The following is a 57671-nucleotide window of genomic DNA, read 5'->3' as shown; positions in this document are numbered from 1 at the left end:
TTCTGTTTGATTTTATTAGGTTGACACTCTCACCGTTAAATCACGCGATTATAACGGGAAATTCTTGTTTCACAGATTCTTAACTAGATAACAAATCAAATAAACCGAATTGCACCCCCGTTAGACCATCTCCGCAAGCTTTTTATTCAACCGTGTGCCCCACGGCTATTGATTCGATTATGACGCCAAAAATGTGCGCGCATACGATTATTTTTCTGGTTGAAATTCATCTCACCGTTAAATAAGAGCGATGATAACGGCTCGAACTCTTTCAACATTTATGATAGGTTTTACTGTTTCAACCAAGTTGATTATCAACTTTGATGCTTTTTAAGATAACATCAGAATTAAAAATATTCTTAGTATTAAACCAGTAAAGTACTAGAGAAATTTTAGAACTAATACTCCCCATGACGATGAAATATCATCGTTGAATAATAACGATAATACTTATATTTACCAGCTATTATTTTTTAGCTTTTTGTCTTTAGCTCTAGTTCTTAGTTTTATGGTCGCCAGGACTTGAGTAGCTTGCTAATCAGTATCCTTTTTTTCTAGGAAGTAAAACTTATCAAAACTGACTATTTCTTGATTTTTAAAGTTGAAGTAGCTAGCTAAGTAGTTATTTATTAACCTTTGTACAACCCCCATAGGAGTTAACATAGGCCATACTTACCTAATATATCACTTTTTTTTCGGCGACAATATATAATTTTATAGTATTTACTAAGACTTGTCTAGTAGTTTAAATAATTTTTTTTCAGGTCGCTAGGAAGACAAGTATCTTTGGTTTAAACAACTATAATCCAGATATAATCACCTACAATTTAAAAATTAGGGACAAGATTGAGCATGGCACTGATTACGACTGGTCGAGGAATGATTAAGGATTTGGAGAAGTCCGGGTCTTTGGCCGTTTATGTTCCTTTGGAAGGAGGGTTTGAAGGGCGTTATCAACGTCGGTTAAGGGCTTCTGGCTATGTAAGTCACAATATTACTGCTAGAGGTCTTGGAGATTTGGCCATGTATCTGACAGGGGTGCATGGAGTCAGACCTCCTCACTTAGGTAAGAAAAGTATGGGCAATGGCCCAGCAGTTGGTTATGTTTACTATGTACCGCCAATTGTGAGCTATAAATTGGAACACTTACCACCTAAAGCTAAGGGTTTGGTTTTGTGGATTATAGAGGGTCAGATTCTATCTAGTCAAGAAATTGAGTATTTAACTGTCCTACCTAAATCAGAACCACGAGTTAAGGTGATAGTGGAAATGGGTGGCGAGCGCTTCTTTAGATGGACACCACTTCAAAATGCTTTGGTGGCTGCTTAAAGAATTTTTTGAGCTAACATTTTATCTTTGTACTTCAAATTTTTTTGAGCTAAAGGCTCTACTATATAAAGCGTGAGAGAACGCTATTCTCCCCTAATTTCGCTAAAAAAAGGCCACTGGTTTAAGTTAATCTGTGGGGCCAGCTTCCAACACCTGCCAACAGTAAGAAATTTAACATTAGCTTATACTTTGGCAGGTGCAGATTGTATTGATGTGGCTGCCGATCCGGCGGCGATCACTTCTGCTGGGCAGGCTTTACAGATTGCAAGTGGTCTCCAATCTTGGGCCAAGTCTCAGGGATTTGGCTACCAAACAGTACCATGGATAATGGTAAGTATTAATGATGGAGAAGATCCTCATTTCCGGAAAGCTGAGTTTGACCCTACTGTTTGCCCCACAGACTGCTGGCGACCTTGTGAGAAAGTTTGTCCGGCAGAGGCTATAGTTTTTTCTGAAGATAGAGATACTATCACTTCTGGTAATTCAGGGGTTATAGATGAACTTTGCTATGGTTGTGGAAGATGTTTGTCTGTATGCCCTAAGCAACTAATACAGGCTCGTTCTTATGTATCTACTCCTACTTCTATTGCATCATTAGTATTGCAGACTGGTGTAGATGCCATTGAAATTCACACCAAAGTGGGAAGAGAAAGTGATTTTCAGCGACTCTGGAAAAGCATAAAACCTTGGATAAATCAATTAAAACTAATTGCTATTAGTTGCCCTGATGGAGAAGGGCTAGTAGAATATTTACAAAGTTTGTATGAAATTATTTCTCCTCTTCCTTGCGCTCTAATCTGGCAAACTGATGGTAAACCGATGAGTGGAGATATTGGGGCAGGTAGCACAATGGCGGCGATCGCATTAAGTCAAAAGGTGCTGAATGCAAAACTACCAGGGTATGTACAGTTAGCAGGAGGCACAAATAATTTTACTGTAGCCAAGCTTGTTGCTAAAGGTTTGTTAGCATCTGAGAATAACAAACAGGGAAACTCTGCTAAAAATTTTAATACTTATATTCCGGAAAATAGATTTGTATCTGGTGTAGCTTATGGTAGCTATGCCCGCGTTTTGTTGTCACCAATTTTGGAAAAATTAGAAAAAATGCACAAATCACAGCTGCAGGCAATTGAATTTGCCTACGGTACAACTAGCTTTCATGCCAAAGAACTCACTAATGATTCCCAGCTAACAAAGCTGGAAGTTTTACCGGAACTTCTTTGGGAAGCTGTCAATTTAGCTAACTCTCTGGTTTCTCAAATTAAAAAATCGGATCTCAGTCAAATGAGGAATTAGTAATGAATTTCCATAAGAGAATTTTCTTTGATACCGATATGGAAATAGAAGGCGGGTTGAAATCAGGGTAAAAACGCTTAAACTTCAGTATGTATGTGTTAAGCTCGCCCCTCAAGATTTATAATTCGGTAAGTCGCCGGACATGATATAAATCATAGTTTCAGTTTTTGCCTCAAAAGCTTTTTTCTCACCCAGTAGAATAGAAGTCACTTTTAACTAAAGTATGCAGATTACAGACGACCTTAATAGATTACTAGAAATCGTACCAGACCAAATTAGACGGCCTCTACTGCAACATCAACAGCGAAATAACCTGATCGAAATTGTGATGGATCTGGGTCGTCTCCCAGAAGCTCGTTTTCCATCCCATGCAGAATACCTGGGCGAAATTCCTATTTCTAGAAAAGACCTCAATTATTCCATAGAACGAGTTGGTGATTTTAGCAGCGATAATCGAGCAGGTATTGAGCAAACGCTACATCGGATTAGTGCTATTCGCAATCGCACGGGAGAAGTTATTGGTTTGACTTGTCGAGTGGGGCGGGCAGTTTTTGGCACAATTGGTATGATTCGCGAGTTAGTGGAAACCGGAAGGTCGATTTTGATGCTCGGTCGCCCTGGTGTAGGAAAAACAACGGCACTACGAGAAATTGCACGGGTGCTGGCTGATGATTTAGAAAAACGGGTGGTGATTATTGATAGCTCTAATGAAATTGCTGGGGATGGAGATGTTCCTCACCCTGCTATTGGTCGTGCCCGTCGGATGCAAGTTGCTCGCCCGGAACAACAGCATCAAGTGATGATTGAGGCGGTGGAAAATCATATGCCAGAGGTGATTGTGATTGATGAGATTGGTACGGAATTGGAGGCTCTGGCAGCGAGAACTATTGCGGAGCGTGGCGTACAGTTAGTGGGGACTGCTCATGGTAATCAGATGGAAAATTTGGTAAAAAATCCGACTCTCTCCGATTTAATTGGGGGTATTCAGGCTGTAACTTTGGGTGATGATGAAGCACGACGTCGGGGTTCTCAAAAAACTGTTCTGGAACGTAAAGCACCGCCAACTTTTGAAATTGCTGTGGAAATGTTGGAAAGACAACGTTGGGTGGTTCACGAGCAGGTGGCTGATACTGTTGATGCTTTGCTGCGGGGGCAGAAACCTAATCCACAAGTGAGGACTGTGGATGAGAATGGTGAGGTGAAGATAACACGAGAGTATAATAGTACTCCAAGATTGGGTGGGGGTGTTAATCAGAATGCGGGATCGCTATTGGGACAGTCAGGGGGAATGTTGACTTCTCGTGGTGGTTTTCGTGATTCTGGTTATATTATGCCATTGCCTAATACAGGTCAAGTTAATCGATCAGTAGAGGTTTCTGAGTCTAAGTCTTTTGAAGAATTATTGGATGAGTCTTTCTCGGGAAATGGGATGTTTTCTAATGTAAACTCAGGGCGTTGGGAAACTCAGGCGACGGGTCCGAATGGTGAGGATTTGCCTTTGCATATTTATCCTTATGCAATTCCACGTCATCAAATGGAACAGGTGATTAGTACTTTGGGTTTGCCTGTGGTTTTGACTAAGGATATTGATAGTGCGGATGTGGTGTTGGCTTTGCGAACGCACACCCGGAAACAGTCTAAGTTACGGCATATTGCTAAGGCTCGTCATGTACCTATTCATGTGATTAAAAATAGTGGTTTGCCTCAAATTGCTAAGGCACTGCGACGGTTATTGGATATGGAAGATCCTAGCACTCCTGAATTTGCTGACTTGAATTTGTTTGCTGCTTCAGCTTCAGAAGATGATATGGAGGCTTTGGAGGAAGCAAGGTTAGCAGTGGAGCAAATTGTGATTCCAAAGGGGCAACCTGTGGAACTTTTGCCACGGTCTCCAAAGGTGCGGAAGATGCAGCATGAACTTGTGGAGCATTATCGCTTGAAGTCTTCTAGTTTTGGAGATGAGCCTAACCGACGTCTGCGCATTTATCCAGCGTAAGGGAGTGTAATTAAGGTTCAAAAGTCCGGCTTGTAGTTGAGTTTTAGCCCTAAGACAAGTATTCAAATAGCTAAAGCAAAACTATAGACTGGCTCGTAGCTTGTAGCAATTTAGGGACGTTGCATGCAACGTCCCTACGAGGTTGGATAAAGATTGTTTATTACAGTTATTTAATGATATCATGTCCGTTTATATCGTTTGTGTAAACCCAAGGGTGAATATCTACAGGAAATGATGGTTTTTTCTTGCGAGGGTAGCCTTCTTCCCTCTTCCCTCTTTCTTCTTCCTTCTTCCTTCTTCCTTCTTCCTTACCTTTGCTATACAAGACCGATGCTACCGGACATGATATGAGACATGATATAATACAGATAAATATGGTATGATAAAAGGTTAAGCTAATCCGTTTAATTCAGTATAAAAAAATGTTCCATCTTCAACCATTACCAAATATTTCTTGATCGCCCCACACTCCCCACACTCCCGACCATAAGAATCTAATTACACCGATGGTACCGGATTTGATATGAGGCCCATAAATCCTCAAAATTCAAAATTTCAAGATTATTCAAAAAAATACTTGACAAATCCCTGGATATAAGTGTTATTATATTAACTGTTGACGAATTGGGGCGTCGCCAAGCGGTAAGGCAGCTGGTTTTGGTCCAGCCATTCGGAGGTTCGAATCCTTCCGCCCCAGTAAGAAAACTAAAATCAAAATAATTAAGCTTAATAGTCGTCCATATATAATATTACTAAACTAGGGTTACATTTGCTTTTTTTTATCATAAAATAAAATTTTAGTCCTATATAGCAGTCGAAGGAAAGGGAGCGGACGTATCAAAAGCTTAAAACTCAGACAACGCCAGATTTTTCCTTTTTCTGTTAAAGAGATAAAGGTATTTTAAAGGCTATCATTAAGGTTGAAAGAGATCGACCCGTTATCATCGCACTTATTTAACTTATTTAACGGTGAGAGTGTCAATGGTTTGTTTGAGTCTGCTTACACTTAATCAAGACTTACGCATTTTTCCCTTCAAGCCACTATATATACCATAGTGCTATAGTTTTTATCTACTATATATAGTGCCTTTGCGTAAGTCCTGTTGATATTAAAGCACTTTTTAAGATAGTAATGTACAGTAGACATCTCCGATAATTAATCTCAAACCCTTGTAATACCAATTTAATAAATGTTTGCTACAAATAGTTAGGCTATTTCTTAGGAGTCAACCCACCCCTAACCCCTCCCAGGAGGCAGGGTTCTCGATAGACACGGGGACACGGAGACACACCAGACATGGGGATGGAGTCTTTTAAGCGGTGTTGAACCAAATATTTTCTCAGAGCTTAAAGACGCTTATTAGCTGAAAAATCGGCAAATTTTGGCAAATTTCACTGTTCCACTATCTCCATTATTCTCGTTCTCCTTAAATCGTTAATCTACAATACTTTGAAACAGCCCTGATCCCAGGAGGGGAACTCAGTCAGACCGAGTCACAGGGGAATTACTTCAATACCAGTTTTTAGGTTGTAAATTCTCTTTTTTGTCAAAGAGACATTTCCTACAAAATCTTTTGATCGCACTTACAGCGGTTTTGATTTCAGTAGAACACAGTGGGGGCGAATGGCCATTCGCCCCTACAGAGTGTTGGTTATGACGATGTGGTTTATCAATCTGAAAAGCGCTGTATTATTCGTAACATTCTTTTTTCACGGTTGGTATAATGCCTGAGCAAAAACTTAGTTTCCACCAGGTATCTAGTTTAATCTTCATCCCTATTCCCTATTGCTCCAAAATTATGTACCTCATCAATTGAAAAACTGCTTTAACATTCAATCTCTTCAGTATTTTTATTTACTCTATTCCATAGATGTTCAAAATTAACTGAAACTTGCTAGAGAAAGAACGGTCATTTCAGTTATCACTTAGCCTCCTCCGGAGGAACTGCTGGTTTCAGCGATCGCTACCTCTGCAATAAAAAGGTTTGACATCAGGAATATTTTATCCCTTTAACAAGGGAGGTTTTAGAGCACAATTTTTCCGTAAAAATACAATATATCTGAGTAGTATATCTAGGAGTTATTATATTAATTAGATATAAGTAGAACATGGTAAATTTTGGGATATATGTATCAAATTGTCAATTAGCTCTAAAGTTTATCTTTATTGCCTTTAGGGGTTTTTCGATTAAAAATGCAACGTCTTTTTTTTGCTCCTGCTCTACTTAGTATTTTTTCTCTTCCTGATTACGATCATTTTTCAAAACTTGAGAAATTATTATATACAACCTTTAATATGTGTTGTTATTATCGAATCCGATTATACAGTATATTTTTCTAATTATATCCACACTTAAATATTAAATCGGACTACCTTCCCACTTTCCTATCTCTCCCAACTATATAATAAGTATTCAACCGGATTTGTTATTAATGCTCATCGATCGATATAAAGTTAAAAATTCAATATATAAATTCTTGCAAATTGATAAATATCTTGTTTCCAATAAGCATTGAAATACTTTATGATATAATCAACAATAATTGCCTAAAATAGTGCTTTGGGAAACTAGGGTTAGATGGAAAAAGAGTGTAACTATTATGAAGTTCTAGGAGTATCAAAAAATGCTTCTACAGAACAGATTAAAAAAGCTTATCATAGCCTAGCACGTCAGTATCATCCTGATGTAAATCCAGGGGATATAAATGCAGCAGAAAAATTCAAAGAAATCAACTCAATGTATGAAATTCTTTCTGACCCATTGAAGCGATCGCAATACGATCAAACGGTAGGGGAAGCCAAAGAACTATATAAACAAGGAGTTGCAAAAAGTCAGCTTGGAGATTATCAAGGTGCAATAGCAGATTACACAAAAGCACTGGAAATTAATCCTAATTGGGCAGAAGTTTTATATCATAGAGGATTCGCTAATTATAAACTGCAAGATTATCGGAGTGCCGATCTTGATTATACAAAGGCATTATTTTTAGACCCATACTTAGTAGAAGTTTATTATTATCGGGGTCTATGTCGTATGAAATTAAGATACATTCAAGCTGGTATGGAAGACTATAGTAAAGCACTAGAAATAAATCCGAATTTTGCTCACGTTTATTATCAACGTGGTTTAGTTTATCTAGAGTTGCAAGAACATCGTCCGGCAATAATAGATTTCAGAAAAGCTGCTCAACTTTTTGCAGACCAAGGTGATAAAGCTAATTCTCAAAGAGCGCTAGAAGCTATTAAAAGTTTAGACCATTTTTCATGGTTAGAAATACTAGAAATATTTCAGACAACTATTCAGGATGCTTGGATAGCAGTAAAGATTTTTATTCCTAATCCCATAGGAGGTTTATTAGCAGCTTTTACTCAGTTAGAACAAAAAAGAGCATTTAACGTTGCAGTTTTATTTGGCATAATATTTGAATTTTGCTTTGTAGTAGGAACTAATCTAATTTTACAGAGATTAGATAAAGCAAATCATACAGAATTTTTATTATTAATAATTATCGGTATTATTCCCTTTGTAAATTTGACAGTTACAAGTGGTTTTGCCAGACTTATTTTCAAAGCTGATGGTAGTTTAACAGGAGATTTATTTACAGCAGGTGCATCCCTATTACCTCTAGGTTTCATGGTACTACTTAGCGGAGTTTTCAATAACTGGGTAATTAGTATTATTTTAGTTATTTTTGCCCTTTGTTATACAATTTTAACTATGTATAGTGGTTGTCAAAAAATTGCCAATATTTCTGAAGAAAAATCAGCTATAACAGTACCTATTATGTTGCTCCTGACTGGGTTGCCATTTGCTTTAATTCACTAAGCATATTTTTCGGGACTTGTATGTATAACATAAGGAAGAAGGAAGAAAGCATTTAGTTATCTAGGAGAGAAGGAAAAATCTTGCGTTATCTGAGTTTTAAGCTTTTGATATATCCTAACTTTTCCTTCGACTACCATTAAGTGCAGAGTCTATAAATCTGCACCCACTGACAATTATTCAGTGTTATACCAAACGTGATCAATATTTGCTACAAATAACTAGGTTATTTCTTAGGAGTCAGGAGCACCGAGTCACCGAGTCAGAATGAATAGCTTTGATACCATTTATTAGTCGGAATTTATCTTTTTAGCTGACCCGCCAATTGATATCACACCATAATTTTAATTTGGTGTGATATCAATTGGCGGTAAATTAGTGGGACTCGATGTCCCACTAATTTACAATATTATTCTGGGGTTTTCTGGTTTTCAATGTACTTTTTCAAAGTGGAAATTGTTACCCCACTGCCAGAAGCAATCAAATAGGAACCATTCCAGAGAACATCTTTCCAGTAAATAGCGTTAAAATGTTGCTGAAAATTCTTTTCTTAATCGTCGGCTTGTAACTGTTTTAACGTTATTAACTAGCTTGCTTAACATAACGTTGGGATCATACTAAAACTTTTAGGTGAACGTGGTTTTCTTCATTGGTGTTATATCATGTGCCTCCTCCTGGGGAACTACGCTATCGGTTGAATACTTATAAATAACCGTTGTGAGTTCTCAGAAGTCAGAAGTTAGGAGGGAGGAAAGGAGGAAAGAAAGAGGAAAGAAACGAGAAAAGTAAAGATAATTTCAGTATTTCTTAGGTACTGTCAGTTCTTACATTTTATTTATAACTGACCCGTCCGAACATAATATTATTCATCATAACTGGTACAAAAATATACCGATACTGAAAAAAGTTCCTAGGCATCGTGACTTTAGCAGGACTTACGCAGTACAACTATATATGGTATATAATCTCAGCATTTTTCTGGATTTCTCACTGCAATTAGTGCCGTTGCGTAAGTCCTGTTTAGATCAAACAAAAATAAAACAGTGATCGCTCTGACCTGAATTCTTACATCGAATATTTATATCATGTCCGGTTGAATATTTATAAATAACTGACAACAGGAAACACAGAAGTAAAATTTACAATTTGTCTTAGCTTATGACTATTCATTCACCTTTAATATGAACTATTTTCGAGTAGCTCCTGAGTATATCGTACCTCTGTGAGCATCCAAAGTCAAAATCGTGCCATCGCGAACCACACTGGTAGCATTCTTCACCCCCACAATAACTGGTAGTCCCAAACGTAAACCAATAATTGCTGCATGACTGGTAATACTATCCTCTTCTGTTACTACTCCTGCAGCTTTTTGCATTACCTCCACAAATTCAGCATCTGTATGATTAACTACCAAAATTTCTCCAGGGTTAAAATCTCGGACTTCTTTTGCACTATGAGCAACACGAGCGCGACCACTAACATATCCCTGACCAATACCAGTACCTTGACCTAACACTGCAGTCACCACCTCAACCTTAACCAGGTCTGTTGAACCTGCCACACCTTGAATTGTACCCGCAGTCATTACCACTAAATCTCCATCAAATAATAACTCCTTCTCCTGAGCAACACTGATTGCAGATTGAAAAGTCTGACCAGCAGAAGCTAAGTCTAACACCAATAATGGCTTTATTCCCCAAACAAGTTGTAACTGTCTAGCAACATCTACATGAGGAGTCACTGCCAGAATAGGAGTTTTTGGTCGAAACTTAGAAACATTTCGCGCTGTTGCACCTGTTTTAGTCAGAGTCATAATAGCTGCAGCATCTATCTGTTCTGCAATTTGACCCACCGCTTGGCTAATTGCATTAGGAATTGAATGACCTGTATCATTCATACTAGAAACGTTGCAAGTGATAATTTCCTGCTCAATGCGTTTGGCGATCGTTGCCATTGTTGCCACCGCTTCCACAGGATAATTACCTACCGCTGTCTCATTAGATAACATTACTGCATCCGTACCATCAATAATTGCATTTGCCACATCAGAAATTTCAGCACGGGTTGCACGGGGGTTATTCGCCATACTATCTAACATTTGAGTAGCAGTAATTACCGGAATTCCCATTCGATTAGATGTTGAGATCAGTCGCTTTTGCAAAAGTGGCACTTCTTCTGCTGGTAACTCCACACCTAAGTCACCACGAGCAACCATTACCCCATTACACAAAGCCAAAATTTCTTCCATTTGTTCGATCGCTTCGTGTTTTTCGATTTTTGCCACCACAGGAACCTTTTTTCCCGCATTAGCAATTAATTGTTTAATCTCTAAGACATCCTGGGGGTTACGCACAAAACTTAATGCTACCCAGTCTACTCCTTGGTCAAGACCAAACATTAAGTCTTTTCGGTCTTTATCTGTCAGTGCTTTAATTGAGAGATAAACCCCAGGAAAATTCACACCTTTATTATTGGAAAGAGGACCACCAACTACAACCCGACAATGTAATTGCTTCTGTACTTTGTCTACTTTTTCCACCAACATTTCTACTTTGCCATCATCAAGAAGAATTTTTGCTCCTTCTGGCACTTCATCTGCTAAGAGTTCATAAGTTACAGAAGACATTTCTTGAGTTCCAGGCATTAAGTTACTGGTCAAAATAAATGGATCGCCCCGTTTTAGAGATATTGAACCATTTTCAAATTTTCCTAGTCTAATTTTTGGTCCCTGAAGGTCTTGCAAGATGGCTACAGGTTGATTTAGTTCAAAAGAAGTTTGTCTAATTAATCGAATGCTGCGTTGGTGATCTTCATGGGTTCCATGAGAAAAGTTAAGTCGTAGGGTTGTTGCACCAGCTTTGATTAACTCCCGAAGTACATCAGGCTTAGTAGTAGATGGGCCAATAGTTGCTACAATTTTAGTTCGGCGTAAGCCATTTTGCAGTTGCATAATTTCAAAGTTTTAACAGTAATAGGTTAAGAGTGGTATCTTGGATTTTTAATTATTTCTGAATAGTAATTACGCTATATATAATAATGTTAATGTTGAAAAAACAAATGATATTTATTTATTTAATAATTAAAGTTAAAGAACGTTGATTAATTCTGGGACAAAGTTACAATAGTGCCTACATTTATTTATGACTATACTACTGGGCGAGATTGATATCTTAGACTACCATACTCAAAGGATGTCAATGCAACTATTAATAATTACTTTTTACTCTTAAAATTATTTAATTAGCAACAATCTGTATTTTTTATAATTTAAGTTTTAGGATCGGGGTCTAATTTATGGGGATCGCGATTAACTTTATTTAATTTCTCCTATAACCAAAGATTCTAATTATTTTGTTTATATTAATAATATTTCATATATCTTTACAAAATTTTGCCTATATCGTATTGTAATAAAAAAAGTCTCAATCAATATAGAGGAGTGCAAATTAAAATGTTGGAGGCAGGGCTGCAAACGACAGTCCCAAGAGAGTTATTAAGCCCGTCTGGAGGCTTAAATACTAACTTACTCATGTTTTTGAGTGCTATAGGAATAATAATTTCCTCAACCTGCGGTTACTGGTACTGGCACTTTCCTGGCTGGTGCTGCTTCTTGATGAATGTTCTAGCCTTACATATGGCAGGAACAGTAATTCACGATGCTTCCCATAATTCAGCCCATAAGAATCGCTTAGTTAATGCTATTTTAGGTCACGGCAGCGCCTTGATGTTAGGTTTTGCTTTCCCAGTATTTACAAGAGTACACCTACAGCATCATGCCCATGTTAACGACCCAGAAAATGACCCAGATCATTTTGTTTCTACTGGTGGCCCCTTATGGCTAATTGCAGCCCGTTTTTTCTACCATGAAATCTTCTTTTTTAAAAGACGACTTTGGCGGAAATTTGAACTATGGGAATGGTTTTTTAGCCGTTTAGTAGTGTTCACAATGATAGGTGTGTCCATATATTTTGGGTTTCTGGATTATATTTTAAATTATTGGTTTTCTCCTGCTTTAGTTGTTGGTTTAGCTCTAGGGTTATTTTTTGATTATTTACCTCATCGTCCTTTCCAGGAACGCGATCGCTGGCACAATGCTAGAGTTTATCCAAGTGGCTTACTCAATATTCTGATTTGTGGACAGAATTACCATTTAATTCATCATTTATGGCCTTCTATACCTTGGTATAATTACAAACCTGCTTATGAAGTTATGAAGCCACTTTTAGATGTTAAGGGTTCTCCTCAATCTTTAGGATTATTGCAAGGAAAAAATTTTTGGAGCTTTCTGTATGATGTTTTTTTAGGAATTAGGTTTCATAAGCACCAGCATTCTCAACCCCAGGAAAAGGGGAAATTAACATGAGAAAAAATTGAGTATCATCAATAATTTTTTGAGCTAATCAAATAATATTTGTGTTAGTTAATATGATTAATTTTTCCGATATTTCTTTCCTTTGTTCTAGTAGCAGATAATTTTTTTGAACTCCAGAATTTTTTTTTGTTTCATTAGTCTCAATTAGTTTTATGTATTGATGGCTTCCAAATTACCGATATTCATGGAAGCCAATCATCAAGAATAAAGAAAAATTTGACACTGAACTAGATAATTTTTTAAATACATATTTAAGAAGGATGCCATAGCACTACCAATTTTTTGCTCGGCATTCAGCTACTAGAAGAATAATTTTGACTTTGATAAAATTATTCTATTTTTCAATGTTATTTTACATTACGGTCATAAACAACAAGCAGCAGAAGCGATCGCCACTCAAATTGGTTAAGATAAATGTTATTTATTAAAAGCAGACTTAGTGGAAAAAAATGTTGCTGTGAAATTATCGCTTTAAGCGATTACCTGGCAAGGTCGTATTGATCTTCTGGTGAATAATGCTGGAATTTTTGTTGCTACTAGCGTAGATGATGAAATAGACATTTGAATTAATGCTTGGCAACAAACTTTGCAAGTAAATTTAGTTGCAGTTGCCGATCTATGTCGAGAAGCAATTCGTCATTTTCAAACTCGTGACGGTGGCACTATTATTAATATTGCTAGTCGAGCTGCTTTTCGTGGAGACGACCCCCAACATATTCACTATGCAGCTTCTAAAGGTGGGGTGATTTCGCTAACTCGTACTATTGCCCGTGGTTTTGTCAAGTCTAATATTTTAGCTTATGCTGTTGCACCTGGGTTTGTGCGTACTGAGAGGTTATTTGTAAATAATTATGAAGTGTTTTTACCCCTGGCAAATTGGGTATTTCAGCCTATAAATCTGGGATAAATAACCAAGTTGTTACAGTTTAAAGGTCAATCATTTTATATTACAAAATTTTACAAACAGTCTCTGAGAGAGTAGAAAGTTATCATCAATAGGTGGGAGAAGATTTTGCTACCCGCGATATTCCTTTGGGTCAGTTGGCAACACCAGAAGACGTTGCTAACGTTGTCGCTTTTTTAGCATCTGGTTTAGCACCTATACTACAGAAGCAACTATTGATATTATAGCAATGTGCGCTCAGGTATTTACAATGTCCAGCTCAAAGTGCAGTAAGCGAACAGGTGTACAAAAAATAATGTGTAAATATGCCAGCGCACATTGCTATAATGGCGCTTCTTATGTACGGTGACATTTTGAATATTTTAGGATTGCTATATTACATTATATCCGGTTGAATAGTTGGGAGGAAGAGTCAGGAGTCACGAGTCAGGAGGAAGCGGGGAAGCAAGGAATATGAGAAGAAAGTTATTGTTTGCGTAAGCACAATGGAGTTTGATCGTACGATTAATTACTTATAATAAAGTTTTTGTTTGTAGTTGGACTTTAGTCCTAATACTAAGTATTGTAAGGGCTAAAACCCAACTAGGAAGCCCTATTATAACTGTTATACCGTAAGCATAGCTCCCCCGAAGGGGGCACATGATATAAATAATTACCCGGACTTGATATTATCGACTCACCCGGAGATCAAATTACAAACATTAAAATTACAAACATATTCAGAAAAAGGGGTTGCACATTATGGAATTATATTGCCAAAAATTAGTTTAGATTATGAATAAAAAAAACCATTAATTAATAGAGTTGTCGCTAAATAGAGGGAAAAAATCGCTCCAACCTAGACAGAGCAATAATTTCAAGGCCTTTTTAGCTACCAATAGCTACAATCCTTATATAACAAGGTTTTTGGGGGTTTTTGAAGTTATAAAGCGACAAGTCTAATAATTCTAGCAATTCTCAAATTCAAAATCCAATTCAATCAAAAATCTAAAATCATTCGTCACTGTGCAATGCCCAGAAAAAAGTCTAGCAGTTCTCAGTTCAGTTACTCGTCAGTAAATATTGATCATTAAAAAACTAAAAACCGCTATTTCTTAATTAATATACTTGTCGCTTGATAACTTAAAAAATCCCCAAAAACCTTGTTATGTAAGAATTCTAGATATTAGGAAATTAAAAAACTTAGAATGATTGCTCTGTCTAGGTTGGAGCGATTTTTTCCCTTTATTTAGCGACTACTCTAATATACTTGTCGCTTGATAACTTAAAAAATCCCCAAAAACCTTGTTCTATAAGGATTGTAGCTATTGGAGGCTAAAATTACTTGGAATGATTGCTCTGTCTAGGTTGGAGCGATTTTTTTCCCTATATTTAGCGACAACTCTAATATATTAAATTGGGTAGATAAAAATTAATTATTAGCTTTCTCTATAGCATAGAGCGCGATCGCTAAACTCAATCGTGCTTGTTCAACTTCTGACAAATCATACCAAGAAGTTGATTGGATTGTTGCCAAAGTATTTTCTACTGCATCATCATGACTACCACGCATAGAATAAGCTAGGGGACGCGCCATTACTTCCAAATCTTCCAAATCCCAACCTGGTAAAACTTCGCTGACACAATGTACCAATTGGTCTGACAGAGATAGAATAGACCCTAAACTATTCACCTGATCGACAACATTAACAGCAACCTTGCCTAACTTGTTGAGTAAATTATTGGGAGCAAGACCTGAAAACTTCTCAGATAAGGAATTCTGAATATCAATCACAGAAAACAGTTGATCGGTTTGACTTAAAAATTGTTTGCAACCGGAAGTTATTTCCACATCGGTTAGTAAATCAGACAATGGTAACTCCTGCTCAAGAGAATCAAAATAAGAGTCTGATTCTGCTGTTTCTGGATTCCAAGGATAGGCAATATCATCAAGAACTATCGAATTTAATAAATCCAATTCTACTTGAGTAGAATTATTAGCAGAAAACTGAGAGCGGGAAGGCTGATTCTTCATAATTTTATCCTGAGTAAAAATAATTCATCTTCTATTAAATATAGAAGTAGGTAATTAGGAATATTGTTATTTCCTACTTAATCAGCTACAAAAGCAACCTAGCTAGTTCCGCAATTCTAACTTAGATTAACTAGCTAAAATCTTTTGTTGTTTCAATCACAAACTCAAAAGCTTGACCTTGAGAACTGCCAAATTTTACCAGTGTTCCTGATGTTATGGCAACCTCATCACGATGTATTCTTCGCCAATCACCAGACTGATAAATTAAAGTACCAAAACGAGAAATATCTTTTAAGAAATAAATGGGTTCAACCTGTTCGCTCGGAAAGCAACGAGAAAAAATTTCAGCGTGTTTTTGGGAAACCCACCGCTCAAAAATCACCACATCATTTTCCTGAGAACGTCCGACCGCGATCGTACCAGGCCAAATAGGCCAAACTTCATTATTGTTGTCTTGAGAACGTAAAAAAGCTCTAGAAGTTGAACTACTAATCCAAGTCGGAGAGTTAGTGGGTAGTTGAGTTACCAACTCATCGAAGACTTGAATTAATTGACCATTGAACTCTGGGTGCATATATAATACTGGTAAAGTCCAAGCTGGTTGATTAAATCTATAGAGAGTTAATAACTGTTGCCTAGCCACAGCTACTGCTTGATCTATCAACATTCCCTCTGTCAAACATTGCGCAAAAACTTGAATAAAACTCAAAGCTTCTCCATCGGCAATTTCATCTCGCATCCCTAAAACTGCTGGTACTCCATGATGAATTAATACTTCTGCTAGACTACTGCGTGGTATTGCCTGTACTTGACCAGAAGATATATCTGTAGCTGGTTGCGCTCCCCAACAAGCGTTGAATACTGCCAAGGTTACTCCGTTGCGAACCAGAACTTGTGCTAGCTCAGTACCATTAAGAGTAGTCTCAGGTGCTAAAAATAACCAACCGCCATCTGGGCCTGGTTTACCATGGCCAGCATAAAAAAGTACATTATAATTTTCTTTATCTAGATGGGAAATTAATTCTTCTGGAGTCGGTTGAATTAATGTATCGACATTGCAAGGAATAATAGAATTAAATCTGTGTAAATTTTGGTTTGTAATCTCGCGGGGTTTTAAAACCTCAGTTATTCGAGCTGCTTCTTCTTCTAGCTCTAATTTGGACAAAGTAGAAAATTGATGGTCTTTAGCTGAGGATGATTGTCCTTGAGGCGCATTTTCCCCCATCACCAGGAGAATATTCAAATATGGGGAAGGTGGGAGAGGAGGTAAGGAGTGAACGTCACTGGTAGTACGACTAAACAAAATTTCCCTACTTAGAGAAAAGGCAGGTAAAGAAATTCCTGGTTGCATAATTTCCCAGGGTAGGGCAATTAATTCGGGTGCGCGAATATCCAATCTTACTTGTAAGGGCAGTTCTTGGCCAATGGCAATACCTTGACTTTGATGGAGACTTTGAGCAATTTCTCCTTGAAATAGCCACTGCCACAGACTAATACCCAAATTTTGCATCAGGCGACTGGTACGATTAATTTTGACATTGGAAGCAGGGGCAGGATGAATATTTGGAGTTGATGCTAAAGCTGGTTGAGGTGTACCGATCGGAATAGCAGGTAAACTTTGGGGAGAGAATACTTCTAACCAAGCCTTCCAAGCTTGTGACAAGGTTTCTGGCCAAATTTGATCGTGGTGGACATATCCCCGTTGGAAAGGAGCCTGCATTACCCAGATGGCAAAATGATTAGCTTCTGGGATATTCAGGCGGGCGATCGCTATATTTAGGCAAGGACTTTCTGGTGGGAAAGGCATTCAATTTTTTCTAAACTATATATTAAATGTACTCAAAGAAATCTATGTTAATTTACCTATATTATTTTAGGTCTTAAGGCTTCATTCCATAATGAGACATATATTATTTATTTAGACAGAAAATTTGTTTTTTCAATTAATTTAATGTGAGAATTTCCACCCCTTCTTCTGTGACAGCGACAGTATGTTCAAATTGGGCTGAAAGTTTTTTGTCTTTGGTAATTACAGTCCAGCGATCGGCTAAGGTCTTAATATTGTGAGTTCCTTCATTGAGCATTGGTTCAACAGTAAAAACCATGCCAGGGCGTAATTTTAAACCTCGACCTCGTTGGCCATAGTGAGGAATTTGTGGCTCTGTATGAAACTGCCTACCAACTCCATGACCAACCATTTCTCGTACAACAGAAAATCCATTAGCTTTGGCATATTCCTGAATTGCTGTCCCAATATCTCCAACTCTTGCCCCTGGTTTTATTTCAGCAATCCGTAGCATCATACACTCTTCGGTTACTTTTAGCAATTTTTGAGCTGAGGCTGATGGGTTACCTACTAAAAATGTTCTGGAAGTATCACCGTGGTAGCCATCGAGAATGGGGGTAACGTCAATATTGATAATATCTCCGTCTTTGAGTATCTGTTTGGGGTTGGGAATACCATGACAAACTACTTCATTAATACTGGTACAGATAGAACCAGTAAATGGAGGATGACCGGGAGGGGTATAGCCAAGTTGGGCACTGATGGCTCCCTGTGCCTGAGTCCAATTTTCGGCTTCGTCGTTTAATTCTTGAGTGCTAACTCCTGGTTGTACTATTGGTTCAAGATGGTTGAGTAAATTGGCTGCGAGTCTCCCCACTCGGCGCATTTTTTCTAATTCTCTCGTGGAGAGCAAAATAATTCCAGATGTTTTTATAGGAGCTTAACGAAATGTTTGATTGATAATAGTTAAGTTTTTCCGATTCATGGCCAGATGTCATTTCAGTTATCAGTTATCAGTTATCAGTTATCAGTTATCAGTACCTCCTACTGAAATAGGAGGGTTGAGACCTTATTTTTTGGTCAAGATGTATTTGCCAGACTTTGCTAGCAAATTATATTATAGCGAGGCATAGCACAACACAAGTTAGTCAGTTATTTGTATGCTTAATATTAGATAAATAAGTATTAGGTGTTGAAAATGGGCGGAAAAACAGATTTAGATAGAGTTGTAGCTTATATTCCTCCAGAGTGGAAAAAAGAGTTAGAGAAATGGGCAAAAGAGGATGAACGTTCTGTGTCTTGGTTGGTAGGCAAGTTAATTGAGCGAGGTTTAGAAGAACATCGAAACCATCAAAATTCTGAGAAAGTAGTTCAACAATTAATAATTAATAATTAATAATTAATAATTACCTCTCCTTGAAAGTATATAGGATTGACTCCAAGGAAAAATCTTTCTTGTTTCTCCTTTAAAGGAGAGGTTTTAAGCCTTAATTATTCGGTAAATAATTGATGAATAAGAGTAGGATAATTGATTTAATTTTGGATTTTTGGAGATTTATAATAAACATTTCCGATAAGTTAATACGTATTTAAAATGCGTATTGGCAAGTCATAATTCAGAAGTAATATTGGTCTACTAATATGAAGCAATGTAGTTATCCTAGTTCAACTTGCTGATAATAGATAAAGTTCTAAAGCTAATGCTGCTGATGCGTCAAAGCCATTATAAGCATCAGTAATAACTATGTGAGTATCAGGGGGATAATGCTCTGGAATATCATCAATTGCTACCCATGAATATCCTAAACAATTGTTATTTCTTAAAAATTTAACTACTTCTTGATGTCGAATATATTCAAATTGATGGATAATTTCTGGGTCTAAAAAAGGTGTAAACCCAACTACTTTCTCCCTAAAGTCTGGAGAAAATAAAGACCGAACAAATTCAAAGGAAAATAATTCTCTCCATGAAGATGAGATGACAACTAATACTCCTGGATATAGTTGTACAATATCTTCAAATAGACTTAAAAAAATTGGATCAAATTGAAGATCATTTTCTTTGTATATTGGGGAATCAAAGTTTTTTTCAGGAACTAGAACGCCATCAATATCTAGAAATATCCACATCTTAGAAAAATACTCTTTGCTTAAAAATCATTACTTTTTTAGCATCTAGTGAGACTTATAAGTAGAGCAAACTAAAAAAAAGACATTGCATTTTTAATCAAAAAAACCCTAAAGGCAATCAATATAAACTTTTGAGCTAATTTACAATTTGATACATAGCGCCCAAAATTTACCATGTTCTACTTAGCAGTTTTCATTAACATAGAATACAGAGATTTTGGCTTAAAGGCAGAGGACAGAAAGCAGAAGGCAGAAGGAAAAAAAAGTTAGAAGGAAGAAAGTTTTTTGAACGCTAATTAATTATCTGGACATAATATTAGACAACTAAAAAAGTTAGTTTTTTTGTCAAAAGGAAATTTCCTGTAAAGTCTTTTAATCGCACTTATTATTCATAACATTATTTTTTCAAATTGGCATTAGATATTTTCCTGACAAAAACACTATATGTACCATAGTGCTATAGTTTTTATCTAGTATATATAGTACATTAACCTAAGTCCTGTTAAAATTGGTATAACCAGCTTATAGACAAAAAGAGTAATGTTTTAGAGTTAGTATATTGATTCATTATTCTTTTTCCTGCAACAAATGTGGCATATCAAAAAATATAGTTGGCATTTTTTTCTATCCCTATTTGCTTTTTTAATTCTCGGTGCATTTATTACGAGAGGATACACTTTTCCAGTAGGAAATCATTATACCCATGTTCCTCAAATTAAATCGATGTTGCATCCTGAACTCTATATTAATGATTACTATGTTCAGGAAATGTTGCAGTTTACTCCCAGATATTACTATCAACATTTAATTTATTTTCTCAGCAAATTTATTGGTAGTATTTCCCTCACATATTTGATTTATTATCTAATTTCATTGATTGGTTTTATCTGGGGTTTATCTGCTATTAGTAAAATTTTTACCACCTCAAAACTATCTACGGCAGTTTTAATTTTTCTGAGTTTAAAAGCTTACACTTTAATTGGATATTTAGAACTTTTTCCTAATACTCCCATACCTGCAACATTTGCGATGAGCTTAACAGTTTGGGGGATTTATTTCTGTTTTCGGCAAAAATGGATAATTGGTTATTTATTTTTTGGTATTGCTTCAATATTACAGTTTTTAGTTGGTATTTTGCCAGGAATAATGATGATACCTATTATGTTGATTGAGGGGATAAAAAATCGACAATTTAAACAAGTAATTTTGCCGTTAATTATTTTATTTGGGTTGGCAAGTTTAGTTTATCTGCCAATGGTATTAACTGGTACGACTAGCACTGATAAATTGAGTAATGAAGAATTTGTTTTTATCTACGGTTGGGTAAGAAATCCTCATCATATTATTCCTACTTATTGGAGTTGGAAAATTAGGCTGGATTTTATTTTTTTTATTTTGGGTGGATGTTTGTGTATTCACAAAGTTGATATTTTTCGATCAGAAGATTTTTTACAGAAGTCGGGAAAAGGAAAGATAGAAAAGATAACAGGAAGGAAAAAAGATGTAATTTTTACTAATGTAATTTCTCTAGAGAAATGGAAGTTTTACCTAATTATTGCAGAGTCAATTTTTGCTTTGTTTTTGGGTTATATTTTTGTCGAAGTTTATCCACTAGCTTTATTTGCTAAATTGCAGTTAGCACGAACTGTTCCTTTTGCTCAATTGATGATATTTATTGCTGTGGGTATTTTGAGCGATCGCTTATATCAACAGGGTAATTTAGGAGTAGGTTTACTGTTGATAATATCTCTAATTTTGCCAGTGCCATATCAAGGAATTTGCTTTTTTATTTTATCGGTTGGATTGTTTTTTTTGGAGAAATGGAGTTACAAATTAGTAGTCTGGTTAATAGTTTTAGCTGGATTAATATTTTACTTATGGCAGTCACGGATAGATTCAAATTTTAATCATTTATTGGCAAAACTTAGTTTATTTTTGGTGTTAATATTTCCGTTTGTTTTGGATGAGGTTGATTTAGCGTTGGTGAAGTCTAGTGGCAGCTACATAGCTAGGAAATATTTAATTACTTATAGTTTGGCTGGAGTCACAACTTTAGTATTTGTTTTGGGATTATTTGAGGCATTGCCAGGAAAATTTTTAGAGGTATTTCAACAACAGGTAAAATTTAACAGAGTTCCTCAAGATGAAGTGACGAAATTAGCTTTAAGATTTAGACAAATTAGCGATAAAAACGACATAATTTTAATTCCTCCATTTGTGTCAAATTTTCAGTTTTTTTCAGAAAGGGCGGTTATTGTAGACTTTAAACATTTTCCTCAAACAGATAGCGGAATTAGGGAGTGGAAAAATCGAATGGAAGATGTTTTTGGCGTAGATTTGAATGATAAGTTAGCGGTGGGTGCGATGGAAATTTTGTTTCCACAACAGACGGGAAAAGAATTAGTTAATGTGGCGAAAAAATATGGAGCTGAATATATTTTGACTAGGGTTAATTGGCATGGAGATATTCGAGGGAATATTGTAGTTAGAGAAGAAGAATGGGTTATTTTTCACATAAATGATGATGTAACACAGGCATCTTGCCAGTAATAGTTGTACTATACCCTGGATAAAATTTACTTTATTATTACTAATCTTATCTCAGTTATAATGTTGTAGTGGTAGTTAGGAGTCAACGGACGTTTTATGCAACATCCTTACTTCCTACTTCCTACTCCTTACTCCTTATTAATTATGTCAAATCTCACAGTTAAAGAGTTGGAAATTTTGCAAGGTACTCTAAATCAAGCAGGTTTAGATTATCAACTAGAATTAGAGGAAGGAAAAATATTAGTTGTGGGTCTATCAGATATTGTTTCTAGTGAAATTGGCGTTCGCTTAATAGCTTCTCTTTATGCTTGGGTTAACCCACGTCGTCTTGGACGTTTATTTGATTCTAGTGCTGGTTTTATTATTTCAGATACTAATTTAAAAGTACCCGATGTTTCCTTTGTTCGTGCCCAACGTCTGAAAAAAAGCGTTCGTTATTTTGGGGAAATAGTGCCAGACTTAGTAGTATAAATTAAATCTCAAAGCGATGAACGAATCAAACCTTTAAAACAGAAAATCAAGAAATATTTAGAATTAGGCGCAAAAGTAGGAGTATTGATAGACCCAGACGAAGAAATAGTAATAGTTTGTCGCTCTACTGGTGAAGAAAGTGAATTTAAAAATGGGGATAAATTGACTATTCCTGAACTTTTTGGTGAGTGGGAATTATCTATTATTGAACTTTGGCCTCCTGTGTTTGATGAAGAGGAATGAATTTTGTCACAAATTTAATTTTTCATAGAATTATATACATATAGTGCATGGCGGGTTAATCAGGGAGCTGGTCAACAGACTATTCTCTAATCTATAAAAACTATAACGTTACAGATATATAGTCTTGATAACTTAAAAATCCGTAAGTCTTGTTAATCTAGTAGAACTGAATTCCAATATCTGTTTTTTTGTTATTCATTCAAATAAATCAGACGTATTTAAAAAATCCAACAAAATAATAGATTTAATGAATCAACTAAAAAATATCTATAGACAATTATTAAAAACTTGGTTTTTGCAAATGATTTTGCTGTTAATTATCATCCTAATAATTGGTAGCATTTGGAAAATTAAGAATAACAATCTCGACTATTTAGTCAGTAAAATAGAAGGTCTACAAAGTGACATTGAAAAATTTAGACAAACAGATTAACTACAATTAAAAGAAAAACTTAGCTTACAGAAAGATTTACTTCTTATAGAAAAAGATAAAATCAATGCCCAGAATGCTATCTATGGAACTTTAAGTCAGACCTTGGGTGGAATATTTTTCTTTATCACTGCCTATTTATCTTGGCGTAATTTTAAGTTAGCTGAACAGAAGCAAGTTACGGAAAGATTTAGTAAAGCAATTAAACAATTAGGAAGTAATGACTTAAGTATTTGAGTGTTTCAATTTGTACATCTCTCCGAAAATTTGGTCAAGCTCTTTATCTATCTTCTCTTGGTGTTCTTTTTCTTTAGCTGTTTTAAAATATCTGATATAGTTTCCTTTATCTTGTTCAACTTTTAAAGACTCAACATCTTTTTCTTTTAGTTTGGGTACCATAGCTAAAACCTAAAAAAATTAGCAAAAAAATACAACGAAAGTAGAATTAATCAAAGCCTTTTTGAGCGGAATCCTAACTCTCAAAACTATTTTAGTAAATGGTCAATGTTAGAATGATAATTTGTCTCTATGTAACATATGTATTAAGTAAATCTACATAGATTGTCATATTATAACATTTGGAGCTTTGAATAAAGCAAACAATATTATATAAATATATTTTTGAAAAATAATTTAATCTTATACTAAGACACTATAATAAAGCGATCAAAAACTATAACGTTAGAGATATGTAGTGTATAAAACCCATGCTGGGATAATAGATGTTTGGCTTTTAACTATCCAGGATATTAGGCAATATATCCTAATCGCTTGATAATTTATCTAAAATCTCAAAACCCCAACGTTGGAGATAAATAAATAGTCAATTAAGACTGTGGAGTACTCGTCTAATAATTCCTCTAAAATCTCAAAACCCCAATGTTGGAGATGAATAAATATTCAATTAACTGCAAATTTATATTTGTTGGGTTTCTTGACTCAACCTAACCTACAAGAGTTCAACATTTTCCTCTCTCTCTTCTACAACTTCACAAATCTGCTGATCCACATAATCATCATCGACATTTCGAGTTATTAATTCTGCCAAAATTCCTAAAGATATTAACTGTACGGACAGAATAATACATAATATTCCAAATAAAAATAAAGGGCGAGTACCTATAGGTCGAATCTCCATAAACCAAAGTACAATTAAATAACCTAAAGATGTCATTCCCATAGTACCGAATAATAATCCTAAACTTCCAAACAAATGACCTGGTTTATGTAAATAATGAGTAGTTGCTAAAACCGTTAATAAATCAATAAATCCACGAGTATAACGTTCTAAACCATATTTAGATTTTCCCTGTTTTCGCCGATGATGTCTGACAGTTACTTCAGTAATTTTAAATCCCAGACTATGAGCTAATACAGGAATATATCGATGTAATTCTCCATAGACTTTTATGCAGTCTAAGACTTCTTTTTTATAAGCTTTTAATCCACAGTTAAAGTCATGTAATTTTACTCCAGTTAAAATTGATGTAACTCCATTAAATAATTTCGAGGGTAATGTTTTGGAAAAAGGGTCGTTACGATGTTTTCGCCATCCAGAAACTAGATCGTATCCTGACTCTAACTTTTCCAAAAATTTAGGTACTTCTGCCGGGTCATCTTGTAAATCTGCGTCTAGAGTAAAGATAATATTTCCTGTAGCTTTTTTAAATCCAGCAGATAAGGCAGAAGATTTGCCAAAGTTTCTTCTTAATCTAATTCCTTTAATTTTTTGGGGATATTTTTTGATTAATTCATTAATCTCTATCCAAGAGCGATCGCTACTCCCATCATCAACAAAAATTATTTCATAACTATTAATTTCGGCTAAATTCATTACATCCAAAATTCTCTCAAACAAGGGTTTGATTGTAGCTTCTTCGTTATAAACTGGAATCACAAAACTGAGGTATGTACTTTTCAATGTTCAATTCTAATTATTAAAAAGGGAATAGGGAATAGTGAAGAATAGAAAGCAGTATTAAATACTAGCAAACAACATTTAGTATTAGTAAAGGAGCATCTTGCTTCCACTGTTTCATCCACCAATATAATCACAATAAACTACTATAATGTACCACCACTATTAAAACTATATTGATTGGATAATTTTAACCAATCTTGACAAGTATTAAATGTAACATAAACTAGCCTAAGATTTATCGCCAATATATTTCCTAACCAACTTTTTCTTTGCTATAAAAGAATTTTTTTTTAATTACAACTATTTTCACTTGATACTTAACTTTTTTGGGTAATACTCCTTATAAAATATTAGCCTAATAAAAATATGATTGCTATATGAACGAAAAAGTTGTGGAGCTAATAAAGCAAATGAAATCCTTTGATGATAAAGTTCGTCGCAATGCTATAGCGGACATAGGATTTATTTTTAGAGATGTATTTTCTGAAAGTATCTAGATATGAAATATTTGAGTTATTTGAAGGGATGCTATCTCCAAATTTGATAGATTTTTTTTCGATGAAACTGAATTATATGAGATTGTAGTTTGTATTCAAGAAGAAATTGAAGCAAGGAATAAAGAGACAGGAAGTATAGCATTAGTAATAGGTGTAATTCTGCTCAGACTGGTTTATTACCCCTAGTTATAGGTATCAAAAATAGTATTGAAAAATTGAATTTAGGTGACTTAAATCAAGTGTTAATTTCGTTGGGAAAGTTATTATTTTTTGATAATAGTTTAAGTGATAATGAAAAAAAAGATATAGTTCTGAAGAATGAATTAATGAGTAAAATATTGGCTAAAATTATTTCAGAAACACCAACATATCACGATCGCTTACTAGAAACATATACACATTTAATATCTCGTTTTATTTGATGATGGAGATGAAGAAACAGACAGACTATGACAAGCATTAAGTGGTTAAACAAAATTAATTTAATTGCATATATCTAAAATATCAAAAACCAAAATTATGTTGATTATTTAAAGCTATCCAATCTTGACGATTTTTCAATTTCACATAAGCTGTTAAAATCTCCTGCTGTGAGTCTTGAATATTTTCTATATTTTTGACTTTTGAATGTCTTGAGTGCCTCTTACATTCTGAGGTATCCTCAGAATTACACACTCGCTTTTGACTTTTAACTTCGATATATCCTTTCCAACCTGAAAATTCATATTCCGCTCCTAATAATTCTGCCACATCAGCACGAGGAAAACCTGACATTCCAAAACCTTTGACCACATTTTCTTGATTCAGAATAGCAATACATTTAATCTGAACATTCTCGTTACTTTTGACTTTGAACTGTCTTGAGTGTGTCTTACATTCTGAGGAGACCTCAGAATTGCACACTCGCTTTTGACTTTTAACTTGACTTACCCATCCATTTACTCTAGCTGTAGTAGAAGAAAATTCAGTCACAGTGTCAAAATATCCCTGTAAATTTTCTGGTGGTTTTGCTGTTAATAAATCTGAGTTAATTTTTTTATCCAAATTTGCACAAAAATTATCCTTTTTTATATTTCGATTAAAAGGTACTAAACCATCAGCTTTTAAAGCATCTACTAAACCTAAAAAAGCAGCAGGTCGGTTGCCTACTTTTTCTTTAATTAAAACCGGGTCATAAATGCCAAGTTGTAAGGATAATCCTACTAAAGGTTGATAAGTTGCGCGATGAGCAATTTCTCTAAAAGTTTCCGTACCTACTCGATACATTAATATAGTTAAAACAGTCAAAACTGCCACCAATGGCATAACAAAATACCACTGTTTTTTGAGAGTAAGTTGCTGTTGTTGGAGCAATAAGAAAATTAGGATAATTAGACTTAACCAAAATAGAGAAGGTAGAGTAGCATAACGAGAAGCGATCGCTTGTTCTATTCCAAAACCAGAACGACTAACTGCTGCCATTAAAGCGGTGCCAAAAGTATAAATTATTATTGATAACCAAGGCAACCAATCTTGAGGATAAATTACAAATAACCAATAAATTAAAAATATTCCTGCTAAAACTAATCCTACCCAACCTATTGCGGAAGCGACGGGAATATTATGAGTAAAAATTGCTCCTAAATAAACAGGAATGTAGGTAACTATATCAATAAAATTCAGTTTAGATAATGAGGGATGATGAGAGGGTGTTGTGTAGGTTAGGAAATAAATGCCTATTACTAAAACAGAAAAAAATAGATAACAGATAGTAAATTTTTTGGGCAATTTATATAGAATAGCAACTGCACATAATATCGGCCAAATTCCTAGAGCGGTACTATAACTAATACATCCTAAAATTCCCAAAATTATACTGGCAATAGCAAATCTATTTTGTTGAGATTCTAGTAATTTTTTTACACAAAAGATTGAAGCAATAACAAATAAATTAGCAATTACCCAATGTACTCCACTATATCCGCGCATCCAGTTATGAGCAGCAGCAGGGGTAAAGTTAAAAACTGAGATGAATAAAATTAATAATAAAAGTATAGGACGATATTTTGTGAGAGTATTAGCTACTAATGCAATTAACAAAATTCCCTGAGCAACAGCTAGGAAAAATGTAGCTAGACACAACCCAATATTGGAACCTTTAGTAACAACAATATTCAGAGCATAAATTATGGCAGGAATTAAGACAAAATGTTCGTTTGCTCGAAACATCCAGTCAAAAATATTCGCGGAAAATCCATCTATGGAATAGATATTTTTAATCATCCACCAATAATCAAAATTTAGCAATTCCCCTGCTTTAGATATCATAAATAGTACATAGAAAGCTGGGAGGAAAATTACAATGGTAGCGATAATTATAAAAATAAGTTCTGACTTTTTTTTGACTAACATAAATCGGAAGGAAAGACACGAATTTTTGCACGGATGTACAGATTAATTTGAAACAGGTTAATATTTGCTACCCTACTTATATAGCCATTTCAGTTTAGATTGAGACGAGGGTTTCTTGCTGTGAAATGGTTTCATTCTTATTTGAAATTATAATATAAAATTGATAAGTGTTGGCTACAAATAACTAGGATATTTCTTAGGAGTCAGTCCTCAGGAGTCAGAATGAATGGCTTTAATAACAGTTTTTAGGTCTGAATTTATCTTTTTAGTCCAAGAGACATCTCCTATAAAGTATTTTAATTGCCCTTATTATTGATAACATTCTTTTTTCAAATTGGTATAATACCAAGGGCGAAAAAAGAATGCTATGGCACTACAAGAATTGGTTAAGACATTTTTCAATCGTATTTGCGGAGCGTTTCCCCAGGAAAAAACCTTTTCAGCTTACTATTCCCTGTTCCCTGTTTCCTAGCGCGTAGCGCTATACAAAAAGCTGCATCTTGATCGGAGATCCTTAAAAAGAGTTACTCCAATTTATTTTAGACAACTATCTCTATAATTTTTTCCTTTTTTTTCAATATTTATTCCTGTAGTAATAGACATCTCCAAGAATAAAAAATAAAATTAATTATCGCACTCTTATTCATCAATTAGTTTCCCCTACTCCCTAAACTAATAAATAGCGATAGGATTAGCAGGCGAACCTGTTGCACCTTTCATTTTTAGAGGAGCAAACACAAACATAAATTCGTAAACTTTATCTTCTATTAATTGACTAACATCCAAGTTCTCAAAAATAGTAATACCGTGCTTAACTATCCATTCAATATGACAATCAGCAGGTCGATTTGGGTCTTCACCAGGAGCAGCTTCAGTTCCCCAAGTATCTGACCCTACCATCGCTATTTTTAATCTAGATAAATAACGACAGCTAGTAATACCTGGTCCAGGTCGTCCAGAATTAAATATTTGACGATTTTTAGCTTTTTGTTCGGGATTCAGACTATCCCAGTCTTTTCCCCAATACTTACCATGACCTGTATAGAAAATAACTACATCCCCTTGTTTTATTGGAGTTATTTTTTGTTTTTTTATCGCTCCTTTAATATCATTAATAGTAATAATTCCTGAGTCATTTTTACTCTTACCTTGGGGAATCGGGAATCGGGAATAGAAATTAATTTTAAAGTAAGCATTCAGATATTAATAGTCAGCTCTTCCTAGGTCATGCTATACAAACAAGTTTTTTCATTAACGAACCAAGCATTTGCTTAACTTATACTACATTTTACTACATTTTCAACCAGATAATTGAAGCACAAGAAAGAGGAACTTGAGTTGTTAACTAAAGGTAATAAGGCTAATAGCTTACCTTTTAAAACTGTAGCTTACTATCCACACAAAGTGCTGTAATTCAAGAAACATTAAAGAAATAAGAAATAAGGTCTTAAGCTTCCAATTTTTAAGGGGATAGAAAAAATAAAATTCCCTATTTCAAGTCTTCTATTTAAGCTGGAAGCACTGATAACTGATAACTGATAACTGAAATTGCCTCACAGAAATTTTAAGATTGTCTCAATTAAAGTTTTCGGTTCCTTTTGGAAAAACATATGACCTCCTGGAAATTCATGTAAGTCAAAAGAACCGAGAGTATGGTGACTCCATTCAAATAATTCTTCATGGTTAAGTTCACCATCATTTGTACCTCTAAAACTAACTATGGGAAATTGAAAAGGAGGTTCACCAGATTCAATATATGTTTCGTGGAGAGTGAGGTCTGCTCGTAAAATTGGTAAAAATAATTCTATTAGGTCTCGGTTTTGTAACACTGCTTCTGGAGTACCACCGTAGTCACGAAATTTAGACATTAAAACCTGGTCTGACTTTTGATGAACTGGGTTATCAATGGGAATATGAGGAGCGTAACGACCTGAAATAAATAGACATTTGGGAGTCGGGAGTTTTTTCATTCGCAGTTGATGAGCTACTTCAAAACAGACTGCCGCACCCAGACTATGCCCGAAAAATACAAAAGGATATTCTATAATTAGCGGTTTTAATGCTTGAGTCAATGGAGGTAAGAGATTGTCCCATTTTGTAATCAGGGGTTCTTTAATTCGAGTTTCTCTTCCTGGTAGTTGTATGGCACATACCTCTATATTAGAAGGCAAGTATTTTCCCCAGAGACGAAACAAGGAAGCACCAGAGGCAGAAGGGTGAAAACAGAATAAACGTAAAGTCGGTTGAGAAATCGGTTGAAATATTTTTATCCAAGGAGAGGGAGTAATAGTGGTATTCATTGGCAAATTTATTAGCTCTAAATTGGTATAATAAAAAATCTGGCTGTTAATGACTAAAAAAAATGTGGACTTTATTTGATTCTCATTCCTTAGATGGTTAGATATACATTTTTTCTAACTTCTTGAATTGTCTTATTTTTAAGAAGAAGTAATTGTTAATTGTTAATTTTTCAACTGCAACCTAACACTCAATGCCCTACAGAAATTTTAAGATAGTCTCAATTAAAGTTTTCGGTTCTTGTTGGAAAAACATATGACCCCCAGGAAATTCATGTAAGGCAAAATTACTAATAGTATGCTTTTCCCATTCGGATAAATATTGCAAGCTAACTTCCAAATCATTTTTACCTCTAAAAGTAACGATCGGAGATTCTAAGGGTGCTTCAGGAAAATACGTATATTTTTCATTGAGGGTAAAGTCAGCTCGTAATACAGGTAAAAACAATTCCATTAGCTCTTGGTTTTGTAAGACTGCTTCAGAAGTACCGCCGTATTCTCGCAAAGTGGAAATTAACTCTTGGTCAGATGCTTGATGACGTAGGTTATCAATGGGAATTTGAGGAGCGCGACGACCAGAGACAAACATATATTTAGGAACAGGAAGTTTTTCCCTGCGTAGTTTACGAACCACTTCAAAACTTATTAATGCACCGAGACTATGCCCAAAAAATACAAAGGGATATTCTTCAATTAAGGGTGACAAAGCTTGAGTCAGTGGAGGTAAAAGATCATCCCATTTAGTAATCAGAGGTTCTTTAATCCGAGTTTCTCTACCTGGTAATTGTATGGCGCAGACCTCTATATTTGAAGGCAAGTATTTTCCCCAAAGGCGAAACAAGGAAGCTCCAGCAGCAGCAGGGTGAAAACAGAAGAAACGTAGAGTAGGTTGAGAAATCGGTTGAAATATTTTTATCCAAGGAGAAGGAGTAGTAGTAGAATTCATTAGACAAATTTATTAGCTCGAAATTGGTATAACAAAAAACTCTAGCTGTTGACGAGTACATTTTTCAATACTTACTCCACCCGTGGGTTTCAGATACAAAATCTGCAACGTTATAGTTTTTGCTTACTAAGAACTATATAGTTTTTTTGAGTGAGCCTGGTGTGACTCTGTGGAAAATATTGTTATCTAGAGAGAGGGAGTGATAGTTGGATTCATTAACTGCGGTCAGGACTTCCCTGCCTGAAGAATCCCCCGTTCGTCATGTCGCGTAAGCGCAACGTCAGGAGTATGTCAATCTGTACTGCCAATTTAACTTCTAAATTCTAAATTCTAAATTCTAAATTCTAAACAGCTAACTGCTTTAACATTTGCCTCAAACTATCTTTCCAATAAGGAGAATGGTTCCCCAAAACTTTTGAGATTTTCCCACTATTCAAAACTGAAAAAGCAGGTCGTTTTGCTGGAGTTGGATATTCGGCAGTAGTAATGGGAACTACTCGTTTTACTTCCAAAGGAAAACCCAGTTGTTTTGCTTCCTCAAAAATAGTCATGGCAAAATCGTACCAACTAATCGCTCCACTATTTGTATAGTGATAAGTTCCATAGGTTTCCGAATTGAGGTGCGGAATAATTTTAGCGATCGCCTCTGCTAAGTCTCCCGTCCAAGTTGGACAACCGACCTGATCGTAGACAACTCTTAATTCTTCCCTATCTTTACCTACCCGCAACATGGTTTTGACAAAGTTACCTTTTCCATAAGTTCCATAAACCCAAGCTGTTCTAATAATAATATGATTAGCTTCTGTTTCTCGAATTGCTTCTTCCCCAGCTAATTTAGATTTACCATAAGTTCCGAGGGGGTGTGTCGGGTCGGTTTCTATGTAAGGGGTGCTTTGACTACCATCAAAAACATAGTCAGTGGAAATGTGGATTAAGGTAGCTCCTAATTTTTTAGCCTCTTTTGCCATAATTCCAGGAGCAATACTATTCACAGCATGAGCTAATTCTGGTTCATTTTCAGATTTGTCAACTGCTGTATAAGCTGCGGCGTTGATAATTATTTCTGGTTTAACTTGGTCTATAAGCTGGGAGATAGCATTGGAGTCTGCTAAGTCTAAGTTTTCTCGTCCTACTGCCGTTACTTCTCCTATTTTTGTGACAAGGGGTTGTAGTTGACTTCCTAGTTGTCCGTTAATACCTGTTAATAAGATTTTCATTTGTGATTTTTGATGATTCTGAGTTTTGAGAATTTTAAGTTTGAGAATTTGCTGATTTTCATTTTGTCTTTGAGTAAGTAGTTCGGTAAAGTTCCGCCTCTCTGAACAATAACTTCAGCTAGAAAGTTTCCCCAAATATTCTAATTTTTCAATCCATAGTTTTGAGAATTTTAAGTTTGAGAATTTGCCAATTTTCATTTTGTCTTTGAGTAAGTAGTTCGGTAAAGTTCCGCCTCTCTGAACAATAACTTTAGCTAGAAAGTTTCCCCAAATATTCTGATTTTTTAATCCGGAGTTTTGAGAATTTGCCGATTTTCATTTTGTCTTTGAGTAAGTAGTATAGACAAAATTTCAGCCTCTCTGAACAATAACTTTAGCTAGCAAGTTTCCCCAAATATTCTGATTTTTCAATCCGGAGTTTTGAGAATTTTAGTGTTTGAGAATTTGCCGATTTTCATTCCGCCTTAGTATCAAGTTAGGTGAAAAAGTTCAACTCCAAGCAAAATCATTCTAGCAACTAACTTTTCCAAAAATATTCTGACTCCTGACTCCTGATTCCTGACTCCTCTTATACAAACAAATCAGCATCTTTTAAAGTTGTACCAGCTTCATCTTTTTTAGATAATTTAACCTCAATTCCATCTAAAGGCCAATCAATTCCAATCTCTGGATCGTTCCAAATAATTGAACGCTCATATTCAGGTGCATAATAATCAGTAGTTTTATACAAAACATCAGCAGTTTCAGACACTACTAAAAAACCATGAGCAAAACCAGGGGGCACCCAAAGTTGTCGTTTATTTTCTGCACTTAAAAGATAACCTACCCACTTACCAAAATTAGGAGAATTTTTCCGAATATCTACAGCAACATCGAATATTTCTCCCACAACTGTTCGTAATAATTTACCTTGAGCTTGTTGAATTTGATAATGCAAACCTCGCAATACTCCTTTGCTAGAACGAGAGTGATTATCTTGCACAAATTCCAAATTTACTCCTGTTTTTTCTGAAAAATTACGTTGATTAAAACTTTCCATAAAAAAGCCACGTTCGTCTCCAAAAACTTTTGGCTCTATCAGCAATACTTCTGGGATTTCTGTTTGAATTACATTCATTTATATGACCTCAATTTATTTATAGGTAGTAGGTTTTAGGTTTTAGGTTTTATGTTTTAGAGTTAATATATAGCAACCGCCTAAGCAGTTAGGACATATCAAAAGCTTAAAACTCAGACAACGCCAGATTTTTCCTTCTATCCTAGATAACTAAAACATTCTTCCTTCTGTTATATTCACAATTAAAAATTCCATAGATATATAACTTTATCTTGTCTGTTTTGTCAACCTTTTTTTCCCTGATACCAACCGTGAAAAAAGAATGCTTAACTTAGGCGACATTTCAATTATTAAGTAATTAACACAGACTGAATAACTTTTTTGATAATTACCACCCCAGTTATTGTTAATTATTCTGATGTTTATTTCCCCTCCTGGGAGGGGTTAAGGGTGGGTTCCCTCTCTATACGGAAGTTGCATGCAACGTCCCTACCTACTCCCCTACTCCCCTACTCCCTCACTCCCTTGCTTTTTCTTTCCCCTACTTTTTCTTTCCCCAAGCTTCTAATTCTCCTATCCACAGAGAAAAAACTAATTTATGGAAATTTAGCGTTCGAGCAATTCTCAGTAAAAAGGAGAATAAAGTTGGCTGATAATATTTGAGTCGATCAAATATATATTCCACACTCATAGAATTATTGGTTGGCTTTGATTCTACATCAGAAAATCCACTTTTTTCCAAAGCTAATTTTATCGTATCAAGGGAGAAATAAGTCAAGTGTTCAGCTGGTTTATAGTGATACCATAAAGATCCTAATAATTTATGCCAAAACCCTCCCAAATTAGGAGTAGTAATAAAAATCCATCCTCCCGGTTTCAAAAGTTGATAAGCTCCTGTTAGTTGAGCAATAGGGTCTGTTGTATGTTCAATCATATCTTGCAACATAATCAAATCAAAAGAATTAGGTTCAAAATTATGATTAAACAAATCACCTTGATATACAGATAAACCCCTATTTTTAGCAAACTTTACTGCATATTTTGATACTTCTAAACCTTGAGGATTATCCCATCCTAAATCTTTTGCTTGCTCCAAACAATCACCTAAAGCACAACCCACATCTAATAATAAGCCTTGACCAGAAAGTTTTGTTTCAGCCTTTAATAAACGTTTGCGAAAAGTCTGGCTATTAATTTTCATCCCTTGGAAATAATTAGAATATCCTCCTTTAGGAAAATCGTTATTATAATAATCTTCCTGATAAATTGCAGTAGGATTTACTGGTGGATTATTATCCCATACCATACCACATTCAGAGCATTTTGCTAATAGATAATCATCCCCTGCTTTGTAGTAGTTAAATTTATCTGTATGACATAAGGGACAATGATTTTTTTGCATAATATTTGATGAAAATTACTTCTGTTAAAATTACATCTAGATAAATATATTGCCAGGGATTAAAATCCCTGGCTCACAGCTAAAGTCCTCTGCAGAGTACTCCATATTTTCAGTCCCTTTTAAGGGACTTCAGCTATGAACCATGAAATTTATTTCATGGCTATTTTAGAGGTTATTGTTATCTTTTCAACTCTCTTCTACCCTAACTTTTACTTCATCATTTAATTTGACAAATTCTTGTTTGTCAGAGTTATAAACCCAAGCTTTAATTATATTTTCTCCCATGGGTAAAGATTTAGCTGAAAATGTTACTTTCCATCTCACTTTACTATAAAGTTTTGACTTCATAATTTTAGCAATATCATTACTCTCTAAGTTGACAATGGCGTTGGCAAAAAAACCTTGATTCTCACCAGAAGAAAGTAATACTAAGTTAGGTTGTTTTTTTCTATCTGGTCTAATTGCCCAACCTCCTAAATTTAAAGTTTCGTCACCTTGAATAATTAGAGGTTTTGCAGTTGTTTGAGGATTATCTAAATAACCATAATTTTGTTTTGGTTGTTTGATAAATTCCAGATTTTGAGGAAATTCTCGCCATCCTAATTTTTCCATAATTTCTGCACCTTGTCTGACTAACCAAGTTTTACCATTCATTAATACTAAACAACTATCTGGAGATTCTCTGATAAATTCTGAATCTGCTAAATAGTTAATTATTTCTAGACATTCTTTCCGACTTTCTATGTAGGGAAAACTTAATTTTACATTCCTCACAACATACACCGAGTTGATCGTCATAATTCCTGTCATTGCGACAGCTAAAATTTTATATATTGATAAATATTTTTGTTGCTCCTGTACAAACAAAGCTAGGAGATATATTAGAGAGATAATTAATAATATTGATGTGGTTGTATATCGGGAAGAAATCATTGCATTTTCGATTCCATATTCTGCTCTACCTACAGAAATAGATAGAGCAGAAATTAGAGAAAATGTACCTATTGTTAACCAAGGAATGGTTTTCTTTAGAGAAAAATCTAAATTTGTTAATAAAGGTGCATCCAAAGTTTCTAAAGATTCTGGAACAGAAATTCTATTTCCTCTGAATTTCCAATTCATTGCTTCGGGTAGAGAACTTTTTATTCCTAATTCTTGACTTTCTTTTTTCAACAAAATTTTATTGAGAAAGTAATATGTGAAAAATAAGAAACCAGAGAATAATATTAATCCTGTTAAAATTGCCGGGATAGGAAGTCTAACTAAAGGTAAACCTAAAACTGCTAAAAAGTAATTTACAATCAGAAATGGTTGTTCTGTAAATAAAAATGGTTTTGGTTCTCGAATCGGATTAAAGTTAATTGCGTAGATAAGAGATGAAAGTATAAAGAGCAAAATCCAGATACTTAGTCTACTAATTTTTTGTTTTAGTTTGCCTTCTATAGATAATATTGACGGAATTAAAACCAGCCAAGAAAGTAATCCTTGTATTAATGTAAAACTTCCGATTAAACAAAATATTGCTGCTAGAAATATTCTGGTTTTTACGGATAAATTATCTAAGGCGTGAATAAAATATACTGCCATTATTAGACATAAGTTTGTCAGAAACCAAAATAGGGTAAATCCCCATAACCAGTTTTGATGTTGTACTAAGGAAAATAAGAATAAACAACTTAAAATATTTGCTATATGTAGGATATTTTTGTTTTGATTCTGAAATTGAATTTCGGCTATTTTGCAAATAGCAAAAAATGTCATGATGACAAAAATTACGCTACAAATTATTTCGGCTTGAGTGTTCCATTTAGTGGCAAATGCTAAGGCGGTAATGATTAATTTTGGTATTAATATTCTGTGATGTCCGTGTACTGTGAAAAAGTCAAAAAATGTGGCATTTCCTTCAGCAACTCGCTCAAAGATAGGGGTTAATCTCCATTGATCCCAGTAGGGAACGTTGACACTAAAATTACCGAGAAACCAAAGGAGTAATAAGACTGGGAAAATATAGAGAGTTAGTAATAATATTTTGGTTTGGGAAAATATTTTTCGCATTATTGGGAAGTGGCGATCGGCAATATTATAGGTGTAGGTTGGGTTTCGTTCCTCAACCCAACTACTGACACTTATACAATAAAACAAACCACATCTGTATCTCTTTTCTCTATTCGTTTAATGTTAGGTTTCACTACCGTTCAACCCAAGCTACAATCTACTTTTAACATTATTAGAAAATTGGTAGATAGCTTTTTTTGGAAATATTACCTTAAAGCGAAGTTGAAAGTCCTGTTTCTTTAGAGCTATGCAGCAATAGAGATGAATAAAATTTTTATTTCTGATTTGCGAAAAGCTTGCCTCTGAATTTTCTAGGCAAAAGCTCCTATTGCGTATGTAGCAATAGAGATGAATAAAATTTCTATTTTGAATTTGCGAAAAGTTGGCTTCTGGATTTTGTCGGTAAAAACTCCTATTGCGATATCCGCAATAAAAGAGAAATGAGCCTAAATTCCTATTGCGTATGTAGCAATAGAGATGAATAAGATTCAGTAGTCAGGAGTCAAAAGAAAGAAAGAATTTAAACTATATTCTGAATTCTCATAAAAGCCGATCAATACTCCTGCCTCCTCTACAATTCCCATTTCTCCTAACTCGTACTCTTAACTAGCTGACTGCGAATTTAGCTAATTCAGAATTTATAATTCTGAAATTCTAATTAACATTAGTCAAACTCTTAAACTTGCCAGTAAAGCGGTTAAAGAACAACTCTAAAACTGTCCGTTTACCAACATTAATATTCGAGTTAATTGCCATACCATTCTGCAAACCAATTTCCAAATCATTTTCATTATCCAAAACAAATGTTTGCCGTTCTAAATCAATTGTAGTTTCAAAAGAAAAATAAGGTCTTCCTGCTTCTTGGTCTGGTGGAATAGCATCATCACTAATAGAAATAACCTCCCCAGTTACTGTACCAAATTCATTAGCTGGTAAAGCTTCAACTTGTACTTCTACAGGTACACATTCCACATCACTTAAACCTAATTTTTCTCGGTTTTCTTTCAGCTCCGGACAAGCACATTTTTTACCCGGTTCGCATTCAATAACTTCTCCACCAGCTAATTCTTGGTCGTGATAAGGTTCTAATTTTTTCCGTTTATCATTTAAAGCTTTTAATACCAAAGCAATATCTTTATTCTGAATATAAACTACCGCCTCTAAACCTTCATCATCATCCAATACTGTCAGTAACGGTTGAGTTTGTTGTGCCTCATAAGACGCATCTTCACATCTTTCTGGTTTAATATCCCCAGGTTTCAAGACATCATTAATTACATATTGACAAATAGGGTCAGTTTTTAGATCTAGAGAAGACTCTTCTTTACTAACAGGTTTTAAATCAAAAATTACTCCAGAAACTGGTGCTTTTAAAACTTGATTATCGCGAGTTTCTTCTAACTTTTCAATCTGAGCACTAACTTCAGTTAGTCTCTTATTGTTGTCTAGTTGTAAGCGAGTAAATTGAGAATCTATTCGAGCAATTTCCCTTCCTTCATTTTCAGCAATTCTGGCATAAAGTTCCCTTGCCCAACCATCTCTAGTATTTTTTAACTGTTCTTTAGTTCTATTAATAGCCACATTTAAACGCTGTTGTTCTAACCTAGCGCGTTGTATTTCTGCTTGACGAGCTTTGACTTCTCCCTCTCTAGCATTAATATCTGATAGGCGAGAATTTATTTCTCCTTCACGAGTATTTATTTCTCCTTCCAATATATTAATATCAGACCTGCGAGAATTTATTTCCCCTTCTCTAGCATTAATGTCTGATAGGCGAGAATTTACTTCTCCCAATCTAGTATTTATTTCTCCTGCTCTTGCTTGAATTTGGTCTTGTTGCCTTAAAAGCTCACTTTCTCCTCGGAAAACTTCTTGTTCCTGACGTTTTTTTTGTAGTTCAGCGATCGCTCCTTCTTCTACTAAAGGAGATATTTGTCCTAAAATTTCTTGGTTAGATCCTAATACTTGTTCTGACTTACTTAACTGTCCTTTAGCCAGGTTTAATTGCTCTTGAGAATATTGTAGTTGTTCCTGAGTATTTTTCAGTTGTTCGTTAGCAAACTTCAGTTGTTTCTCTGTATTATTTAATTGTTCGTAAGCATAAGTTAGCTGTTGCTTACTATTATTTAATTGTTGTTTGGCAAACTGTAATTGTTGTTTGGCATATTGCAATTGGTCTTGAGCTACTCTTAATTGTTCTCTAGCTGCTTCTTCATCTTCTTCTGCTTGTTGAAGTTGTTTTTCTAGCTCTGTAATTTGCAATTCTACAGCAGCTACACGAGAATTATATTCAGCTTTGTAGTTTACATATAATCCTTGCAAACTAGAGTCAACATTAACAAAACCACCTCTATTTAGATAAAGCTCATTAATCAGAGCGCGGTATGTTTGATTTTCTGATATTCTAGTTTGTCGCTCTTGAGCTAATTTTTGTAAATCTGGAGGTAAAGCTGTAGGAACTTGACCATTGAGTACCTCTTTATAAAACTGATTTTCTCTTTTTAGGGTGTCTCTTAATTCTTTAGCAGAACCTAAATCTGCACTAGGAGCAGTAGGACTAAAAGTTAGTAATGGTTGATTTTTTTCCACGCGATCGCCATTTTCTACATGAAGTCTAACTACATTGCCACTGGTAGGAGCTTGGACATCTATGGAACCATCTTTAAGTTCTAATTGTCCTGTAGCTGGTACTGCTTGGTCTATCTCCGCAAAGTAAGCCCAAATTATTGCTGAACTGGTAATTAACATAATCATCCATAGAAATAGCCTAGATAATATGGCTGGTTTTTCTAGAATGACTGGTTGTTCGTTTAATGATGTAGATTGAGTATTCATTTTGTTCTTAATTTTTTAGTAGGGAGTAGGCAGTAGGCAGTAGGCAGTAGGAAAGAATCAGGGAAAATGGAAGTTATAGAGAAGGTGGTCATTAATTAGGGAGTAGGGAGTAGGGAGTAGGGAGTCAGAATAAATGGCTTCAATATCATTTTTTAGGTCGTATAGCAGAAGGCAGAAAGAAAAATCTAGCCTTGTCTGAATTTTAAGCTTTTGATATGTCCGTGCCATTTGCTTCGACTGATATATTAACTATTCTTACTAATTATTTATCATTTTTTCCAGATTTTTTTTCCTCCTATTTACTTTTGATAATTGAGAATAATTGCTCAATTTTCTTTAATTTTTGATTTAAAAATTGTTGTCAAATTTCCTTCCTCCTTCATTCTCCTGCCATAATTATTGTTTAATTTAATTCTTACTTCCGATTATTTCCAGATTTTTATTCCTCCTTTCTTAACTTTGAGTAATTTGGGTAATTAAGCAATTATTTTCAAGTTTTCTTCCTTAAATAATTCTTGTTACCAAAATAACTTCTGAATTCTGACTCCTAACTTTTGACTTCACTTTTAAGTTTTTACTTTTTAACTCCTAACTTTTGATTTCACTTTTGACTTTTAACTTTTGACTTTTTAACTCCTAACTTTTGATTTTTGACTTTTAATTTTTTAATTCCTAACTTTTAACTTTTAACTTTTTGACTCCTAACTTTTAATTTTACTTTTGACTTTTAACTTTTGAATTTTGACTTCCCTTCTGTCTCCTGTCTCCTATCTCCTTCCCCAATTATTGTTGAGATTCTTGTTGTTGATAGAGACAGAAATAACGACCTTTAACCGCCATTAATTCACCATGAGTTCCCTGTTCCACCACCGAACCTTTATCCATCATAATAATAGTATTAGCATTTTTCACTGTTGTTAAACGGTGAGTAATAAAGAACACCGTTGTATCAGCAAAAGCTTCAGCCAAATTCTCACAAACTTGACGTTCCGAACTGTAATCTAATGCGCTAGTTGCCTCATCTAAAATCAACAATCTCGGATTTTGTAAAACCGTCCTAGCAATAGCAATTCTTTGCCTTTGCCCCCCTGATAAAGAAGCACCTCTTTCACCTACCATAGTGTTATAACCACTAGGTAAATTCATAATAAAATCATGAGCAACTGCTACTTTAGCCGCCCTCACAATTTCATCAGTAGTAGCATCTGGATTTGTCAAAGCAATATTATCTTGAACCGTACCATTAAACAGGAGAGTATCCTGCAAAACCACTCCAATTTGACGACGTAAAGAATATAATTCTACTTTTTGAATATCATATCCATCAATAAAAATTCGACCAGAAAGAGGTGGATATAAACGCTGCAATAACTTCATCAACGTACTCTTTCCAGAACCACTCAAACCAACAATTCCCACAAAATAACCAGCAGGAAATTCCAAATTTACATTAGCCAACTGTAAAGGTCCGCTTTGAGTAAATCGGAAAGAAATCTCCTCAAATTTAACACCCCCACTCATCGGCGGCATATCAATATTATTCCGGTCCTCCTCATCTACTTCAGCCTCCGTATCCAAAACATCTCGAAGTCGTTCAATAGACATTCCCACCTCTTGGAAACTCTGCCAAACACTCACAAAACGGAGCAACGAACCTGTCACATTACCAGCAATAATTCGGAAAGCAATTAATCCCCCCACTGACAACTGACCATCAATTACCAAATAAGCACCAACCCATAAAAGTGCCAGTCCGGAAAGTTTATTTAAAAAAGTACTAATAGAACTAGAAGTAGTCTGAGTCAAAACAGTATTAAAACTAGCAGTCATAAACTTCGCATAACGCGCCGACCATTCCCAACGAGACCGAAGTTCCAAATTCTGAGCTTTAACAGTTTGAACACCATTTAAAACCTCTACTAAATAAGATTGAGAATCAGCATAACGTTCCGCCTTTTTCCTTAGAAGTCTTCTTACAATTGGCGAATTAATAACAATAATTCCAGTAAAGAAAGGCACCCCTGCCAAAGCTACCGCCGTCATTAACGGGTTAAGAGCCAACATCACAGCAATATAAATTACTGAAAATACCGAATCCAAAACCACAGTTAAAGCTGTACCTGTCAGGAAATTCCTAATATTAGCCAATTCTCCAATCCTACCCGTCAAATCACCCACCCGACGATTATCAAAATAGTTGAGTGGGAGACGGAGTAAATGGTCAATAACCTCAGAGCTAAGTTTGACATCTATACGGTTAGTAGTATCCACAAACAAGAAAGTTCGTAAACCCCCCAACAAAGCTTCAAATAGAGCCACCAATAACATCAAGATACCCAGAACATCCAAAGCCTCAATATTACGTTGCCCCATCACCTTATCGATAATAATCATGGTCATCAGGGGGTTGACCAAACCAAATACCTGTACAAAAAATGAGGAAATCAACACCTCAATAAAAACTGTCCGATGCTCCATCAAAGAAGGAAGAAACCACCAAAAACTAAACTTTTCCTTCTGTTCTGATTTTGGAGCTTGGAGTAATAGAACTTGTCCAGACTCTCCCCAGATTTCCGCAAACTGGCCTGGTTTGAGACGAGTTAATCCGAATTCTGGACTACCAACAACAATCTCTTGTTCTGTAATGCTGTAAAGTACGGCAAAATGGTCCTGCCATTGAATTAAAGCTGGTGCCTTCAGACGATTAACTGCTGCTGCCGGAACCTGTACCAGTTGACCAGTTAATCCCATCATCTGAGCGATCGCTCCACAAGCTTGCAGAGACACCCTACCTGCAGTCCGAATCTGATTGTCCAATACCCGGCGAATCACATCTCGGCGAAACTTCAGCTTCAGATGTTTAGCCAGCATCTGAAAACAAGCCAAAGCAGCAGGTACTTCTCCCTTACCCCGGAAAATTGGATATTTTATAGATTGAGTATCTTGAGCAACAGTTGGTTCTGGTGGACGTGCTGGTGCTTGGGGGACTACAGATACATCTAAAGGCACAAGCTCAGTGTTTTGTGCCCCATTTTCGACGGTGGTATCTTCAAGTTCGCCTCGCTCTTTTTGTTCTGGGAATCCTAAAATTCTTGCTCCTCTGGGTCCCTCAATTTTTAAAGACCTACCCACTCCATCTAAAACCACTGGACTACCCGGAGCAAAATCTCCTACTACCCCACTACTGATTAGCCAGATTTTTTCCGATTCTAAGATAGATTCTAGTTCCTTAGTCTTTACATCTCCTTTTGGTAGGTTGACTACCACAGTTTTTTCGACAACATTTCTAGCAAGTTCTTTCAAGTTCCCACTAACTTCAGCCCTTCTAGCAAATTCTTGACTGAGTAGTTCAAATACTTCACTCACTGCTGGACGTTCTAAAAAGGCTGCCCCAAATTCTGGCTCTGCTTCTAATATTGCCAAGAAGTCTGCGGCGGGTAAAGTCACGGCAATTAAATCTGTGGAAGCGAGTGCTGTTTCACAAGGTGTCCCTCGTAACAACCCAGCCCAACCAAGGATTTCTCCTGGCCAGGCCAACTGTAAACTGGCATGACGTTGCGATCGCTGGTCGTAACCTAATATTCGTGCCTGACCTTGATAGATAATTGCTATCTGGGTGGGCATTTTTTCTCTTTCAAATAGTGGTTGGCCACTACGGTAACCAAGAAGTTGACACTTTCCCACTAATTGAGTTTTCAGTGCATTTTCTGAAAGTAGATTAAATGGTGGTTTGTCTGCCAGAAATTCTTGTACTTGGGATCTTGATATTGTTGAGGAAGTAGCCATCGAGTCTATAAATTTATTTCACTCTAGTTGGGCAATACCGAAATAATTTAAATCGGGTGGTAGATCGTAGGTTGTAGGTCGTAGTGAACTAACACAGCTAAAACTGTGCAATAGATTTTTATTTCTGGGGTTGCACATTATGGAATGATATTGCCAAAAATTAGTTTAGATTTTGACTAAAAATAACCATTAATTAATCATTCTAGCAATTGATTAATCCACAATCCAATTCAATCAAAAATCTCAAATCATTCGTCGCTGTGCAACGTCTAATTTTGTAGCAATGAGTAATTATCATAATTTTTCTACTACTCTTTATTGCTTGATTTAAACACCAATCGACACTTGTTTAATTTACTGTGGGCAATTCACCTCCCGTTAAATCGGAGATTATAACGGGAGACCCCTTGCCAAATCTAGTTGGGTTAAAATCCTCTCATCAACCAGTTTTCCTTGGAAGAGTAGGTTATTGGTTATTCACCTAAGAAATAATTGTTAATTGTTAATTATTGAAACCTACTACCTAACACTTTTCTTGTATGTTATTTACCTAGCACCTCACAACACACTACCTAAAACCTTCTTCAAACTTTTACGTCTGAACGTAGTGGCTTGAGGGTACCAATTTTTCCTATTTGTTCTCTGATCCAATTTTCAAATAGTTCATCTATTAGAGCGCGACGCATTGAGTCATCAAGCTGTGCAGGGATAAATTTTTCTAATCTAATAATTACTGTCCATTCCGTCAATGGACGTGGTGCCCAGATTTGACCTGGTTTACTTACTGATAAAATTTTGCCTATAGCAGGGTGTGGTTGACTCAGAGGCACTGGCCCTAATAATCCTCCCGAGCGCCCTTCTGGACCTTCAGAGTGTTGACGAGCTGCATCCGCAAAGGTTTGTTCTTCTTCTACTATGCGAAAATACAGTTCGTGGGCTAGACCAGAATTTTTTGTCCTAATCAGAGAGTATACTACCTGGTCTAAACTGCTCTTACGAGTCAGAAAATATCTTTCTACTTGATTACTCCAAGTTTCTTGTTTAAATTTTTCTAGTAATATTGGCCTAATTGCCATTTCTACCAATTGTTCTTGGGTCATGTCTTGGTTTTTGAGCCATGCTTGTTTGGTTTCGGGGGTATTTAACTGATATTGGTTCTCAAATTTTTCTACCGCTGTAGTTTTTTGTGCTTCTGTGCAAGTCAAGTTAGCGATCGCTTGGTCAATTATCACTCCTCGTAAAAAATGAGGCATTAACTGATAACGTTTTAATAACGATGGGATATCTTGAGCTTGCAATAATTTATCGCCGATTTGAAACAGTCCTGTCATTTTTCATATCTCCAACTGACTTGCACTATCCCTTTTAATTTAGTCTTCTGTTAAAAGTAGTGGCAGATTAAGTTACCATATTATTATTATTTCTTTATATTGATTCGTCTTTAATTTAAAAATACAAAGAAATAGGTGATTTTGCCCTGTGACGCATTGTCCTTTGGAGCTGTTCCCCTGTTATTGGTATCTACACTAAAGTCATAGGACTACGAATATGGGTCAAAATATATGCTTATTAATCCATGGTTTCACCAACTGCTTTTAACTTGGGTATAATTCGGATGAATATGCTAGTCAAAATATTTATATTATACTTTACTTCATAATAACATCATTATTATTACTACTGTCTACAATAGCTATAGTTAAATAATGATTATATAGTTAGATAGTTAAGACTATAGTAATCTTTTTCTCCTGCATTTTAAATTTTTATTGTGCTTTATAAATCTAGGTTTTACTGGTTTTTTTATTTATTGCATTGGCTATTTACCTCTTCTGTATTAGCATCATTATAACCCCAATTTTTAGGATCGAAAATACCATTTAATTCAGGCTTTTGTAGAATTAAATTCTGTTTAATTTAGATTATTTAAAATTTGACTTGATTTGCAGTCTTAATCTCAACTTTATTTGCTAACCAGAACTGAAATTATTACAATCCTTTTATACATTGTTTAGTAACAAGAACAAGAGAGTTAATTTTTGGGTGGTGGTGCATTTTTATTATTTTTGTGACGACGAGAACAGTGGGAGCATCTTGCTCCCATGCCACGCATTCCTTATTTCCTGTATACCATTACGACTGTAGGACTACCAATTTTTGTTGTCTTATATAAGATATAAAAAATTGTGCAAATATACGAATCTCCCCATCTCCCCATCTCCCTATTCCCTGACTTCTGCAATTAGAGGCCATCTTTTGCCTAATTTGGTTGCCATAATTCCAGTGTAAGTCTGAGCTAGTTGCTAATGCTAAACTGAGGTTCATATATTCTTTCTCAGTATGAGTGATTAATTCCGGTAATTCTAGTTATCTAAATATACATATGAATCATTCCCGATCGCTATAGAGGGAATAAGGAATAGGAAAAAATTTGCACTCAAATTTAATTAATTTTACCTAGATGCGATGCCTCTTTTTAGACTTCCTATACTTACGAGAAAAAGTCGATCTAGCAGTATTTTTTGAAATTGGTATAATGGCAAAAGAATAAAAAATTTACATCACTAATATCTAGGAGGCTAAAATGAACAATAGTGCATTTAATTTAGCTAGGGAAAAAAGTGAAAAAATTACTTCTTCTTTAAGAGATATTTCTGTTCTGATGGGAGAAAGAAATGAAAAGTCTGTAACTTTAGAAACTGGTGTAACTATAATACCGGCTTTGGGTTGCTCTGGAGATGCTAATATTTTAGTTCAAAGGGCTAATGAAATTGAACAAGGAATTTTTAATGTGCTTGTTCTTGGCGAGTTTAAGAATGGTAAAAGTACTCTGCTGAATGCCATGTTAGGGGAAGAAGTATTGCCATCAGATTTTCTTCCTTGTACCGCAATTATTACAAAGATAGTTTATGGAAATAGTGATGAGGTAGCTATATATAATTCTGGTCAAAATTATCCTGATATTTTCAGCATGAAAGACTTCAACGAGTATTTTAAACTTAAAGATGAGGATGAGGAAAATATAGCTCAGGCAGGTTATGTTGAGAGATTTAGTAAGATTGAATATGCTCAAATAGAACGTCATAATCGTCTCTGTAATAATGGGGTAATATTAATAGATTCACCAGGGTTAAAAGAAGATGCAGCTCGAACAAAAATGGCACATAATTTTTTGAAATAGTCACAAGCTATCATATTTGTTCTGAGAGCAGATAAGCTTTTAGGTGAAGATGAAAAAGATTTTTTTGAAAGCTATTTTCAACCAGGTCAGGTCAATAATGTTTTTATTGTTGTTAGTTTTATTGACCGAGCTAAAGAACAAGGACAACAAACGGTTGATAAGGTAAAAAGAAGAACAAAAAATTTCTTTGAAGATTATTATATAGATCGAGAAGGTGATTTTGATAGAGATTTTTATAACCGTCGAGTTTTCTTTGTTAATGCTTTAGGAGCGCTAGAGGTACGCAGAGGAATAGCAGATAAAGCTATTTTAAATTCATCTGGAGTTCTTGAGTTGGAGGAAGAGTTAGAAAAGTTCCTAGCAAGTCCGGAAAAGGTTACAGCTACTTTTGACTCAACTGTAGAATTATTAAGTTTAATTGTTTCTAATTCTCACGAACAAATTAATCAAGAAAAGCTCACTCTAGACCAACCTCTTAACGAGTTAGAAGAGCGACGCAAGCAAACAGAGGAACAACTACTGGAATTAGAAAAGGATAAAAGGGATATTGAAAAAACTATCTTTTTTTACCGTGACAAGATTAAGGAAAAACTCCTGGATGATTTAATTGGATATACTCAAGAAATTAAAGAAACTTGGCAACAAGACTCCCGTAAATTAATAGATATTAAGCCACTTTCTAACATCAAAGATATTCTTTTAAGTGTGCTTAGTGAAAAATCAAAAACTAAAATAAGAAACCATATTAAAGAAGCTTGTACACCGTACATAGAATCTAAGCTGAAACAGTGGGAAACACGAATCCCAATTTTAATTGAGGAAGACATACATGAAATGCAAAAAAAACTAGATAATCAATTATCTGATTTTCAACTTAAAGTCGATAAAATTAAAAGATTGTTTACCTTTGGAAAAGCAGAAGAAGCTTTTATTCCGGAAAAGAAAAAAGCTCAGAAAATTATTCAAGCTATACTGGGTGGACTCACTCTTGATGTTAGTCAAGTTACAGGTGCTTTAATGAGTAAGGGAGACTGGTTAAGTTTTCTTGGCAGACGTCTTCAGGAAATAGTTCTATTAATTCTTGTGGTTGATGTGTTGGCTATTTATAATCCTCTGGCAATATTGTTCATTGCCTTATTTGCTGAAGGGGTTTTTATCAAACTTCAAAAAGATGCTTTTAAAAGAGAAATACTAAAAAAACTTGGGGAAAAAATTCCGGAAAGTATGCGGGAAGTAGTGTTTGAAAAACGAAATGAATTTTATCAAGCTATTGAGGAAGAGTTTGAAATATTAGCTTCAAAACTTACAAATAATCTACAAGAGCAAATAGATGGAATTCACGAACAACAAGAGCAAATTATCAAGCGCAAGCAAGAAGGAAGCAATAGCATAAATTTAGAAAAGTCTCGTTTAGATTTAGTGGGAGAAGAGTTAATCAAACTTTTTAATGAAGTTAGTGTAGTTACTTATGGCAAGCATTTTACCCCTGAATAAATTCAAGAAATGTCTGTTCAAAGAAAGAACATTTTCATGGCTAATTAGTAAGGAAAAAGAAGCTGTACACAATGGATTTTATTTGATTAATTTGTCTGCTAAAACAGATATTTATTGAAATCAAAGAATATTTTTATGGCTAATCAATCAGGAAAAAAAAGCTGCATACAATGGATTTGATTTGGGAATTTTTCTCCTCAAACAGCTCGTTATTCAAAGAAAAGTGGAGGTATGAAAATGATTTGGAAATCAGATTTTGCTAATGAAGTGGTAAACTTTTATGGAGATTAAAGTGGGGTTTTAGATTGAGTGGGAGAAGAGTTAATCAAAATTTTTAATCAAGTTAGTGTAGTTACTTCTGGCAAACATTTTACTCCTGAATAAATTCAAGAAATGTCTGCTAAAAGAAAGAACATTTTAATCAGTAGTGACTAACAAAAAAACTGAACAGAATAGATGTTATTTATTATATAATCGGCATTCAGTTATTAGCAGTAAACTTTATCTTACGGAATGTTGCGATCGCCAACAATAAAAATGAATATAGATTGTCAAGATTAGCTGATATTTTTGCTTTTAATGTAACTTTTAATTCTTGCTCAATCTCTCAATACTAATTCATTTTTCAAATAGAATAAATAAATAAATTAGAGCTTGCTAATTAACTTGCAAAGCTTTTATACCAAGCGTGAAAAAAGAATGTTACGAATAATAAGTGCGATAAAAAGATTTTGCAGGAAATGTCCCTTTGACGAAAAAGAGAATTTACGACCTAAAAACTGGTATTTAAGCAATTAATTCTGACTCCTGACTCCTGACTCCTGACTCCTGACTCCTAAGAAATACCCTAACTATTTGTAGCAAACATTTATCAAATTGGTATTATATGTAAATATTTGAGCATTTTTAGAGTTAAAAAATATCTAAGGTTTTTGATATAGGGAGCTAAAAAAATCAGGGTTTTGAGTAGATAAGGATAGAAAAATAAAGGGATACTTCTTCCTGCTAACTCCTCTAAATTATGAATTATGAATTCTACCCTCAACCATAAGACTTTTTCAGTAAACCCTAAATTAGCTGACGGTTGAATGCTTGCTTTATATGTATCCTCAAACAGATAATTATTTAAATAAAAGCGGAGGTATTAAAATGAATTGGGAATCAGAATTTACTTCTCAGTGGCAAACTTTTATGGATATTTTGGAAACTAATATTCGTCGCCAAGTTAAAAGTAATGGTAGTTTAAATTCTGCTTTTGTTAATACTGTGATTAAAAATGAAGTAGAAAAATGGTCAAACAGTAATCACTTTAATGGTGCTTGGTTACGAAAATTAAACCGCGAAAAGCCTTCTCTTTATGAGCAGTTTCGCACTACCTTAGATACATTACACTCAAGCAGTTGTATATCTTTTAATAACCCTTCAATTGTCTTATCTGTTATGGGAGGAATAGGGATATGTGTAATTCTAATAATTTTTGGGTTTCTCCACTTGCTAGTACAATTAGGATTCATTTCGTTACTGTTGAAACAAGAAGTTTTAACCACTGCTTTAGCTTCTATAATTATCTTGCCTATTCTCAAGAATATAGAAACTAAAGAAAGAGAAAATCAGCTTAATCAATTAATTGATAATCTTCAACAAGATTTGAATTTTACTGGTGAAAAATTAAGAGAAATTGCGGCTAAAGCTGAAGAAAAGTTGTATAGCAGATGACCGAGCTTGACTATAATCAGAATCAGTCATGAGAGATTGATTTGGTAATTTAATTTTTTGGTCGTCTTATACCAAATTGATAAATGTTTGCTACAAATAGCTAGGGTATTTCTTAGGAGTCAGGAGTCAGGTGTCAGGAGTCGTATGGGAATGGCTTTCATACCATTTTTTAGGGCGTAAATTATCTTTTTCTCTTGGTGCGCTACCAGGTGCGACTGGCGTCGTCGCGGGGTCGCACCGCTTTGTCAAAGGGACATCTCCTGTAAAGTTTTTTTTATCCCTTTACCTCGTAACATTCTTTTTTAAAATTGGTCTTAAGCACAGATATTATTTACAGATTTAGATGGATTTTTTGGTAGTCCTGTAGATTTAGCTATCTTCATAAAAAAGAAGCTCCTTTCACCTTAAGCATTTAGCTCTTAGCAGTCAGCACTTCCCTGCGGGATGCACTCGCATTCAGCGAATAATGAATAATTCTTTATAAGCTTAAAAGTTGCGTAATTTGATAGTAAGTTTTAACTCTATCCAAATTTATATCCGGTAGCATCGGTATAATTAGATAGTTAATGTAGGAGTCAGGAGTCAGGAGTCAGGAGTCAGGAGTCAGGAGTCAGGAGTCAGGAGGGAAGAGAATGCGCGAAAGATTTGTACATTTGCGCGCTCGGATGAAAAATTTTTTATACCGAACCCGAGCGGATTTGATATTACTTCCTCTAATCATCAATAGCTGATAGCTAATAGCTGACCACTGTTAGCTCCGCATTCCGCAGGAAATGCTTACCTTTCACTGATAAGGAGCTTAACTGCAAAAATCACTACTTGTACACCACTAGGGATTTTTCAAAGGTTTTCTAGAAAGATAAATATACATACAACAGATTCCAGTTATATGAAGTACAGATATTAACAATTAAACGTTCCCAGTGCGGGTATCTTGTCCGCGACGGGTGTACTTCACCAAGGTGGAATCCGCTGTATATCTATTTTTGACAAAAATAGCCCAGAATATCATTTGTTATTGAAAAATAATATAACACTATTTCAAAGTTATGTCTATCTAAATTTTCGAGGATTGAAATAACAGTAAAAGTATCCTGTTGAAGGCTTAATCTATAGAGTAATATTCCCAGAGGAATATTAGAGCGATCGCCTGTTTTTGTATAAGCATTTCCTAGGTCATGCTGCGCAAACAGCGGTCAGCTATTAACTATTAATTCATTGCTTTTATAGCAGGAATTAGTATTGAGGGATTTAAAGAGAATTCAAAGTATTGGAAAAAAACTCACCTTGACCTTAGCAATGTATATTCATTATTGATGAAACAGCTAAAAACTGACTGTGAGCTAGCTTAATGCTTATGTTTTTGCGGGAAAGGAATAATCAAGTTGATACCCATTAAACTCTAAAAAAATTCCCTCACTTCCAAAACATTTTGCCAAATATAGCAATATGATTTTAGTTGTCAGATATTGGAGACTTTTGTTCTAGGGAATAGGGAATAGGGAATAGGGAATAGGGAATAGGGAATAGGGAAGAAACGAATACATAAGAATCAGAAAACTGCTATATTCTATGCTTTAAAGGAAACCTCAATTCTCACATCTAATTCCTGATTGTTATATTCGGAAGTGAAAAATCACAACAAGACAAAACTGTTAAATCAAGATCGTCGGCAAGAAAAGCAGCAATACTTTGTCTAACTGCGGAGTTACTATTACTACAAACATTCCCTTTCAAATACACAATTAAATCTTTGACATACTCACAATATTTTTCCAATTCTCCAACTTCCTGAAAATTTAGAGGTCTAGCAAATAGAAAATTCAGAAAATCAGTAAAAATCCATTTTGGCAAAACAGCTTTACGGTAATTTATTGGTAACTGAAAAGCAAAGCGATAAAGCAGAAATACTAAAATATTTTGCCAGAGATTTTTTGCGGAAAAATTGTTCTGTAAATTAGCAACAAAATCTTGTTCAGAAGCAGTTAAAACTTCATTTTTTATCCCACTATTGAACAGCAGTTTATAAATTTCACCTATTTCAGCTTGATAAAAATATTTCAACTGTTCATTTGATAAACCTAACAATTTTTCAGCGAGTTGACGGCGTAATCTACGAAGATTATTTAAAACCGACTCATCAACAGGAAAGCGATGATATTGTTCCACCAAACTTGACAGTTGAGAAAAGTCTTTTTTGAGCAAAAATCCTAATTTTTGTCTGACAGTTTCTTTCACCTCTGTAGCTAAAAAACTATAAACAGGATTCTCCAATATTTTCTGATAGAACCTTTGATAATCTTGATGATTTTTCCCAGAAGTAAGATTAACTTGAGTTTGTTGGCGGGGATGAATACGAAGTTGAGATAAAGGCTTATCCACAAATCCAATTTTATAATTTCCCATAATCCTGAACCACATATCTATATCTAATACTTGAGTCAAACTAGAATCAAAAAGTCCGATTTTTTCAAAGACAGTTTTAGGAATTAATACTGTCGTTGGTTCCCCAATTTTATTCAGACGATATTTCATTAAATTAGGGTCTAATAATAAATCTTTTCCTGACTGAATAGTTTTCAAATTTGACCAATCCTTGTGTAAATCTTGAGTACCACGATAAGCAGCTACACAAGTAGAATTATTTTCTGCACCAGGTTCTAAAATTACGCGACGGCGAGAAAATACTAAACCTATTTCCGAATCTTCTTCTGCTATTTTGACAAATTCTTCAATACAGCTTTTTTCGAGCAAGTCATCCTGAAATAAGAATTTAATATATTTGCCTCTTGCTTGGGAAATACAGAAGTTTAAATTTCCCACTAAGCCATAATTTTGATGACAAATAATCCGAAATTCTATTTGTGGATTTTCCAATTGTAATGTTTTGGCTATTTCGAGGGTTTTGTCGGTGGAATTATCATCAGAAATTATGATTTCTAGGTTAGAGTAAGTTTGGGAAAGGGCACTATTAATTGCAGCTCTGATAAAATTTTCTCCGTTGTAAGTAGGGATGCAAATACTAACAAGTGGAAATTTATTACTTGGAGAAGACTGAGATAATTTTGTGGCTGGAATATTAGTAAAATTTTCCGTGACTTGAGCAATATATTCGAGGCGAGTCTTGATTTTTTTACCCATAATTTCAGGGCTAAGTAATGACTTAATATCTTCAGCAGCTTTTAATCCAATTTTTTTGGCTTGGTCAGAATTATTAAACACATATTTCATCAAATTGGCGCAATGTTCAATGTTAGGATTTGCCCAAATATCCCCTTGTTTATATGGTCCGTAATTATCAGCGATCGCTACTTTTTCATATTCGACTAAAAAGCTATTTCCTACATTCATAAATTCAGTATTTGATGAATAGCCTGTGGCAATAACTGGTTTGCCATAAAACATTGCTTCTGCCATTGTTAAACCAAAGCCTTCGGCGCGATGTAGAGATACATAACAATTGCAATGGTAAAGCAAGGCATTGATTTTTTCTTTGGATAAATATCCATCTATATGTTTAATATTTGGGGAGTCTCCGATACTATTTATTAGCCGTGATTTATCTCTAGGAAATTTTTGAGAATTGGAAGATTTTATCAGGAGTAAAACATCTGGGTTTGAGTTTCCGAATGCTTTTTTAAATGCGGCGATGGTGGCGAGTGGATTTTTTCGTTCGAGGCGACTAAAAAAGTCAAAGATAAATAGAAAGATAAATTTTTCTGTTGGTAAACCTAGTTCTTTTCTACTAATTTTCGGAATAGGCAGAGAAATACTTGGCATCATTTTTATTACAGGAATAGATGACACCATTGAGATAGATTCGGCACAATAATTACTGTAAGTCCAAATCTCGTGAAATGGCGTAAATGCTGTTATCCATTCTGGAGGAAATTTCGGAAGTTCCCATGCCCAAAAACCGATGTTATATTTGTTGGTGAAATATTGTTTGAGAGTTGGTTTTTTGAGAAAGGTTTTGACTTCGTTGGCGTTGACTTGAAATAGGTTGATTGGATGTGGATTTTCTTGGGTAAATTTTTGGTAGGTTTGGTCGGAGTTTCTATGGGGAGTGCTGATAATGTTGTTGATAACAAAGGGAATGTTTGTGGTTTCTACTGCCCGAAGTGTTGCTCTTACTCCTTCTCCTATTCCTAATTCTCCTTTGACAAAACCTGCAATATTAATTCCCAATTTTTGAGGAGTTGTTGGAGTTGATAAAAGTTCGTTTATCTCTGTAAGTTTTTCTGGTTTTGGGGACATTTCTTCTTTCCTTCTCACTGCTGCTTTTTCCTGGTATAAAATTTTAGTTTTATCTGAGAGTAGTTCAGATTTTAGGGTAGATGTTGGGAGATTAAGAGAATTTAGTTCTTGATTTATTCCTCCTCCTTCTTGTTGCTGAAAAAATTCAGTTTTGTCTGAGAGTTGTTGAGATTTTGGAGTAGATGTTGTGAGATTGAAAGAATTTAGTCCTTGATTTATCTCTTCTCCTTTTCTCTGGTGTAAAAATTCAGTTTTGTCTGAGAGTTGTTGAGATGTTTGAGTAGATGTTGGGAGATTGATAGAAATTTCTTTTTTGCTTCTCACTCCTCCTTTTCCCTGGTGTAAAAATTCAGTTTTGTCTGAGAGTTGTTGAGATGTTTGAGTAGATGTTGGGAGATTGAGAGAATTTACTTGTTCCTTCTCGTCTCCTGGTTCTTGTTGCTGTAAAAATTGAGTTTTGTCTGAGAGTTGTTGAGATTTTGGGGTAGATGTTGGGATGTTGAGAGAATTTACTTCTTGATTTATCCCTTCTACTTCTTGCTGCTGAAAAAATTCAGTTTCATCCGAAAGTTCTTGAGATATTTGGGTAGATGTTGAGAGATTGATAGAAATTTCTTTTTTGCTTCTCACTCCTGGTTCTTGCTGCTGAAAAAATTCAGTTTCATCCGAAAGTTCTTGAGATTTTTGAGTAGATTTTGGGATGTTGAGGAAATTTACTTCTTGATTTACCCCTTCTACTTCTTGCTGCTGAAAAAATTCAGTTTCATCTGAAAGTTCTTGAGATTTTGGGGTAGATGTTGAGAGGTTGATAGAAATTTCTTTTTTGCTTCTCACTAGTTGTTGAGATTTTGGGGTAGATGTTGGGATGTTGAGAGAATTTACTTCTTGATTTATCCCTTCTACTTCTTGCTGCTGAAAAAATTCAGTTTCATCTGAAAGTTCTTGAGATTTTTGAGTAGATTTTGGGAGATTGAGAGAAATTTCTTCTTTCCTTTTCCCTCCTAGTTCTTGTTGCTGTAAAAATTCAGTTTTGTCTGAGATTTGTTGAGATTTTGGAGTAGATGTTGGGAGATTGAAAGAATTTACTCCTTGATTTATACCTCCTCCTTTTCCCTGGTGCAAAAATTGAGTTTCATCTGAAAGTTCTTGAGATTTTGGGGTAGATGTTGGGATGTTGAAAGAATTTACTTCTTCCTTCTTACCTCCTCCTTCTTCCTTGCCTAAAATTCTCTCGAATGTTTTGAGATAATCCCGATTTTGTCTAAGAATTTTTCGGAGATTTTCCGCATCATATTTTAAGAGTGCTTCACAAAAAGCTGGAGAGATTTTTTTCTCCGTTAATAAATGGAGTGATGAGTAGTTAGTATAAAAATTGAGGTGAAATTTCTGAGCAATAATTTGGAGAGATTTAACTGTATATATAGATATGTGTTGACCTTCATCGGTAGCGTAGTACCACCACTGATTAGGTTTAGGATTATTTGGCGGTAATATTTCTGTGCTGAAGAGAATATTTTGGGAGTAATTTAAAATTTCTCGAATATCAGAAATAGGATTAACTAAATGTTCTAGTAACTCAAAAGCAGTAACTAACTCATATTTTTGATTTGGAGTAGCTTTAAAGTTTTGGGCAAAGAGATTTTCACAGTATTTGTCTTGCCAATCAAACTTGTATTTAATATCCCGCATCAACCTAACAAATAAACCATATCCCCCACCGAAGTCGAGGAATTTTTCCTCTGAGTCAAACAGTCGATCGATAATATTCTTTGTAACTTGAGATAACATCAAATTTCTAAAGATTAAACCCTCATCACTAGAGGCGATCGCTTGAGAATAAGCTTCACTTAACCAGTAAGGATATTCTGTTTGGATAAAGTTGCAGTTTTGACATTGAAAGTAGTCGATTTTATATTTTTTGTTGAGGATATGAGCTTCAGAAAATTTTAAAGAAATAGATTCACATATTTTGCATTTCATCATCTTTTTGTATCTAGGTTTATTCATTGTCTTAATATTTATATTGGTTAAGTCTAACAGATTTGACTATCTATCTATATATAAGCGATCGCTTATCTATCTGTCTCAGTAAAAGAGGAGTTATATAGAAGAAGTTCTCATCATTTTACTTGGATGGGGGTTAGCTAATACCGTTTCACGGAAGTTATAAGTCAAAATCAAAAGCGAGGTTGATTTTCTCTAGATTACTTTCAGAGGGTAATGGATTTTTTTATCTTGGTGAGAGTTATGGTTTAAATATATATGTCATCTGACTCTTGACTGTAGAAAAAATCAAAATATCGCCAAATTTTCCCATATAATGCTCTACATATATAGATGTATAGAGAGTGCTGATAATTTGTGATTAATTTTCTTCGATAGAGCTGAATATATCTCATTCCCATTCAAATTTTTCTGCTTAAAAGCTGAGTTATCTCAGAATTTAAATGGCTGTGAGTTATTGGTTTTCTCTAGATTACTTTCTGGGGGTAATTGATTTTTTTACCTTGGTGAGAGTCATGGATTAAATGTATATATCTGACTGGTACTCTCCTAAAAATATCTGTTACTATCCCTGTTTTTGACTTGAGAAAAATTTTGCAAAATTCCAAAATATACTGCTCTACATATATATGTATAGAGAGTGCTGATAATTTGTGATTAATTTTCTTCGATAGAGCTGAATATATCTCATTCCCACTCAATTTTTTTCTGCTTAAAAGTTGAGTTATCTCAGAATTTGAATGACTGTGAGTTGTTGATTTTCTCTCGATTACTTTCTGAGGGTAATTGATTTTTTTACCTCTCGGTAAGAGTTAGGGTTTAAATATATACCTCACCTGACTCTTGACTGTAGAAAGAATCAAAATATCGCCAAATTTTCCAATATATATAGAGAGTACTTAGATTTGGTAGTTAATTTTCTTTAGTGGAGTTGAAAATATCTCATTCCTATTCAAATTTTTCTGCTTAAAAGTTGAGTTATCTCAGAATTTGAATGACTGTGAGTTGTTGATTTTCTCTCGATTACTTTCTGAGGGTAATTGATTTTTTTACCTCTCGGTAAGAGTTAGGGTTTAAATATATACCTCACCTGACTCTTGACTGTAGAAAGAATCAAAATATCGCCAAATTTTCCAATATATATAGAGAGTACTTAGATTTGGTAGTTAATTTTCTTTAGTGGAGTTGAAAATATCTCATTCCTATTCAAATTTTTCTGCTTAAAAGTTGAGTTATCTCAGAATTTGAATGACTGTGAGTTGTTGATTTT

36 protein-coding genes, 1 tRNA gene and 2 pseudogenes are annotated in these 57671 nt (G+C 34.9%); 17 read left to right on the top strand and 22 right to left on the bottom strand.

Going from position 1 to position 57671, the window contains the following annotated elements:
- The first annotated feature begins 852 nt into the window (after positions 1-852).
- The 3 genes from F6K06_RS08675 (at position 853) to F6K06_RS08665 (ending at position 4621) form a co-directional block, all read left to right on the top strand.
- Positions 853-1329 carry an NAD(P)H-quinone oxidoreductase subunit N gene (locus F6K06_RS08675; RefSeq protein WP_287241285.1) on the top strand — a complete coding sequence of 159 codons (477 nt, stop codon included), beginning with the start codon at positions 853-855 and terminating at the stop codon, positions 1327-1329.
- 72 nt (positions 1330-1401) lie between these two features.
- On the top strand, positions 1402-2625 hold the full coding sequence (gene ldpA, locus F6K06_RS08670) for a circadian clock protein LdpA (RefSeq protein ID WP_124145134.1): 1224 nt from the start codon (positions 1402-1404) through the stop codon (positions 2623-2625).
- A 223-nt stretch (positions 2626-2848) separates the two neighbouring features.
- Entirely contained in the window at positions 2849-4621 is a 1773-nt protein-coding gene (locus F6K06_RS08665; RefSeq protein WP_287241284.1) for a R3H domain-containing nucleic acid-binding protein, read from the top strand.
- A gap of 166 nt (positions 4622-4787) precedes the next feature.
- Here F6K06_RS08665 and F6K06_RS08660 read toward each other — a convergent pair whose 3' ends face one another.
- A complete protein-coding gene (locus F6K06_RS08660; protein ID WP_287241282.1) occupies positions 4788-4946 on the bottom strand; it encodes a hypothetical protein in 159 nt (52 codons plus the stop codon).
- A 300-nt stretch (positions 4947-5246) separates the two neighbouring features.
- Here F6K06_RS08660 and F6K06_RS08655 point away from each other — a divergent pair.
- A tRNA-Gln gene (locus tag F6K06_RS08655) sits at positions 5247-5318 on the top strand.
- Positions 5319-7200: 1882 nt separating this feature from the next.
- Positions 7201-8448 carry a J domain-containing protein gene (locus tag F6K06_RS08650; protein ID WP_124145136.1) on the top strand — a complete coding sequence of 416 codons (1248 nt, stop codon included), beginning with the start codon at positions 7201-7203 and terminating at the stop codon, positions 8446-8448.
- Between the two features lie 406 nt (positions 8449-8854).
- Here the strand turns inward: F6K06_RS08650 and F6K06_RS34530 are convergent.
- Together F6K06_RS34530 and pyk are read right to left on the bottom strand one after the other, a co-directional pair.
- A pseudogene (locus F6K06_RS34530) lies at positions 8855-8980 on the bottom strand (transposase); the annotation flags it as partial.
- Between the two features lie 651 nt (positions 8981-9631).
- On the bottom strand, positions 9632-11395 hold the full coding sequence (gene pyk / locus F6K06_RS08640) for a pyruvate kinase (protein ID WP_124145137.1): 1764 nt from the start codon (positions 11393-11395) through the stop codon (positions 9632-9634).
- Between the two features lie 501 nt (positions 11396-11896).
- Between pyk and crtR the strand changes: the two genes are divergently transcribed.
- From crtR to F6K06_RS08625, 3 genes are all read left to right on the top strand, one after another.
- The gene (gene crtR, locus F6K06_RS08635) at positions 11897-12808 is read left to right on the top strand and encodes a beta-carotene hydroxylase (protein WP_124145141.1); all 912 of its coding nucleotides are present in this window, start codon (positions 11897-11899) and stop codon (positions 12806-12808) included.
- A 574-nt stretch (positions 12809-13382) separates the two neighbouring features.
- Positions 13383-13724 (top strand): SDR family NAD(P)-dependent oxidoreductase, encoded by a 342-nt coding sequence (locus F6K06_RS08630; RefSeq protein WP_275670380.1) that lies wholly within the window; start codon positions 13383-13385, stop codon positions 13722-13724.
- Positions 13725-13816: 92 nt separating this feature from the next.
- A complete protein-coding gene (locus F6K06_RS08625) occupies positions 13817-13948 on the top strand; it encodes an SDR family oxidoreductase (protein ID WP_161564538.1) in 132 nt (43 codons plus the stop codon).
- A gap of 1184 nt (positions 13949-15132) precedes the next feature.
- Here F6K06_RS08625 and F6K06_RS08620 read toward each other — a convergent pair.
- The 3 genes from F6K06_RS08620 to map all read right to left on the bottom strand — a co-directional run bounded on the left by F6K06_RS08620 (position 15133) and on the right by map (position 18440).
- The gene (locus tag F6K06_RS08620; protein ID WP_124145138.1) at positions 15133-15735 is read right to left on the bottom strand and encodes a hypothetical protein; all 603 of its coding nucleotides are present in this window, start codon (positions 15733-15735) and stop codon (positions 15133-15135) included.
- Positions 15736-15865: 130 nt separating this feature from the next.
- Positions 15866-17542 (bottom strand): CHAT domain-containing protein, encoded by a 1677-nt coding sequence (locus F6K06_RS08615; protein WP_124145139.1) that lies wholly within the window; start codon positions 17540-17542, stop codon positions 15866-15868.
- A gap of 136 nt (positions 17543-17678) precedes the next feature.
- Positions 17679-18440 (bottom strand): type I methionyl aminopeptidase, encoded by a 762-nt coding sequence (gene map, locus F6K06_RS08610; RefSeq protein WP_375339385.1) that lies wholly within the window; start codon positions 18438-18440, stop codon positions 17679-17681.
- 279 nt (positions 18441-18719) lie between these two features.
- Here map and F6K06_RS08605 point away from each other — a divergent pair, with 279 nt between their 5' ends.
- Positions 18720-18917 carry a CopG family transcriptional regulator gene (locus F6K06_RS08605; RefSeq protein ID WP_124146476.1) on the top strand — a complete coding sequence of 66 codons (198 nt, stop codon included), beginning with the start codon at positions 18720-18722 and terminating at the stop codon, positions 18915-18917.
- Between the two features lie 269 nt (positions 18918-19186).
- Here the strand turns inward: F6K06_RS08605 and F6K06_RS08600 are convergent, their stop codons facing one another.
- Positions 19187-19651, bottom strand: coding sequence for an HAD domain-containing protein (locus F6K06_RS08600; protein ID WP_124146475.1), 465 nt, complete (start codon positions 19649-19651; stop codon positions 19187-19189).
- Positions 19652-20239: 588 nt separating this feature from the next.
- Between F6K06_RS08600 and F6K06_RS08595 the strand changes: the two genes are divergently transcribed.
- The 3 genes and pseudogenes from F6K06_RS08595 to F6K06_RS08585 all read left to right on the top strand — a co-directional run bounded on the left by F6K06_RS08595 (position 20240) and on the right by F6K06_RS08585 (position 23348).
- A complete protein-coding gene (locus tag F6K06_RS08595) occupies positions 20240-22201 on the top strand; it encodes a DUF6798 domain-containing protein (RefSeq protein ID WP_124146474.1) in 1962 nt (653 codons plus the stop codon).
- A gap of 144 nt (positions 22202-22345) precedes the next feature.
- Positions 22346-22915: pseudogene (locus F6K06_RS08590) on the top strand (Uma2 family endonuclease).
- A 247-nt stretch (positions 22916-23162) separates the two neighbouring features.
- On the top strand, positions 23163-23348 hold the full coding sequence (locus tag F6K06_RS08585; protein ID WP_287241277.1) for a hypothetical protein: 186 nt from the start codon (positions 23163-23165) through the stop codon (positions 23346-23348).
- A 222-nt stretch (positions 23349-23570) separates the two neighbouring features.
- Here the strand turns inward: F6K06_RS08585 and F6K06_RS08580 are convergent, their stop codons facing one another.
- Both F6K06_RS08580 and F6K06_RS08575 read right to left on the bottom strand, forming a co-directional pair.
- Positions 23571-23744: a hypothetical protein gene (locus F6K06_RS08580; protein WP_287241275.1), complete on the bottom strand. Its 174-nt coding sequence runs from the start codon at positions 23742-23744 to the stop codon at positions 23571-23573.
- Between the two features lie 550 nt (positions 23745-24294).
- Complete coding sequence (locus F6K06_RS08575) at positions 24295-25266, bottom strand: glycosyltransferase family 2 protein (protein ID WP_287241273.1); 972 nt, start codon at positions 25264-25266, stop codon at positions 24295-24297.
- Positions 25267-25978: 712 nt separating this feature from the next.
- On the opposite strand from F6K06_RS08575, the gene F6K06_RS08570 reads away from it, so the two are divergent.
- Positions 25979-26185 carry a hypothetical protein gene (locus tag F6K06_RS08570; protein WP_161564652.1) on the top strand — a complete coding sequence of 69 codons (207 nt, stop codon included), beginning with the start codon at positions 25979-25981 and terminating at the stop codon, positions 26183-26185.
- A gap of 82 nt (positions 26186-26267) precedes the next feature.
- Here the strand turns inward: F6K06_RS08570 and F6K06_RS08565 are convergent, their stop codons facing one another.
- From F6K06_RS08565 to F6K06_RS08510, 12 genes are all read right to left on the bottom strand, one after another.
- On the bottom strand, positions 26268-28070 hold the full coding sequence (locus F6K06_RS08565; protein WP_287241270.1) for a hypothetical protein: 1803 nt from the start codon (positions 28068-28070) through the stop codon (positions 26268-26270).
- A gap of 756 nt (positions 28071-28826) precedes the next feature.
- Positions 28827-29279, bottom strand: a complete 453-nt coding sequence (locus tag F6K06_RS08560) for a cyclase family protein (protein WP_287241376.1) — start codon at positions 29277-29279, stop codon at positions 28827-28829.
- Between the two features lie 428 nt (positions 29280-29707).
- Positions 29708-30454: a thioesterase II family protein gene (locus tag F6K06_RS08555; RefSeq protein ID WP_287241268.1), complete on the bottom strand. Its 747-nt coding sequence runs from the start codon at positions 30452-30454 to the stop codon at positions 29708-29710.
- Between the two features lie 196 nt (positions 30455-30650).
- On the bottom strand, positions 30651-31397 hold the full coding sequence (locus F6K06_RS08550; RefSeq protein WP_287241266.1) for a thioesterase II family protein: 747 nt from the start codon (positions 31395-31397) through the stop codon (positions 30651-30653).
- Between the two features lie 344 nt (positions 31398-31741).
- The gene (rfbD, locus tag F6K06_RS08545; protein WP_124146463.1) at positions 31742-32614 is read right to left on the bottom strand and encodes a dTDP-4-dehydrorhamnose reductase; all 873 of its coding nucleotides are present in this window, start codon (positions 32612-32614) and stop codon (positions 31742-31744) included.
- Positions 32615-33182: 568 nt separating this feature from the next.
- A complete protein-coding gene (gene rfbC / locus F6K06_RS08540; RefSeq protein WP_124154871.1) occupies positions 33183-33731 on the bottom strand; it encodes a dTDP-4-dehydrorhamnose 3,5-epimerase in 549 nt (182 codons plus the stop codon).
- A 481-nt stretch (positions 33732-34212) separates the two neighbouring features.
- On the bottom strand, positions 34213-35073 hold the full coding sequence (locus tag F6K06_RS08535) for a bifunctional 2-polyprenyl-6-hydroxyphenol methylase/3-demethylubiquinol 3-O-methyltransferase UbiG (RefSeq protein WP_124146461.1): 861 nt from the start codon (positions 35071-35073) through the stop codon (positions 34213-34215).
- A 186-nt stretch (positions 35074-35259) separates the two neighbouring features.
- Positions 35260-37215: a hypothetical protein gene (locus F6K06_RS08530; RefSeq protein ID WP_124154870.1), complete on the bottom strand. Its 1956-nt coding sequence runs from the start codon at positions 37213-37215 to the stop codon at positions 35260-35262.
- 567 nt (positions 37216-37782) lie between these two features.
- A complete protein-coding gene (locus F6K06_RS08525; protein ID WP_124154869.1) occupies positions 37783-39963 on the bottom strand; it encodes a biotin/lipoyl-binding protein in 2181 nt (726 codons plus the stop codon).
- A 783-nt stretch (positions 39964-40746) separates the two neighbouring features.
- The gene (locus F6K06_RS08520; RefSeq protein WP_287241261.1) at positions 40747-43749 is read right to left on the bottom strand and encodes a peptidase domain-containing ABC transporter; all 3003 of its coding nucleotides are present in this window, start codon (positions 43747-43749) and stop codon (positions 40747-40749) included.
- A gap of 584 nt (positions 43750-44333) precedes the next feature.
- Positions 44334-45080 (bottom strand): peptidylprolyl isomerase, encoded by a 747-nt coding sequence (locus F6K06_RS08515; protein WP_287241260.1) that lies wholly within the window; start codon positions 45078-45080, stop codon positions 44334-44336.
- Positions 45081-45882: 802 nt separating this feature from the next.
- Positions 45883-46074, bottom strand: coding sequence for a hypothetical protein (locus F6K06_RS08510; RefSeq protein WP_287241259.1), 192 nt, complete (start codon positions 46072-46074; stop codon positions 45883-45885).
- 259 nt (positions 46075-46333) lie between these two features.
- On the opposite strand from F6K06_RS08510, the gene F6K06_RS08505 reads away from it, so the two are divergent.
- The 4 genes from F6K06_RS08505 (at position 46334) to F6K06_RS08490 (ending at position 50320) form a co-directional block, all read left to right on the top strand.
- Positions 46334-46930, top strand: a complete 597-nt coding sequence (locus tag F6K06_RS08505) for a dynamin family protein (RefSeq protein ID WP_124146456.1) — start codon at positions 46334-46336, stop codon at positions 46928-46930.
- 9 nt (positions 46931-46939) lie between these two features.
- Positions 46940-48424 carry a hypothetical protein gene (locus tag F6K06_RS08500; protein WP_353734830.1) on the top strand — a complete coding sequence of 495 codons (1485 nt, stop codon included), beginning with the start codon at positions 46940-46942 and terminating at the stop codon, positions 48422-48424.
- A 1149-nt stretch (positions 48425-49573) separates the two neighbouring features.
- Positions 49574-50140: a hypothetical protein gene (locus F6K06_RS08495; RefSeq protein WP_287241256.1), complete on the top strand. Its 567-nt coding sequence runs from the start codon at positions 49574-49576 to the stop codon at positions 50138-50140.
- 57 nt (positions 50141-50197) lie between these two features.
- Entirely contained in the window at positions 50198-50320 is a 123-nt protein-coding gene (locus F6K06_RS08490; RefSeq protein ID WP_287308776.1) for a hypothetical protein, read from the top strand.
- A gap of 1422 nt (positions 50321-51742) precedes the next feature.
- Here F6K06_RS08490 and F6K06_RS08485 read toward each other — a convergent pair.
- Positions 51743-56380, bottom strand: coding sequence for a glycosyltransferase (locus tag F6K06_RS08485; RefSeq protein ID WP_287323214.1), 4638 nt, complete (start codon positions 56378-56380; stop codon positions 51743-51745).
- Positions 56381-57671 lie beyond the last annotated feature (1291 nt).

This window comes from Okeania sp. SIO1H4, assembly GCF_010672695.1.
In the GTDB taxonomy this organism is placed as follows: domain Bacteria; phylum Cyanobacteriota; class Cyanobacteriia; order Cyanobacteriales; family Microcoleaceae; genus Okeania; species Okeania hirsuta.
This window is presented reverse-complemented; position numbering and strand designations above follow the sequence as displayed.

Coding starts and splice junctions, on each gene's coding strand:
- F6K06_RS08675 (WP_287241285.1), top strand. CDS start 853: ATGGCACTGATTACGACTGGTCGAGGAATGATTAAGGATTTGGAGAAG.
- F6K06_RS08495 (WP_287241256.1), top strand. CDS start 49,574: ATGAATTGGGAATCAGAATTTACTTCTCAGTGGCAAACTTTTATGGAT.
- rfbD (WP_124146463.1), bottom strand. CDS start 32,614: ATGAAAATCTTATTAACAGGTATTAACGGACAACTAGGAAGTCAACTA.
- F6K06_RS08665 (WP_287241284.1), top strand. CDS start 2,849: ATGCAGATTACAGACGACCTTAATAGATTACTAGAAATCGTACCAGAC.
- F6K06_RS08595 (WP_124146474.1), top strand. CDS start 20,240: ATGTGGCATATCAAAAAATATAGTTGGCATTTTTTTCTATCCCTATTT.
- rfbC (WP_124154871.1), bottom strand. CDS start 33,731: ATGAATGTAATTCAAACAGAAATCCCAGAAGTATTGCTGATAGAGCCA.
- F6K06_RS08510 (WP_287241259.1), bottom strand. CDS start 46,074: ATGAACCTCAGTTTAGCATTAGCAACTAGCTCAGACTTACACTGGAAT.
- F6K06_RS08585 (WP_287241277.1), top strand. CDS start 23,163: ATGAATCAACTAAAAAATATCTATAGACAATTATTAAAAACTTGGTTT.
- F6K06_RS08520 (WP_287241261.1), bottom strand. CDS start 43,749: ATGGCTACTTCCTCAACAATATCAAGATCCCAAGTACAAGAATTTCTG.
- F6K06_RS08650 (WP_124145136.1), top strand. CDS start 7,201: ATGGAAAAAGAGTGTAACTATTATGAAGTTCTAGGAGTATCAAAAAAT.
- F6K06_RS08605 (WP_124146476.1), top strand. CDS start 18,720: ATGGGCGGAAAAACAGATTTAGATAGAGTTGTAGCTTATATTCCTCCA.
- F6K06_RS08600 (WP_124146475.1), bottom strand. CDS start 19,651: ATGTGGATATTTCTAGATATTGATGGCGTTCTAGTTCCTGAAAAAAAC.
- F6K06_RS08515 (WP_287241260.1), bottom strand. CDS start 45,080: ATGACAGGACTGTTTCAAATCGGCGATAAATTATTGCAAGCTCAAGAT.
- F6K06_RS08525 (WP_124154869.1), bottom strand. CDS start 39,963: ATGAATACTCAATCTACATCATTAAACGAACAACCAGTCATTCTAGAA.
- F6K06_RS08485 (WP_287323214.1), bottom strand. CDS start 56,380: ATGATGAAATGCAAAATATGTGAATCTATTTCTTTAAAATTTTCTGAA.
- F6K06_RS08565 (WP_287241270.1), bottom strand. CDS start 28,070: ATGATATCTAAAGCAGGGGAATTGCTAAATTTTGATTATTGGTGGATG.
- F6K06_RS08535 (WP_124146461.1), bottom strand. CDS start 35,073: ATGCAAAAAAATCATTGTCCCTTATGTCATACAGATAAATTTAACTAC.
- F6K06_RS08505 (WP_124146456.1), top strand. CDS start 46,334: ATGAACAATAGTGCATTTAATTTAGCTAGGGAAAAAAGTGAAAAAATT.
- F6K06_RS08555 (WP_287241268.1), bottom strand. CDS start 30,454: ATGAATACCACTATTACTCCCTCTCCTTGGATAAAAATATTTCAACCG.
- crtR (WP_124145141.1), top strand. CDS start 11,897: ATGTTGGAGGCAGGGCTGCAAACGACAGTCCCAAGAGAGTTATTAAGC.
- F6K06_RS08550 (WP_287241266.1), bottom strand. CDS start 31,397: ATGAATTCTACTACTACTCCTTCTCCTTGGATAAAAATATTTCAACCG.
- F6K06_RS08620 (WP_124145138.1), bottom strand. CDS start 15,735: ATGAAGAATCAGCCTTCCCGCTCTCAGTTTTCTGCTAATAATTCTACT.
- F6K06_RS08615 (WP_124145139.1), bottom strand. CDS start 17,542: ATGCCTTTCCCACCAGAAAGTCCTTGCCTAAATATAGCGATCGCCCGC.
- pyk (WP_124145137.1), bottom strand. CDS start 11,395: ATGCAACTGCAAAATGGCTTACGCCGAACTAAAATTGTAGCAACTATT.
- F6K06_RS08580 (WP_287241275.1), bottom strand. CDS start 23,744: ATGGTACCCAAACTAAAAGAAAAAGATGTTGAGTCTTTAAAAGTTGAA.